Genomic DNA, 57,671 nt, shown 5'->3' on the forward strand with positions numbered 1-57,671 from the left:
GACTTCTGTAAAATTCCAGTAATCGTTAATTCCGCATAGCGCGCAACGTCTTTAATTTCATGTCCACTAATACGATATGGATAGGTATTAATGACTGAGTTTTCTTTAATAATTTTGTTGTGCAATGCGCTCATTACCACCATTGGTTTTACTGTTGAACCTGGTTCAAAAATATCGGTAATTGCGCGATTACGCATGGCATCCATTGCTGTGCCAGCAAGGTTATTTGGGTTATACGATGGGCTATTGGCCATCGCCAATATTTCCCCAGTATGTACATCCACTAAAATTGCCACACCTGATTCCGCTTTATTTTCTTGCACGCCGCGAGTCAGTTCACGATAAACAATTGATTGAATGCGTTCATCGATACTTAATGTCAGGTTATGCGCCGCTTGGCTATCGACGGATGAAATCGTTTCGATCACGCGACCATTGCGGTCTTTACGAACCGTACGCTCTCCTGGAGCGCCTTTTAACCAGCGGTCAAAACTTTTTTCAACACCTTCAATACCTTCACCATCAATGTTTGTCACACCTAACAAGTGTGCTGTCACAGGGCCTGAAGGGTAATAACGGCGAGATTCTTTGCGCAGATAGATACCTGGAATTTTTAATTTTTTAACGTAGTCACCGATAGACGGGTTAACTTGACGCGCTAAATATACAAAACGGCCACGCGGGTTGGCCGATATTTTCTTGGTAATTTGCTCGAGTGGAATTTCGAGTGCGTCTGCAAGCGCTTTCCAGTGCTCATCATTGCTAATGCCACCTTTTTCAAACACTTCTTTTGGATCTGCCCAAATTGCATTAACTGGCACGCTGACCGCGAGTTGCCGACCTTCACGATCGCTAATCATCCCCCGAGCCGTTGCCACTTCTTGAACACGCAAAGAGCGCATATCCCCTTCTTTAACCAGTTTTTCAGGGGCAATAATTTGCAGGTAAGCCACGCGCGTTAATAACCCTGCTAGCGCTAAGACAATACACCCGCACAGCAAAATAAAGCGCCAGCGGACAAAGCTGGTACTTTCTTCTTGTTTCTTATTTTTTGCTGTTTTTGGTGCTTTCATTGGGAACCTTTTTTATTGTTGAGAAACAATAATTTTTTCTTGTGATGGCTCAACTTGAACCATCTGTAATTTATCAACAGACAAACGCTCAATACGGCTATGGCTCGCTAATGCGTTTTCCTCGAGGATCAGATTGCGCCATTCAATATCCAACGAATCTTTTTCTTCGTACAATTTGTCTTTAGCTGCGGTTAATAAGCGAGTTTCATGTGCCGTTGTAACCACAAATACAGCACTGATAATAATCGCAGCCAATAAAATCAAAGGAACGATACCGTAGCGAAATAAATCACGTCCAATTACGCGTGCTAGGCTGTGCCTTTCAGGAACCATTATTGCGTCGCCTTTTCTGCAAAACGCAGCACAGAACTTCGTGCGCGTGGGTTTTCGTCAATTTCATTATCCGAAGGCTTCATTTTGCCTAAGTCACGTAACTGCGCGGCACCTAATGCTTTAATTTGCGTTTCTGTCAGTGGGATCCCAGCAGGCACACTTGGCCCTTTACTGTTTTTACGGATAAATTGTTTAACTAATCTGTCTTCCAAAGAGTGAAAACTGATAACTGACAAACGCCCTTCTGGTGCTAAAACCTTCATCGCACCGTTTAGTGCCTGCTCAATCTCTTCCAGCTCACTATTGATGTAGATACGAATAGCCTGAAAGCTACGAGTTGCAGGATGTTTATGTCGATCTTTCATCGGGCTGACTTTTGAAATTAATTCAGCCAGATGGCGTGTCCGTGTTAATGGTTCTTCTTCGGGGTTATGGTTTCGTTCCACAATCGCCCTAGCGATACGCTTCGAAAAACGCTCCTCGCCAAAGGTTTTCAACACCCATGCAATGTCATCAGCCTCTGCGTTCATTAACCATTGCTGTGCCGATTGCCCTTTGGTTGGGTCCATGCGCATATCCAATGGCCCGTCTCGCATAAATGAAAACCCTCTTTCTGGGTCATCCAATTGCGGTGAAGACACGCCTAAATCCAATAAAACACCATCAATTTGCCCCGCTAACCCTTCTTCTTCCACATATTGTGCAATGTCAGAGAACGGGCCATGCTTAATCATAAAACGCGGGTCATCGATGGCTTCAGCAGCTTTAATTGCCTCTGGGTCACGGTCAATGGCGATTAAACGCCCGTGCTCACCCAATTGACTTAAAATTAAGCGAGAATGCCCACCTCGACCAAAAGTGCCATCGATATAAATACCGTTTGGCTTAATATTCAAGCCATTAACGGCTTCATCTAATAATACGGTTACGTGCTTAAATTGCTGTTGCGTCATTGTTATAGTGACAAATCCTGTAAGCGGGCTGAGAGTGGTTCAGTGGTGAGACGCTCTGCAGCGATATCATTTTCCACTTGTTTGTACCAAGTTTGCTCATCCCAAAGTTCAAATTTATTAATCTGGCCAACCAACATGACCTCTTTGGTTAGCCCTGCGTGTTGGCGCAATGTATTGGCTAACAAAAGACGTCCTGCATTATCCATCTGGCATTCGCTAGCATGACCCAGTAAAAGCCGTTGTACACGTCGTTCTGCTTCATTCATGGTGGATAATCGAGACAGCTTTTCTTCAATGATTTCCCATTCAGGCAAGGTATAAAGCAGCAGGCACGGCTGGTGAAGGTCAATGGTACAGACCATTTGCCCTTTTGCTTCCTCGGTCAGCATTCCTCGATAACGAGTAGGCACGGTTAGCCGCCCTTTGCTGTCGAGATTAACCAGTGTTGCCCCACGAAACATACCCGATTAAACCCCTTTTATTTCCTTGCTACCCACTTTACCCCACAATTCTCCACATATAAAGTTTACGAATGGTATGAAAACCTTGTCAAGCCAGTCACACCTAGCTTTAGGTTTATTTACAGAACAATTCAGAAAATAGAAGGACGGGTAAAATCTTACTTGGAAAGAAAATAAGAAATAACAAATTGATATAATTAGCTTATTTTATAAATTTCGCACAAAATAGCAAAGTGGCTGTTTATTGTTTAAAAATCATACAAACGAGGCTAAATCCAATCTCTATCTCATTTTTAATCAGTGTATTTCGTACCAATTCTTTACTTTTAATCTGTTCGTAAAACAGTGTTGATGCACTGTAAAGATAAAAACGCCCCTCCAGCAAAATAAAATCGTTATATTTCATTGAACTAAACAACTGTTTTAATAAACAGTATTAAAATTACAAGCGCAGTGACCAACCCAATGCAAACCTAGGCAAAATCCTTTTTTATTTTTGTTTTTATCGCATTTAGCTTTTGTTACAAAATAAATAAATAATCGATTAGGATAATTCCTAAAGTTAAATATTTACTTATTTTTAGCCTACAAAAAAAGGGCACCTACATTATAGGGGCCCTTATATTACTCATAATCGTGATCAACATCACTCATTATTGAATGGCTTTACACTGATCGCCTAAAGTTACGGCTATCTTTTATTGCTTACGACCTAAACTTCCACGACGACATAAGTCACGACGAATTCGAGTGATACCCGCATCGGGTTTTTGCTTTTCATCGAGGCTAGCTAATACTAGCTCTAAGATACGCTCTGCAATATCACGATGGCGCTGAGCAAGTGACAGCACAGGGCAACCGAGGAAATCCAATAATTCGTTATCCCCAAAAGTCGCAATAACCATATGCTCAGGCAAACGGCCACTACGTTTAAGAGCCACATCCAGTACGCCTTGGAGTAAGGAAAAGGATGTTGTAAATAACGCATCTGGCATCTCATTACCGCTGTCGAGCCAATTCGCAAATACTTCTGCGGCAGAATCTCGCTCGTAGCTATTTGCATACAAATAGTCAACTTCACGTTCACGCGTATCGCCATTCCATGCTTTACGGAAACCTTGTTCACGTAAATAGCTGACAGACAGTTCAGGTAATGCCCCTAAGTACAATACCGATTCAGCTTTGAATTTACGCAATTCAGCTGAAATCATGAAAGCATCTTCTTGGTCATCTCCTACAACGCTAATAAAGTGCTCTTTTTCAAGCGCTCTATCCAGTGCGATGATAGGAAGTGAACGGTTCGCCCAACGCTGATAAAAAGGGTGCTCTGGCGGAAGTGCAGTCGACACAATAATAGCATCAACTTGGCGCTGTAAAAGGTGCTCAACACAACGGATTTCGTTGTCAGGTTGATCTTCAGAACACGCGATTAGCAGTTGGTAGCCACGTTGACGTGCCTGCCTTTCTAGATAATTTGCTATACGTGTATAGCTGGTATTTTCCAGATCAGGGATCACTAACCCAATGGAACGGGTGCGCCCTGCACGTAACCCCGCAGCAACTGCATTTGGATGGTAATTGTGCTCTCTGACGACTGCCATCACTTTTTCAACAGTTTTATCGCTGACTCGATACTGCTTGGCCTTGCCGTTGATCACATAACTAGCCGTTGTGCGGGAAACACCCGCTAGACGGGCTATCTCATCCAGTTTCACGTTAACCTCTTTTTAATTTCGGGAGCAGCCTCGAGTCATTCGAGGCCTTATATCCGAGTATTCTACCTTTGGAAGATAAATTTTTCACCGCATAATTTTGTCACCACGTGAAACACCGACAATACCCGAGCGTACAACTTCAACAATTTCAGCAACACCACGTACTGATTCGATGAAAGCATCCAGTTTATCGCTTGTTCCTGCGAGCTGAACGGTATAAAGCGTTGGTGTAACATCAACGATTTGCCCACGGAAAATATCTGCGCAGCGTTTCACTTCATCACGCCCATAACCAGACGCTTGAAGCTTCACTAACATGATCTCACGCTCGATATGTGCTGAAGCCGTCAGCTCACTCACACGCAGAACATCCACCAGCTTGTGCAACTGTTTCTCAATTTGCTCAAGAACTTTCGCATCGCCTTTTGTTTGGATAGTCATTCGTGACAACGTTGGGTCATCAGTGGGTGCAACCGTCAAACTTTCAATATTATAACCACGTTGAGAAAACAGACCTATGACACGAGACAAAGCACCTGATTCATTTTCTAATAAAACGGATAAAATACGACGCATAATCAGGTCCTCTCTGTTTTACTCAACCACATTTCGTCCATTGCTCCACCACGGATTTGCATTGGATAAACGTGTTCGGTTTCATCAATATTGATATCAACAAATACTAAGCGTTGGTTTTCATTCACTTCCACAAGCGCTTGCTTGAGTTTGTCTTCCAGCTCATCAGGAGAAGCAATTGAAATCCCAACATGGCCATATGCCTGCGCTAATTTAATAAAATCTGGGAGCGATTGCATATAGGATTGTGAATGGCGGCCTTGATAAATCATATCCTGCCACTGTTTCACCATCCCTAAAAAGCCATTATTGAGGTTCAGAACTAACACAGGCAAGCCGTATTGCAATGCTGTTGATAGCTCTTGGATATTCATCTGGATGCTGCCATCCCCCGTCACACAAACCACTGTTGAATTTGGATGGGCTAATTTCACCCCTAATGCAGCGGGTAAGCCAAAGCCCATCGTGCCGAGGCCACCCGAATTTATCCAATGTCTTGGTTTATCAAAAGGATAATATAATGCGGCAAACATTTGATGCTGACCAACATCAGATGTCACATATGCCTCACCATTTGTTAAACGGTAAATCATTTCAATGGCTTGCTGTGGTTTGACTTTCGTTTGATTGGTTTCATAACGTAGACACTGTTTTTTGCGCCACTCTTCAATGTCTTTCCACCAATCTTTTAATGCATTTTCATCTTGTTTAGCTGAAGCTTGGTCTAATTGCCCTAACATTTGTTTTAAGGTTGATTTCGCATCACCAACAATCGGAATATCTGCATTTACCGTTTTTGAAATTGAGGTTGGGTCAACGTCAATTTGGATCACCGTCGCATTCGGACAATATTTTTCTAAATTATTCGTAGTGCGGTCATCAAACCGCACGCCAACAGCAAAAATGACATCTGAATTATGCATGACTTTATTTGCTTCATAAGTCCCATGCATACCTAACATCCCTACGGATTGCTTATGAGTTTCAGGAAATGCCCCTAGGCCCATCAACGTGGATACAACAGGCAATTTTAATGACTCTGCTAGTTCAATGATTTCCGCTGAGCAATTGGCGTTAATCGCACCGCCACCAATATAGAAGACGGGTTTTTTCGCAGCGACTAATTTAGATAGTGCTTTTTTGATCTGCCCTTTGTGCCCTTGCAGTGTAGGGTTATACGAGCGTAAAGAAACAGATTCAGGGTAATGATAAGGAAACTTAAGTGCAGGGTTTACCGTATCTTTCGGGAAATCGATAACGACAGGTCCAGGACGACCACTCGCCGCAATGTAGAAGGCTTTTTTAATCGTCTCAGGAATTTCTTCAGCACTTTTAATTAAGAAACTGTGTTTCACTATCGGGCGAGATATTCCTACCATGTCACATTCTTGGAATGCATCATTACCAATTAAAGAGCTAGCAACCTGCCCTGATAGCACCACCATCGGCACAGAGTCCATATAAGCAGTTGCTATGCCAGTAATCGCATTAGTTGCCCCGGGGCCTGAAGTGACGAGAACCACGCCAACATCCCCTGTTGAGCGAGCATAGCCATCGGCCATATGCACTGCGGCTTGTTCATGACGCACCAAAATATGTTCCACACCACCAACTGTATGAAGCGCATCATAAATATCTAATACTGCACCGCCTGGATATCCAAACACGTGCTTTACTCCTTGGTCAATCAATGATTTGACGACCATTTCAGCTCCCGACAACTTCTCCATGAGTTTGCCCCCAGACATTATTTGCAAGTTAAGAGGTATTAATTACCCCTTTATTTTTATCGTTTAAACAGGTTAATGCGTGCTATTAACATATCTCTCTGGCTGAAACGAAGCAAACATCATTTCAGCACAAAAATAGCGAGTATTTCACATCATCTTAAACATTTATCGTTCACAGAGTGAATAACTGCATATGGAAAAAACGGAAGAAATATTGACTATTTTCCAATCAACTAACGACGTGAAATATTTTGCACTGCAGGCAGTAATGAATAAGAAAAAAGAAAGAACATGGATGAAATGAATATATAGAAATCAGGCTCACCTACCGAAGTAGATAAGCCTGATAATAAAATGCTTAATTACTCTTGATACATAGATTCAATTTCTAATTGATAGCGTTCAGAAATAATCTTACGGCGTAATTTCAACGTAGGCGTTAATTCCCCTTTTTCCATTGAAAACGTAGTGGGCAACAAAGTAAAACGCTTAACTTGATGAAAATTCTCTATATTTTTTTGAAGTTCTTTTAAGCGAGCTTCAAAAAGTGCCACAATATTAGAATCTTTCAGTAACTCAAGGCGATCACGATACTTTAAGTTAATCGAATGCGCGTACTCTTCTAGGCTGTCATAACAAGGAACTATCAATGCAGAAACAAACTTACGTGCATCGGCAATGACGGCAATATGCTCAATAAATTTGTCTTGGCCTAATACCCCTTCAATCATTTGAGGTGCAATATACTTGCCGTTAGACGTTTTCATTAAGTCTTTGAGTCTATCCGTAATATATAAATTACCTTGCTCGTCAATTTTCCCTGCATCACCTGTTTTTAACCAACCGTCGGAGGTAAACGTGTCTAAGGTTTCATTCGGGCGATTGTAATAACCTTTCATCACGACAGGGCCCTTGACTTGGATCTCATCATCTTTACCGATACGCACTTCAACCGAAGATAATGGTGTACCAATCGAACCTAGTGGATATTTACCCTCTTCCCAACATGAAACCGTCGCACATGTTTCTGACATACCATAGCCATATTTAATATCCACGCCTGCGGATAAGAAAAAGGCAATAACATCGTCATCTAAACGCGCTCCTGCAGCGGGCATAAAACGAATACGCCCTCCTAACCCCTCGCGTATCTTACTTAAAACCAGTTTATCCGCTAATGGGAAGATAGCCCGATTTGTTAATGATGGCACTCCGCCTTTTGACAACGCTTTAATGCGACGTTTACCAAGGGAAATTGCCACCTTAAATAGCATTCTTCGTACCCACGGCGCTTTCGATACCTTACTTTGCACCGCGCTGTAAACTTTTTCATAGAAACGCGGCACTGCACACATCACCGTTGGTTTGACATCAGCTAGCGCTTCTCGCACTAAATTGGTGTCCGTTAAATAGACGTTAAGTGCCCCCACGTGCATGACATAGAAACTCCAGGCGCGCTCAAACACATGAGATAGCGGTAAGAAGCTTAACGAAATATCATCGGCGGTGAGTTGTAATCGTTCATCGTGCAGATACAGTTGGGCAGCCATATTGTAGTAATCCAACATAACGCCTTTTGGCTCACCTGTAGTGCCAGATGTATAGATAATCGTAAATAAATCACTGAGGTTATGGGCTGAAATTCGGGCATCCAGCTCCATTTGGTATTCAGGCTGTGCTTGTACCATAAAAGTCGACAAGTGTAAGGTTGCCACTGAGTTATCAATCAGTTCAACCCCCTCGTCCATGACGACAATCATTTTTAATTGCGGGCAAAGCGCAGGCAATTGGCACGCAATGTCATATTGCGTTTGTTCACCGACAAACAACACTTTAATGTTGGCATCGTTGATAATATAAGCGGCTTGTTCAACACTGCTGGTTGCATAAAGCGGAACAGTTACAGCTCTAATCTGAAGTGACGCTAAGTCAATCAGTGACCAATTCATGCTGTTATGGGCAAATAACCCAATATTTTCCTGTGTTGAAACTTCTAAGGCTAAGAGGTGGCGAGAAATCGCAGAGATGCGCTCCCCCACTTCATTCCATGTTAATGAGCTTTGTTGCCCATTATTCCATTGACTGAAAGCTATCCGGCTCGCTGATTCGTGTGCATTGATTCTGCTACGTAAGCGATTAACTAAATGGTATGGATATAGATTTTCAGTAATCAAAGTTAATTCCCTATCGGTCATTATTGATATAAGTCACTCGGTATCTTCACAAGAACTTAACCGTTTTATCATTTCAGCTTACAAGTGTTAGCTGAATATCGGCAGTGTATCGACTAATAACGTAGGAGGAAAGTTTTTGTATGTAAATTTTCTGCAAATGTTATGTTTGCCGCAAAACTCATCATTGTATTTTCTAGAATGAGTTAATTAACTTGTCTTGGAGCCAAGAATCTTATAGTTCAAGGCTCCATTCAGAGTATTTAGCTTAAGCCGCGACAGCTTGGTCCAAGAGTTCTGTAATCATTTGGCTGAATTGTGATTTCATCCATTGGTGGCCTTTATCCCTTGCAGTTGATTCATGCCATGTCAGATAACAAGGACGAGACTGACTTTCTAAAAGCAACGGTAAAGTACGTAATTTCAATTGCCCTGTATAATGTTCAACTAACCATTTAGGTGCAATTGCAACTAAATCGGTTTGTGCAACGATATTTAATACACTACTGAGATCAGTGCCTTGATAACTAATAGTATGGGACAATTCAGTATTATAATAATAAGGTTTGCTGAATGAACCAATGTTGTCCATTGACATAATTGCGTGTCGTTCATTCACTAAATCATGCTCTTTAATAGAATTAACAATTCGCGGATGGTTATTCGCTGTAACTAATACCAGTTCATCATTAAATAAAATCTGATGTTGATATTCGGGTTTTTCGAATTGGTTATATCCAATAAAGAAATCTATTTCTTGATATTTTAATTGATGTGCAATGTTATTATCCAAGAATGAATGAATAAACACATTAATATTAGGTGAGGCCACTTTAAACTTTGCAACAATCATAGCAGCCAGACGAATATCTAAAGGTGAACAAATCGATAAATTAAACACACGATCGCTATCTTGTGGATCAAAGCCCGCGCCAGGTAACTCATTATGCACTAATTGCAACGCTTGTCTTACTGGCCCAAAAAGCTGTTTTGCCCGCGATGTCGGCTGGATACCACGACCATAACGAACAAATAGTTCATCGTTAAACATTGACTTTAAACGTGAAACCGCATTACTCACCGCAGGTTGAGACATCCCCAAAACTTGCGCTGCTTTCGTGACATTTTGCATCTGCATAACGACATCAAAAACAGTTAATAAATTTAAATCAACATTACGTAGGTGAATATCGCTGCTTTCTTTTTTACCTGTTGAAATCGTATCAAAATCAGTCATTTTTTACTCCACTAAATATATTTATCATTTTTCATTAACGAAAAGGCAAATTCATCTTAAAAAAACCGACGAATATATAAACTCGTTAAATATTATTTCTGAAACAACTTATAGATAGTAAGCTATTTCGCTTTCCCTGCATTTATTAAAACGACGTTTCTATTACTTTACTCATTAATTATGATTCACAGAATAGATATCATTATAAAACGCAAACATTCACCAAGGTAATGAGTGATATTTTTGTATTAGAATCACGATTACTCTCAGTAAAAATAATAAAACAATTTCCCGAAGAAATCATAATAAATCGCATTTGGATTCTGTAAATATTCTTATTATCAGATTAATTTTTACTTATTCATTTATTAGACAACTAAGTTAATCAACAGATATTGATTTTAGTAATCAATTTTATGTATTTTATCTTTTTTACAAATCATTAAACTCAAAAAAGAAAGCAATAACTTAAAAAACAATAAGTTACACAAATGAAAGACACCGATAAAATTCACTAAAAGAATTTTACCCTAAGTTTAGACTCAAAAGATAGGCAAAAACATCATGGAAATTAGTGAAAATAGTCACATACCCTAACTCAAGAACTTAATTCACAATTGGTAAAAAACAGTCAGAAATCCATGATTGACATTAACTTTAAGATCACGTATCAATAAATACAGTTTAATTTAGAAACCGATGAGAGACAGTTTAAAATGACATTTTCTATTCGCCTACTAAGCCTACTACTACTCGCATTAAATTTGCGCGGTATGCTTATGGACGGAAAATAGAAAGGCACTGTCCACAAACATTAAGAACCCGCGCAACCCGCGGGTTTTTTTATGCCTGCGGCTTTGGAAGAACATAAACTCAATTTATTAAAACAAAATTCGATATGAGGAACACAATATGAGCAACCAAGTCATTATTTTTGATACCACGTTACGTGATGGTGAGCAGGCGTTACAAGCAAGTTTGTCCGTAAAAGAGAAATTACAAATCGCATTCGCATTAGAACGCTTAGGCGTTGATATTATTGAAGCAGGTTTCCCTGTGTCATCACCTGGCGATTTCGAATCAGTTCAAACTATTGCCCGTGAAATTAAAAATAGCCGTATCTGTGCATTAGCTCGCTGTGTTGAAAATGATATCGATGTTGCGGCAGAATCCTTAAAAGTAGCTGAAGCCTTCCGTATTCATATCTTCTTAGCCACCTCCAATTTACATATGGAGAAAAAATTAAATAAATCGTTTGATGGTGTAATGGATATGGCAATCAACTCTATCAAACGGGCAAGACGCTACACAGATGATGTTGAATTTTCTTGCGAAGATGCGGGACGTACAGACCCTGACAATTTATGCCGTATTGTTGAAACGGCCATTAATGCTGGTGCAACCACCATTAACATTCCTGATACCGTAGGCTACACAACACCTTATCAGTTTGGCGGTATCATTACCGATTTGTATAACCGTGTTCCAAATATTGATAAAGCCATTATTTCCGTTCACTGCCACGATGACTTAGGTATGTCCGTCGCAAACTCTATTAGCGCCGTTCAAGCGGGAGCTCGTCAAGTAGAAGGGACAATCAACGGATTAGGTGAGCGTGCAGGTAATACCGCATTAGAAGAAGTCATTATGGCGATTAAATTGCGCGAGCAGATGTTAAATGTCCATACCAATATTAATCACAAAGAAATTTACCGCACTAGCCAATTAGTTAGCCAATTATGCAACACACCAATCCCAGCCAATAAAGCCGTAGTTGGTAGCAATGCGTTTTCCCACTCCTCGGGTATTCACCAAGATGGCGTATTAAAAAATCGCGAAACTTACGAAATCATGACGCCTGAATCAATTGGTTTAAAAGCAGAGAAATTAAATTTAACCTCTCGTTCTGGCCGCGCTGCCGTGAAACACCGTATGGAAGAAATGGGCTATCACGAAGGCAAAGACTTCAAATTGGATGAGTTGTATACCGCGTTTTTGAACTTAGCCGATAAAAAAGGTCAAGTGTTTGATTATGATTTAGAAGCCTTGGCTTTCTTTACGAAGCAACAAGATGAAACTGACCACTTTGTGATGGATTATTTCAGTACACAGTCTGGTTCAAGCATTGTGGCAACCGCAACCGTCAAAATGCAGTGTGGCGATGAAGTGAAATCTGAAGCTGCAACAGGTAATGGTCCCGTAGATGCTATCTACCAAGCCTTTAGCAACATCACCAATTACCCAATGAAATTAGTTTCTTATCAGTTATCTGCAAAAGGCCATGGTGAAAACGCATTAGGCCAAGTGGATATCGTAGTGGAATGCCATAACCGCAAGTTCCACGGCATGGGCTTAGCGACAGATATCGTTGAATCCTCAGCAAAAGCGATGGTTCACGTCTTAAACAGCATTTGGCGTTCTGAACAAGTCGAAATCGAAAAACAAAAAATAAACCAAGAATTACAATCAAACACAAAGGAAGCAGTGTAACCATGTCTAGTTATCAAATTGCCGTATTACCGGGAGATGGTATCGGTCCAGAAGTAATGGCACAAGCACATAAAGTCTTGGATGCTGTGAGCAAACGCTTTGCTATTACGATTAACACCAAAGAATATGATGTCGGTGGTGCAGCCATCGATAATCATGGTGAACCACTGCCGCAAGCGACGGTAAAAGGTTGTGAAGAAGCTGATGCTGTGTTGTTTGGCTCAGTTGGCGGCCCAAAATGGGAACATTTGCCACCCGATAGCCAACCAGAACGAGGGGCATTATTACCATTACGTAAGCATTTCAAATTATTCAGCAACCTGCGCCCTGCGCGTTTATACCAAGCCTTAGAGGCATTTTGCCCGTTACGTGCAGATATCGCTGCACAAGGCTTTGATATTCTGTGTGTTCGTGAATTAACGGGTGGGATTTACTTCGGCCAACCAAAAGGCCGCAAAGGCGAAGGCAGTGAAGAATATGCGTTTGATACCGAAGTGTATCATCGTTACGAAATCGAGCGTATTGCACGTATCGCATTCGAATCTGCGCGTAAACGTACACATAAAGTGACTTCAATCGATAAAGCAAACGTCTTGCAAAGCTCTGTATTATGGCGTGAAGTTGTCAACCAAATCGCCAAAGAATACCCTGATGTCGAAGTTAATCATATGTATATCGATAACGCCGCGATGCAAATGATTAAAGCACCATCTCAGTTTGATGTGGTTTTATGTTCTAACTTATTTGGCGACATTATCTCTGATGAGTGCGCAATGATCACAGGCTCGATGGGCATGTTGCCATCGGCGAGCTTAAATGCAGACGGTTTTGGTTTATATGAACCAGCCGGCGGCTCAGCGCCTGATATCGCAGGTAAAAATATTGCAAACCCAATTGCCCAAATTTTATCTGCCTCAATGTTATTACGCTTTAGCTTAAACCAAGCCGATGCTGCTGATGCAATAGAGCGTGCAGTTAACAAAGCATTAGAAGATGGCCACAGAACATCCGATTTAGCGGGTGCGGGCAAATCAATCAGTACCAGTGAAATGGGCGATGTTATTGCTCGTTATATTGCACAAGGGGTTTAATCATGGCCAAAACTTTATATCAAAAATTATATGATGCTCACGTGGTACGTGAAGTCGAAAATGAAATCCCTTTGATTTATATCGACCGTCATTTGGTACACGAAGTCACCTCTCCACAGGCGTTTGATGGGTTAAGAACCAAAAACCGTCCATTGCATCAACCAAATAAAACATTTGCTACGATGGATCATAACGTGTCCACCCAAACCAAAGACATCAATGCTTGTGGTGATATGGCGCGTATTCAAATGCAAGAATTGATGAAAAACTGCAAAGAGTTTGGCGTCACCCTGTATGATTTGAACCACCCATACCAAGGTATTGTACATGTTATGGGGCCAGAGCAAGGTATTACTTTACCAGGTATGACGATTGTGTGTGGGGACTCACATACCGCAACCCATGGTGCTTTTGGTGCATTAGCGTTTGGCATCGGTACGTCAGAAGTTGAGCATGTTATGGCGACCCAGACACTGAAGCAAGCTCGTGCAAAAACGATGAAAATTGAAGTGGTCGGCAAGGCTCCTGCAGGCATTACAGCAAAAGATATTGTTTTGGCGATCATTGGTACAACAGGCAGCGCAGGTGGTACAGGCTATATTGTTGAGTTTTGTGGTGAAGCCATTGAAAACCTGAGTATGGAAGGCCGCATGACGGTTTGTAATATGGCCATCGAATTGGGCGCAAAAGCAGGTATTATCGCACCAGATGCGACAACATTTGATTACATGAAAGGCCGTCAGTTTGCACCAAAAGGCCAGCAATGGGATGACGCAGTTGCTTATTGGAAGACCTTAAAAACGGATGATGATGCTAAATTTGATAAAGTCATCACTATTCAAGCTAGCAGCATTGCACCACAAGTGACTTGGGGAACCAACCCAGGGCAAGTGATTGCAATCAACCAACCGATCCCTGCACCAGAGTCTTTTGCGGATCCTGTTGAGCGCGCATCTGCTGAAAAAGCGTTAGCCTATATGGGGTTACAATCAGGTATTAAGTTATCTGATGTCAAAATCGATAAAGTGTTTATCGGTTCATGTACTAACTCACGTATTGAAGATTTACGTGCAGCCGCAGCAATTGCTAAAGGCAAAAAAGTGGCTGATGGCGTACAAGCTATTGTGGTTCCGGGATCGGGACCTGTAAAAGCCCAAGCAGAACAAGAAGGTTTGGATAAAATTTTTATTGATGCAGGCTTTGAATGGCGGTTACCTGGCTGCTCCATGTGCTTAGCCATGAACAATGACCGCTTAAATCCAGGTGAACGCTGCGCGTCAACCAGTAACCGTAACTTTGAAGGTCGCCAAGGCCGTGCAGGTCGCACCCATTTAGTCAGCCCTGCAATGGCAGCTGCGGCGGCGATTAATGGTCATTTCGCCGATGTTCGCGATATTCAGATTTAAAGGAGAGAAAAATGGACAAGTTAATCACCCATGTGGGCATTGTTGCTCCTTTAGACGCCGCGAATGTGGACACAGACGCGATTATTCCAAAGCAATTTTTACAAAAAGTCACCCGCACAGGTTTTGGTCAACATTTATTTAATGACTGGCGTTTTTTAGATGAGAATGGTCAGCAGCCTAACCCTGATTTTGTACTAAATAAACCGGTATTCAAAGGGGCGAGTATTTTGTTAGCCCGCGAAAACTTTGGCTGCGGATCGTCTCGTGAACATGCACCATGGGCACTGACGGATTTTGGCATCCAAGTCGTTATTGCACCAAGCTTCGCAGATATTTTTTACGGCAACTCATTCAATAACCAACTGTTGCCAATCAAATTAAGCGAGCAAGAAGTGGATGAGATGTTTAACTACGTCAACAGCCACGAAGGTTGCCAGTTTACTGTTGATTTAGAAGCACAAACGGTCACCGCAGGGGATAAAACCTATCATTTTGAAATTGACAGTTTCCGCCGTCATTGCATGATGAATGGCTTAGATAGTATTGGCCTGACATTGCAGCATGTCGACCAAATAAAAAATTATGAGCAACAAATCCCGTCCTTTATGAACTAGTCTTTGCACTACGCCTACTTCCGTGGGCGTAGTTCCGCTTTTCTCCCCTCTTTTTACTGATATTGCTGCTTTTCGCTTCAAAAATGCGGAACTCTTCGTTCTTTACACTTTTTCCCCCTCAAAGATCACTTCCCCATTAATTTCTTCCTGTATAATTAGTTAAACGAATGCCCATGAACAATTAACAATTAACAATTAACAATTAACAACTAACAATTTTTTCTAAATAGTTTGTGTTGTGGCAAGGCGGCAAAATGAAGATATCCCTAGGAGCATACACCAGTATGTGACTAGGGTAGCTGAGTGAAGCCAACACAGCCATGGCGCAAAATATGACGAAAAAATAAGTATGTGACGAAGGTGGCTGAACGAAGCCAACACAGCCATAACGTGAAATATGACGAAAAAATAAAAAAAAGCCGGTAAAAACCGGCTTGGTGACAGACACCACTACTCTAAATGGGGGAGTCGGCCTGCAATTGCACGCCAAACGAGCTACTTACTGCCACCTATTATCCGCAGATATTAGGAAATTAAAATTGATGCAATTTTTGCCGGAGTTCCTCTTTTATGTCTAATACACGCTTACAAACACAATTCGTTCGCCTCTGGCAACATTTTCAAGGGCACGACAGTGAAACCACGTTGCAGGATATTGCTGATATCTTGTTCTGTTCGCGCCGTCATGTACGAACGTTATTAAATAATATGCAAGGCCATGGTTGGTTAAGTTGGCAAGCCGAATCTGGTCGAGGCAAGCGTTCTACACTTATTTTCCATGTGAATGGGTTAGAACTTCAGCAAGCCCAAGCAGAACAGTTGCTTAAAGAGGAAAGCATTGAAAAACTCGTGGCGTTAGTGGGTGATAAAGAAACGATCCGACAAATGGTGCTTTCCGAATTAGAGCGCAGCTATCGGCAAGGAAAAAACCTTTTACGCATTATTTATTACCGTGATTTCCCCAATTTATTGCCTGGAGCCCCTATGCGCCGCTCCGAAATTCATTTAATGAGCCAAATTTTTAATGGGTTAACTCATATAAATGAGGAAAAAGGGGAAGTAGAAGATGGGCTAGCTCACCATTGGCAGGACATCAGTGACACCCATTGGCGTTTCTATTTACGCCCTGCTATCTATTTCCATCATGGGCGGGAAATGCTTGCGGAAGATATTATTTACTCATTATTACGTTTAAAACAGTGCTGGCCGCTATTTTCCCATATTCAATCAGTGAGTTCACCGCAGCCTTATGTCATTGATATTCAGTTAAACCAGCCTGATAAACAACTGCCTTGGTTGTTAGGTAGTCACCATGCGGCTATTTTACCTAAAGAGTGGGAAAGCCTAGAAAACTTTAACCGCTGTCCTATTGGCACTGGCCCCTACCAAGTTGATAAAAACCTACCTCAAAAGCTAACCATTACCGCCTTTGACCGCTACTTTGGTTATCGCGCCCTATTGGATGAAGTCACTATTTGGGTTGTACCTGAACTTTCAGAACAAATGGTGTGTACCACTTTAAAAATGGATGGTGATAAACACCATAATGATTCCTTAGAAAGCCGTATGGAAGAAGGCTGTTATTTTTTATTGATGGATCAACGCTCTGAGTTATCACAGCGGGAAGACGTTCGCAAATGGCTATGCAGCTTCCTCACACCCGTGAATTTGCTTGCCCATTGTGAACCGTTCTATCAGCGCCACTGGGCACCTGCTTATGGCCTATTACTGCACTGGCACCACAGTAAAATGCTCACGCTATTTCCTAAACCAGAAGACCTCTCCGAACTCACTGTGACGTTTTACCATAATCACCATGAATTCTACGCAATCAGCCAAATTATGAAGCGAGTGTTGCATGAACAAGGGGTCGAGTTAAAAATCAACATTATTGACTATGATGACTGGTTTAACGGCAATTCTCAAAGTGATATTTGGCTAGCCACCGCCAATTTTTTTAAACCCCTTGAGTTTTCTATCTTTGCCACTTTGTATGAAATGCCACTATTACGCCAATGCCTTGGTGATAGCCTCGATACGCAATTAAATCAATGGCGAGATAATACTTTTGATGTCGAAGCGTGGTGTGAAAGCTTGATTGACTCACAAATCTTTCATCCTATATTTCACCACTGGCTTGAGTTACAAGGTCAACGCACTATGCGCGGCGTTAGGATGAATACCTTTGGTTGGTTTGATTTTAAATCCGCATGGTTTAAGCCTTCTGAGGATAACCTGTCTAATTTATGATAGTTATAAACAGCCAAGGTGAATAATAAGGATGTTATTCACTTTTTCTGTGGATATCCATGTGAACAACCCTATAGCAATCAGGGTATATCCCCAAATCAGGTTTTTATCAAAAATAATTAAAATCCAATAAACGTTGATAAATCAAAGAAATAAAGCCCAAAAAAACACATTATCCACTGGTTGATTTTTTAACTAAAAAGCTTAGGACTTTAACTGAGTAAATATCAATCAACGTCGTATTTATCCACAACTAATGTGTTTAACTTACTCACTTTTTGTGACGGAAGTCATAAAACCCCATTCGTCAAGGCTGTAAATACACACAGTAATCACTGTTTTACACAGTTATCCAGAAAACCTGTGGATAACCTAGTGCATGATCCTGTGATTATCTTGGGATGAACATGAATAACCCGATAAACAAAATTTAATACCGTTGGATAAAAAGCATTAACTACATATATATCATGCAGTTAAAAATAATCATGAAAAAGTGTTATACTCTCTTAATTGTTTGAATTATTTTTGACTGTTTTTTATACACCTAATTTTTAGAGAATTATGTCATTTACACCACCACAGCCGCCAGATAACGAAGCTACTTTAATGAGTCGGGCTCAAGCGCTTGCCGGCTATACATTAGGTGAGCTCGCTCAATTTGCCAGTGTCCCTATCCCCCCTGACCTAAAACGTGATAAAGGCTGGGTAGGCATGCTACTTGAATATTATTTAGGGGCGAGTGCAGGGAGTAAGGCGGAGCAAGATTTTGCCCACATTGGCATTGAGCTCAAAACTATCCCTATCGACCGCCATGGCGTTCCTCTCGAAACAACCTTTGTCTCTGTAGCCCCTTTAACAGGGAACAGCGGTTTAACATGGGAAAATAGCCATGTACGGCGTAAACTATCGCGTATACTGTGGTTTCCTATTGAAGGTGAACGCCAAATTCCCTTAGCGGAACGTCGGGTCGCTAACCCATTAATTTGGAGCCCATCTCCGCTTGAGGAACAGTTACTACGGCAAGATTGGGAGGAGTTAATGGATTTGATTGTGTTGGGAAAAGTCGAAACAATTACGGCACGCCATGGGCAAGTCCTACAAATCCGCCCAAAAGCGGCAAACAATAAGGCACTGACAGAAGCCATTGGTGAGTTTGGCCAACCCATTATGACGCTTCCTCGCGGCTTTTACCTTAAAAAAGATTTTACCGCCCCACTGTTAGCTCGGCATTTTAATCTCGCGTAATCAACAAGGTGTCGCCTGTACCAAAGCAGACGATAAACATTTATCCCTGTTTCATAGTAAAAGGTACACAGATGTTTGAATGGATACTCGACCCCAATGCTTGGATGGCACTTGCCACTCTAACCATTTTGGAAATTGTTTTAGGTATCGATAATATTATTTTTTTGAGTATCGTAGTGAGTAAGCTCCCCGCTCACCAACAAAATAGTGCCCGGCGTACAGGGCTAATTGCAGCGATGGTCATGCGCCTTGCCTTATTAGCCTCAATTGCCTGGTTATCACGCCTCACAACCCCGTTATTCACCATTGCAGACCATGTTGTTTCCGCTCGAGATATCATTTTATGTGCAGGGGGAATTTTCCTTATATGGAAAGCCAGCCAAGAAATCTTTGAAACCATTGAAGGAGAGGACGAAAACAATCTTGCGCAGCGGCAAGTGCATTCATTTTGGGGTGCTATTGTACAAATTGCATTGTTAGATATTATTTTTAGCCTCGATTCCGTTATCACCGCTGTGGGACTTTCGGACCATCTGTTTATTATGATGGCCGCAGTGATTATTGCAGTGCTTATCATGATGTTAGCCGCAAAAAGTATTGGTGATTTTGTCGAACGCTACCCATCCGTTAAAATTCTCGCGCTCTCTTTTTTAATTTTAGTCGGCTTTACACTGATACTCGAAAGCGTTCAAGTTCATGTTGCTAAAGGGTATATCTATTTCGCAATGTTCTTTTCCATGGCCGTTCAAATGCTCAATATCCTGCGTAGCAAAAAATGGAAAATGAAACACAAAGTAGATTAACGCTCTGATTCAAGCGCTTGCTTTGCAGCTAAGATAGCCCCTTCAACTGCTCTCTTAGCTTGCGGGCTATTTTTCCAGCAACTTGAACCTGTCAGTGCAGCACCAGCAATTAAAATTTCATCATAAGATGCTTCACTAAGCTGAGCCAATGATGAGAACTCCATCTGTTCTAAACGGCTGATCACCATCGGCCCCACGCCTTTAACCGCTAATAGAACCTGTTTTTCTGACTCTGAAAACGCCATTTTTACTCCTTTTAGCTAATTATTCAGCTAATATTTTGCAATTTACCTCTTTAATACTTTAAAATTGCAACTATAACAATGCCAGTTTGAATAATTATTAACTGACCTATCTTATCACCCAATCTGTCTCTGCCTGTTTTAGGAATTTACCATGTACAATGTGCCGTTGATTAACCCACGCCAACACTTCATGACGCTCTCTGATGGCCGTCAACTTTGCTGGTTTGAATCAGGGCCCAAAACAGGTTTTCCTGTTATTTTTTGTACTGGTGCAGGAATGAGTGGCAACCTTGGCTTTGGCTTAGATTTGCTGGAAAAATACAACATTCGCTTAATTGTGCCAGAACGTGCTGGCCTTGGTGATTCCACTTTTCACGCCCAAAAATCATTAAAAAGCTTTGCATCCGATATTCAAGCACTACTTGATAACCTAGCAATTAACCAATTTTCGGTACTGGGTTTTTCCCAAGGTGGTGTTTTCGCGATGGCGGTTGCCCATTATTGCCAGCCTGCATCCCTTTCGATTGTGTCTGGGCAAGACCAATTCGAATACCCTGCGACTCGCGCTAAATTAACCGCTGACGTAGTGAATATGCAGGAACAAGCACTGAATACACCTGAGAACTTATCCGACTGGTTACAAAAAAATGTCACTGGAGAATGGCTATTGGCGTTTATTCTCAATTGCAGTGCAGAAATTGACCAACAATTATACAATGAAGCGCATTTTTTAGAGGCCTATACCGATTGTATACGCCGTGCTTTTTCTCAAGGCAATCAAGGCTATGTGCAAGATTTATTACTTTCCCTGCAGAACTGGAAGTTCACCCCTGAAGACATCACCTGCCCAACCTCATTATGGTATGGTGAATTAGATATGAGCACCGTACACTCTCCTGATTTTGGTGATATTTTGGCCGACCGTTTTTTCAACTGTAGCCATCATTTATACACACAAGAAGGCGGTTCCTTGCTTTGGACACAAGCCGACGCTATTTTAACTGACCTGCAAAACCACGCCGCATAACGCAAAAAGCCGCGGTGAATAATTCACAGCGGCTATCATTGCCATCCTAATATTACTAACTTCTATTAACGGTAAACAATCCCGCCATCCGTCAGGATAGATTGTCCTGTAATATAGTCAGAGTCATCGCTTGCTAAGAACGCCACTAAGCCCGCGACATCATCAGGAGTTTGAGCACGGCCTAATGCGATACCTTCAACATATTTTTTGTAAGTCTCACCTTTTGGCGCGCCTGTAATTTCAGCAAAGCGCTCATCGATTTCCACCCACATGTCTGTCCCAACAATACCTGGGCAATACGCATTTACGGTAATACCTGAACTTGCGTACTCTTTCGCTGCCGCTTGTGTTAAAGCACGCACCGCAAATTTGGTCGCAGAATATACACCTAACATAGCGAAACCGTCATGGCCTGCAATGGAAGAGGCATTAATGATTTTCCCTTTGTGCTTACGCTCTTGGAATTTTTCACTGGCAGCTTGAATGCCCCACATAGTGCCATCTACGTTGATTTTAAAGATTAAGTCCATATCTTCTTGGCGAACTTCTGCAATTGGCTTAACTTGCGCAATCCCTGCGTTGTTGATCATTACATCAAAACCACCTAGCTCAGCTTCTGCATGAGCAACCGCAGCAAACACTTGGTCACGCTGGCTAATATCCGCAGCAAACGTCGTGACTTTACGACCTAACGCTTCAATTTCTTTCGCCACATCTTGCAGTTTGTCTTTTTTCAAATCGACCAGTGCAATATCCGCACCTTCTTTTGCTAAACGCAATGCAATACCACGACCAATTCCCTGTGCCGCTCCGGTCACTAAAATAACTTTGTTATTTAAAGCCATACTGTTCTCCTACTTATTCATAGCCAAAGTGACTAGTCCACCATGGCTTATAAGTTAACAATAATAACAATAAGTTACAAAGAAATGATTTTAATCTACCTTTTAAAACTTATAAAAAACATTTCACTATCTGATAGCGATATTTATTTTATTTACCAACGAAAAGTACACGAATTCATAAATTAACAGGTATTTGCTAATAAAAATCATTCTCAAATAAGTGAGCAAAAAGTGCGAAACTCCGCTATTCAATACACGATTGGTGAATATGCTAACATAAAAAAGCCACCAAATTGGTGGCTTCATGATAGCTAACTATATCGTTATAAACGGATAGTTATTTTTTAGATGCTTGAATATACAGCATTTCTAAAGCAATCGATGCCGCGGCTAATGCGGTGATTTCAGATTGGTCATAAGCAGGAGCAACTTCCACTAAATCCATCCCGACGATGTTTAATGGCTGCAAACCACGCAGTAATTTCAGCGCACGGTCTGATGTTAACCCCCCAACGACTGGCGTTCCTGTTCCTGGCGCAAAGGCTGGGTCAAGGCAGTCAATATCGAAAGTTAAGTACACTGGCATATCACCCACGATCTCTTTAATTTGAGCAACCATCTCGTCCACACCGCGGTCATTCACTTGCCCTGCATCTAACACGGTGAAGCCGTTGTCGCTATCGTGCTCAGTACGAATACCAATTTGTACTGAGCGAGTTGGGTCAATCAGCCCCTCTTTTGGTGCATGATAAAACATAGTGCCATGGTCATATTGGCTACCGTTGCCGTAAGTGTCAGTGTGAGCATCAAAATGCACTAGCGCCATTTTGCCGAAGTGTTTTGCATGAGCACGTAACAATGGCAGAGTGACAAAATGATCACCACCAAAGGTTAAGCAACGTTTGCCTGACTCTAACAGTTTTTCAGTATGCGCTTGCAGTTTATCGCACATGTCTTGTGCATCACCAAAAGCAAACACAACATCGCCGCAGTCTACCACGTTTAAACGTTCTGTCAGTTTGAAGTTCCACGGCCAGCGGTGGCTTTCCCATGCAAGGTTGGTCGATACTTGACGGATTGCCGCAGGCCCATGACGGCTACCTGCACGGCCTGAGGTTGCCATATCAAATGGCACACCTGTAATAACCCACTCAGCGTCTGAGCTATAGGGTTGAAAATTCAGTGGAAAACGTAAAAAACCAAATGCGTTAGACACCAGTGAATTATCAACTTGATTACCTAATGTACTATTAATCATTTTTATTCCTCAAAATAGACCCGCCCATTAGCAAGCCCCTTTAATATTTGGTTCGAATGTTTTTTACCTAATCAACTTCGCGCAGTATAAATAATAAACAAATTATGTTATTTGCATAAAGTTATTATCTATTCACTATTTTAATGCGCTAAATAGTTCGTGCTGTCGCTAGGCGGCAAAATGAGCCAAGCCCTAGGAGCATACATAAGTATGTGACTAGGGTTGGCGAATGCAGCCAACACCGCGACAGTGCGAAATATGACGCGCATACATAAGTATGTGACTAGGGTTGGCAAACGAAGCCAACACCGCGACAGTGCGAAATATGACGCGCATTTATTCGTCTTCGAGATAGGTATAACCATACAACCCATTTTCGAATTCTGCCACAAAGTCTTTTTGCAGTTGCTCACTCAGTCCTGTACCTTTGACTTGCTCTGTAAAGCTGTCTAACAGTACCTCTGGCACTAGTTTGACGTATTGCAGCATATCTGCCACTGAGTCACCTTCTTCACTTTGTAGGTAACGAATATTACCTTGGCTATCGACCCACACGTCAATTGCGGCAGTATCTCCGAATAGGTTATGCATGTTGCCTAAGATTTCTTGATAGGCGCCTATCATAAAGAAACCAATCATTGGTGGATTTTCTGGATCATAGGCTGGCATTGGCATCGTGGTTTCGACACCATCACCATCAACGTAATGGTCGATGATCCCATCAGAGTCACACGTGATATCTAAGAGCACAGCACGACGGTCTAACGGCTTGTCTAAGCCTTCAATCGGTAACACTGGGAAAACTTGGTCAATCCCCCATGAATCTGGTAGAGATTGAAATAACGAGAAATTCACATAGAACTTATCTGCCATGCGCTCTTGTAGTTCATCGATGATTGGACGATGAGCACGGTTACTTGGGTCTAAGTCTTGCTGGATACGACGGCAAATATTGAGGTATAGCTCTTCTGCCCATGCGCGTTGAGTTAAATCAAGTACGCCATGAGCATACTGGGTATGGGCTTCTTGCAAGTCGAACTGACTATCATGCAGCCATTCACGCAGGGACCGACTATTGCCTTGGTGCTGCATAGATTCCCATGTTTCCCACAGTGATACCAGCGACCGTGGTGCGTCTTCATCTGGCGGTGAGGTCTTGGTAAATTCGTTACGTTCAACACCGATAACATTCGAGACCAACACAGTGTGGTGTGCTGTCAATGCACGGCCTGATTCCGTAATGACGGTTGGATGTGGAAGGTCAAATTCTTCACACGCATCGCCAATTGCCCAAATCACATTATTCGCGTACTCGTTCAAGCCATAGTTTACTGAACAATCGGACTGCGAACGTGTTCCTTCATAGTCAACGCCTAAACCGCCACCCACATCAAAGCATTGAATATTGACGCCTAAACGATGCAACTCCACATAAAAACGGGCAGATTCACGAACGCCTGTGGCGATATCACGAATATTGGCCATTTGTGAGCCTAAATGGAAATGCAGTAATTGCAGGCTATCTAAGCGATTCGCATTGCGTAAAATTTCCACTAATTGCAGAACCTGCGTAGCCGCCAAACCAAATTTTGATTTCTCGCCACCACTAGCTTGCCATTTACCTGATCCTTGAGAGGCTAAACGTGCACGCACACCTAACCGAGGTGTCACATTCAAGCTTTCCGCTTCTTTTAACACCATCTCAATTTCAGACATTTTCTCGATCACAAGATAAACCTTATGACCCAGTTTTTCCCCGATTAACGCTAAGCGAATATATTCACGGTCTTTATAACCATTACAGACGATGACGGTTTGTGTTTTGCCTGCGTTGGCGAGTACCGCCATAAGTTCCGCTTTCGAACCTGCCTCAAGCCCTAATGGTTCTCCTGAATTAACCAATGACTCAATCACGCGGCGCTGCTGATTTACCTTAATTGGATAAACCAAAAAATAGTCGCCTTTATAGCCATAGGATTCACGAGCACGCCTAAATGCGGCATTAATTGAACGCAGACGGTGCTGTAAGATTTGAGGAAAACAGAACAATGCAGGCAAACGCAGATGCTCTTGTTCTTCTTTGACTTGGTTAACTAATTCAGCAAGATCAACAAAAGTGTCAGGGTTTTCAGGGTTTGGGCAAACACAGACATTTCCGCGCTCATTCACCTGATAGTAACCACCGCCCCAATACGCAATGTTATAGGTCTGGCGCATTTTGCGTGCGATATTATCATTCATAATAAACTCCTGTATGGAGGGGTGAGTGGCGCGCTCTCAGTCCTGATATATGTCAGTAAAGACATAGCACTGGCAAGCAGTTATATCGGAGGAAACGGCAATACTCAGATTTTAATAAAAAGTGCTTAGAATTCTAAACAGTGACAATATACGACCTTAAGCTGACAAATTAATGACTCAGCCTTGAAGGTGTATTAAAGATGTGACGGTAACTTCGTGATGAAGTAAAGAATGACAGGAAAGTAAACGCCAAAGTCACGCGGCGATCCGCATATGACGGTTGGATACTGTTATTCAGTAGATTATGGATCATTCCCCATTAACCCCCAATATAACTGTTTAGCCCCTTCAGATTTCAATGTTGTAGCACTATTTTGGCAGGCTGACCTGTTGATTTAAGCTATATCACCTTGTATTTTATTGAAATTCAAAAGTTTATAAACATTCCTGATAGATAGCAGGTACATTCTTTTGACCTACTGGTATATAACGGGGAAAAACAACCATCCGTTACGGTCGCAGTTTATACATCTATTGGGCGCAAAAAGCAAAAGCAAAATGCCGAAATTGCGATAATATTTTAACAACAATAAATCGAGCGATTAATCAGGGCACCTAATAAGCAAAAATAGCTCTTCAATGTATTCACATTACATGGTCTTTAAGTGAAAAATAGCCAAATAAAATAAACCTCCCTTTCCTTAAGGATTCAAAGCGATTTTGCTTAGTTTATGGCGTGTTAGTAGGGATTACGCCTAGGAGATGATAGTTAATTTGTGCCTCTATTCGTTTTTTGTATAAATACAGGTAGAAATTTTTACTTCATAGGACTAAAATAGCCGTCTAGATGTTAAAACATCCAACTATAAATTCTGCGAATTCTTAAGGTATTAATCTCATGGCTACACATCTCTTTACTTCTGAGTCTGTATCAGAAGGGCATCCAGACAAAATTGCGGATCAAATCTCTGACGCAGTACTTGATGCTATTCTTGAACAAGACCCAAAAGCTCGCGTTGCCTGCGAAACCTACGTCAAAACAGGTATGGTAATGGTCGGGGGAGAAATCACCACCAGTGCTTGGGTTGATATTGAAGAAATCACACGCAAAACGGTTCGTGAAATTGGTTACACCAGTTCAGATATGGGCTTTGATGCCAATTCTTGTGCTGTTTTAAGTGCCATTGGTAAGCAGTCTCCTGATATCAACCAAGGTGTTGACCGTACAGACCCATCAGAACAAGGTGCGGGTGACCAAGGCCTGATGTTTGGTTATGCAACCAATGAAACTGATGTGCTAATGCCAGCACCGATTACTTATGCACACCGCTTAGTTCAACGCCAAGCAGAAGTGCGTAAAAATGGTACATTGCCATGGCTGCGTCCAGACGCGAAAAGCCAAGTTACCTTTAAATACGATAACAACAAAATTGTGGGTATCGACGCCGTTGTTTTATCCACTCAGCATTCTGAAGATATCCAACAAAAAGAACTGCATGAAGCAGTGATGGAAGAAATCATCAAGCCCGTTCTACCTGCAGAGTGGTTATCAAAAGAAACTAAATACTTTATTAACCCAACAGGCCGTTTTGTTATCGGTGGGCCAATGGGTGACTGTGGCTTAACAGGCCGTAAAATTATCGTTGATACCTACGGCGGTATGGCGCGTCACGGGGGTGGTGCGTTTTCGGGTAAAGACCCATCAAAAGTTGACCGTTCAGCAGCTTATGCAGCACGTTATGTTGCAAAAAATATTGTTGCGGCTGGCCTGGCTGATCGTTGTGAAATCCAAGTGTCTTACGCGATTGGTGTTGCTGAGCCAACCTCAATTATGGTGGAAACCTTTGGTACAGCGAAAGTTGACGAGTCTCTACTCATCCAATTAGTGCGTGAGTTCTTTGACTTACGTCCTTATGGTTTGATCAACATGCTTGACTTGTTACACCCTATTTATCAGCAAACTGCGTCTTATGGCCACTTTGGCCGCCCACAATTCCCGTGGGAAAAAACAGACAAAGCAGAAGCTTTACGCGAAGCTGCTGGCCTGTAATACATTGTACTAAAACGTATTACACAAAAACCCATCGTAGTGATGGGTTTTTTTATTGCTTGTGACTTAAACCCTGTTAAATAGCTTAAGATTTTTGGCTAAATTGGTAAATTGACATTCCTGCGACCATTGCCAACGCAAAAATAATTCCTTGGGGGATCCCCAATCCTGTTAATAACAATGCAGGGCCTGGGCAAATACCTGCAAGTCCCCAACCAAGGCCAAATACAACACTCCCAGACACCAACTTTTTGTCTATTTTTTGATTCGTTGGAATTTGCAACGGGCAATTTAACACGCTCACACGGCGCTTTTTCACCCATGCATAAGAAACTCCGCTAATCACCATCGCAACAGCCATCGTCACCAGTAATGAAGGGTCCCAATTTCCAGTGATATCTAAGAATGCTAAAATTTTGGCTGGATTCCCCATCCCCGCAAGCACTAACCCCAAGCCAAATAAGACCCCTGAAATTAAGGCAATAAGAATTGGCATCAGTTTATCCCCCTAACCCAAAATGATTAGAAATCGCAACAGTCACAAAAGCAACAATCATGAAAATCAACACCGCGACAATTGAGCGACGGGAAAAACGCGCCATACCACAAATGCCGTGTCCACTTGTACAACCGCTCCCTAAGCGCGTGCCGAAGCCAACGAATAAACCCGCAATGATCAAAATAGGCGTACTTGCCGCGATATTGACTTCAGGTGTATAAGCAAACCACGTAAATAAAATCGGCGAAATAATAATGCCCAAAATAAAGGCAACCTTCCATGCAGTGTCCCCTTTAGTCGGTTTTAAGAGCCCGCCCAAAATACCGCTAATCCCAGCAATTCTGCCGTTAAAAACCAACAAAATTGCCACAGCAACACCAATGAATACCCCGCCGATTGCTGCCGAGACTGGTGTGAAATTTACCCAATCCATACTCATCTTATTTCTCCTGCACGGGGCAATAAAGTTGATATAACGTATTGAGTAACGTGAATAATTTTTCATCAGCAATTGCATAGTAAATGCGTTTGCCCTCACGGCGAGTTTTCACAAGCCCATCATTACGCAATACAGTAAGTTGCTGGGATAATGTAGGTTGTTGGATTCCGAGTTGTTGCTCCAAATCGCTGACGCAAGCCTCTCCTTGAGTCAATTGGCACAATAAAATCAGCCTGTCGGGGTTACCCAGTGTTTTTAATAATGAAGCCGTTTGTGATGCAGCCTGTTTCATAGCTGAAAGCTGCTGTTCCGATGTGATATTATTCATACAGTCACTTATATTTAACAATATTATATACAAATACAATATATTATTTAATATAATAACTGTCAATTTTTACTTGTTTGTGATCATCTGCATCGCGTATTCTTAACTAATGAAAACCATTCGAGTCCCTATTTTCCTACAGCAGCACGTTATGCGGGTTCTACGCGAAAAGCTAGCCCTTGCTGAACAAAAACTGGAACAAACATTTCCTGAGCCCACTGTTAACTACAAACAGCGAGGTACCACGGCGGGTAGCGCTTACCTGAAAGAGTGGGAAATTCGCCTCAATGCAACACTACTGATTGAAAATACAGAAAAATTTATCGATGAAGTCATCCCTCACGAACTTGCACACTTGTTGGTATATCATGTGTTTGGGCGTAAAGGTGTTGCTCCCCATGGAAAGGAATGGAAATGGATGATGCAGCATGTATTGGAGGTTGATGCGAAACGCACACATAACTTTGCCGTTGCAACGGTAAAAAGCAAAACATTTGCCTACCACTGTGCTTGCCAAACTGTGCATCAATTAACCATTCGTCGCCATAATAAAGTGGTACGAGGGGAAAACCAATATTTGTGCCGTCAATGTGGGGAGATTTTAAAACAAGAAAAATTAATCGAAACTGCGGCAGAAAACTGATTTCCTGCCGCATCAAGTTTGAGGCGTGCGCTTAAGCAAACTCCGTCATCACTAACTTAGCGATTTCAAAGTAAATGATTAAGCCAGTTCCATCGATAAAGGTCGCGATAAATGGTGCAGATACCACGGCTGGGTCAACTTTCATTTTCTTTAAAACCATTGGAATGATTGAAGAAACAATCGCACTCCACATTGTAATCGCGACGATAGTTAAGCTCACCACGATAGTCACTTCATGGCCAACACCTAAAATCCAAGCACGGATTAGGGCTGCGCCGCCAATGGTAATTGCGACTAAAAACGAAGTTGAAACCTCTTTCTTCAGGACTGTGCCTAAATTCCGCAAGCTCACCTCGCCCAATGCCATCGCACGGACTAACGTTGAGGTGATTTGTGTTCCACTGTTACCCCCCGTTCCAATTAATAATGGAATAAAGAAAGCCAGTGAAATTGCAGCTTCAAGCTGTTCTTCAAATGCCTTTAAAACGGTTCCAGTGTACGCTTCCGCCACAAATAACATTAATAACCAAACTACACGTTTACGCCATAATGTCACTGGGCTTGTGGTTAAGTAAGGCTCATCAAGTGGTGTCGTTGCGCCTTGTAACTGCGCATCAAGTGTATTCTCATCTTCAATCAGTTCAGCGATATCTTGTGGGCGTAAAACCCCCATTAGCTTGCCAAATTGCACCACTGGGATCATATCTAATCCGCTATGGTTAATCAGGTCATAAACATCATGACGAGATTGGTCTGGCGCAACTGAAAAATAATTATGTCGCATAATATCCGACACGAATAAATCTTCAGGTGAGGCTAATAATGATTTAACTGAAAGTATGCCATTTAAATAATTGTCGCTATCGACAACAAATAAATAGGTAGGAATTTGCTCGCCTTCAAGATGTTCGATAAGGTTCTGTTTTACACAAGCAATTGAATCTGCAACAGAAACTGGCAAATATGATTGGCTCATATATGCGCTTACTGTCGCGTCATCGATTTTTGGTTGTTGTGTATTGTTGCCTTTGAGGCGTGCGTCTTTCATCGCGGATTGAGCAATAGCAACTGCTCCCGCTTTGTTCTGGGTAGTGAATGTCATTTTTTTAGTCCCTAGTTACTGTTGGTTACTCAAACAGTACTCACATAGGGGCGAAACCAGATGAGAGAATGCGAAAGCTATCTCTTCGTCTCGGTTTTAGCACTATACAACGTATCCTGCCTTTAACAGGAAGTTACATGGGGATATACCTTCGGTCGATATATCCTGTCCTAATCTTGGGCGTCTCTCGACGTCGTCAGATCAGTAACCTATGTTTGTATAGGAGCCTCGCCTAACGAGATACTGCACTTTGGATGCGGCGCGAATTATACCCACTGAGAAATTAATTACCACCCTATTCCTACGGTTTTTTACGCATTGAAAACTTACCGTTTAGGTCTCGTTTAAGTTAATATTTAAAATAAACTAATAAAGTAACAAAATGTAATTTTAAATAATTTCCATTACCTTTCCATTAACAGTTAGCATAAAAAACAAATAACCATGTAGAAAATTAAAAATGCATTTAAAATAATCGTTAAAGTTTTTTATATTATACAAAGAAAACAATGACCAAATTTCAAGACGATAGCCTATTTCAGCTTTTCAAGACAAATTTGCCCCATTTAATATAATACACACTCACATAACGAGTAAGATAAATCACTCATACTATTATACCCTCCAATTCTTTCTTTCACCAAAACCAAAAAAACAGAGATTTAGATATGGAAATTTACTTATTTGGTTATTTAACTCCAAAAAGTAACATAAGGGCACTTTTTTAAATTTAAATAAATGTTTTTTTATTTTAATTCAGAGTTAAATATCAACGGATTTATCTTAAAATAAATCAAGATTTATTAACCGTGAAAATTTTATTATGGATAAAGTAATTGTAGGAATGTTAACTAGCTTAACATTTCGTGTAAATGATGAAATAAAAATCGCGGCGATTTCCGCTTTAGGGGATTTTAAAGCAACGATTGAATATAATGATGCCATTATAAGAATCATAGACTTGTGCCAAGATCCGAATAAGGAAGTTGCTGTTTCAGCGATCAATACATTAAGTAAATTATCGGTGTATTTTATACAAACCCCGCTATTAGAACATTAAATTTCACTCTTATTTTATGTATTGTAAATTTTAAATACCTTTTATATGAAATACTGTCCCATTAAATAATACATGAGACAGTATATTATTATTTAAATAATATTAAGCTATTTCAGTATCGCCTTGTAATTGACAACTACATGCTAAAACATACCCTTCTGCTATTTCAGCGGCGGTCAATGTCATTGTACTTGTTGTTGTATAATTGCCTGATAATACTTTTGTCTTGCAACTACCACAAACACCTGCACGACATGCAGCAATAACAGGCTGTTTATTTTGTTCTAACGCAGATAATAACGAAATTCCCACAGGCACTTTAAAATCAGCGAGGCGCTGGCGAATTTTAAGCGTCAGCACATCTTCACTATTAACCACTTCTGGCTCAGTTGAAAAACGTTCCATAAAAAAATGTTCGGCTGGTACACCTAAATTAGCCGCAAATTGCTGAGCATTTTTCATATAAGGAACTGGCCCACAAGTCATCACTACCCGTGAAGCAATATCGGGGACTAATGCTTGTAGTTTTTCTTCATTTAATCGACCTTGGGCTAACTCCCCATTATCTGGCGTTTCAGCCATAATACATAACTGTAAACGTTCTGGGTATGCACGTGTCAGTTGTTGCCATTCCTGCGCAAATATAACTTGCTTGTCGTCTCGCACATTAAATAATACTTTAACATGCGTTTCTGGACGATTGGCCATCAACCAGCGGGTCATTGACATAATTGGCGTCACGCCACAGCCCGCAGCAAGCATTAGATATTGTTGGCTTTTCACATTTGCACAGGTAAATTCCCCTTGAGCCTCAGACAGCCAGAGGTAATCCCCTGGCTTTACTGCACGCGTTAACCAGTTAGAGCCTGCTCCATCCTCTAACCGCCTAACAGTGATTGAAATATAACGGCTTTGACCTGGTGATGAAGAGAGAGTGTAAGCCCGCATGACATCATCACTATTTTTAATACTAACCAATGCATATTGCCCTGGTGAATACATATAAAAATCATGATTAATTAAGTTGATCGTCCAAACATCCGATGTTTCTTGGATAATCGAATGAATTTGCATTCTATTTGGACATAAACTACTTGGCATTGTCATCGCACGACTCCTTTAAAGGGGCTTTCGCCCCTCTCTTCTCATATCTGTGTTTAGGCTTGTAATGTTTTTCTGGCTAATTACGCAGGTAAAATTTCAGCCAAATCTTGCTCAACTGTCGTAATGCTACGCATTCCAAACTTCTCATTTAATACATTGAGTAAGTTTTCAGTTAAGAAACCAGGTGCACTTGGGCCGGTATAAATATTTTTCACGCCAAGGGCCAGAAGGGTTAATAAAATCACGATGGCTTTTTGCTCAAACCACGACAAAATTAAGCTCAGCGGTAAATCATTGATACCACATCCCAGTTTTTCCGATAAATTCACAGCAAGCATAATCGCTGAATAGGCATCATTGCACTGACCCACATCAAGTAAGCGTGGTAAGCCTTCTAGGGTGCCAAAATCTAATTTATTAAAACGATATTTACCGCAAGCCAGTGTTAAAATCAGACAATCTTCAGGTACTGCACGTGCAAAATCAGTGTAATAACTTCTTTCATCACGGCTGCCATCACATCCTCCAACAAGGAATACATGGCGTAATTTTTTCTGTGATACTAAATCAATTACCGCATCTGCTGCACTTAACAGGGTTTGTCGACCAAAACCAACCGTAATTTTGTGTTCGATTTCGGTATATGGGAAACCCGCTAATGATTGTGCTTGCGCGATCATTTCTGCGAAATCATCACCCTCGAGGTGTTTTGCTCCAGGCCAACCGACAATGCTGCGTGTCCAGATTCGGTCTTTATAATCTCCCACATCTGGGTCAATAATACAGTTTGAAGTCATCAATACAGGGCCTGGGAACTTCGCAAACTCCACTTGCTGATTTTGCCAACCGCTACCGTAGTTACCCACTAAGTGTGCGTATTTTTTCAGTTCAGGGTAACCGTGAGCAGGTAACATTTCACCGTGGGTATAGATATTAATCCCTGTTCCTTCAGTTTGTTCTAATAGCATTTTTAAGTCTTTCAGGTCGTGACCTGAGATTAAAATACATTTCCCTGCAACAGGGCGAACGTTAACTTCCGTTGGTGTTGGGTGACCAAACTCGCCAGTTTCACCTGCATCTAAGATTTCCATGATTTTAAAGTTCATCAAACCAATTGCCATGGAATTATTGAGCAGTTCATTCATATCTGCAGGTAATGTACCCAGCCAAGCCATAATTTCATGATATTGACCATAAACATCATTATCATACTGGCCTAACACATGTGCGTGCTCCATATACGCTGCCGCACCTTTTAAGCCATATAAGCAAAGCATACGCAGACCGTGGATATCTTCACCCACTTGGGCTTTATCGATATCTAATGCAAATTTTGCCGCTTGTGCTTGCAGTGTTGGGATATCAGTCCCCTCTAATTGCAAATTAATCAGTGGGTGATTGAATGCGACTGCGCTATTCACTGACTGGCAATGTTTGATTAATTTATCGCGTAAATAAATCGCTTCACGTGCATAACCAATAATACGGTCTGAATCGAAGTTCACGTTGGTTAACGTGGAAAAAAATGCGCGGGGTGCAAAGCTATCGATATCATGATCAATAACGCCTAAAGTCCGTGCAGTAACCGCACTCGCAGATAAACTTTGCAATACAGCAACTAATAAATCTTGTAGATCAGACGTTTCAGCTGTTTTACCGCACATACCCTGCGCGTATGCACAGCCATTTCCAGCTGGAGTTCTAATTGTTTGTTCACATTGCACACAGTACATGTTGTTCGCCTCTTAAAGTTGCATTTTAAATACAACATTAAGATTACGCTCTTTATTAGAATAAAAAAGAGGCATTTCTGGTTATCTAACCATTTATTGATCTATATTAATATTCAATGTTAATGAGAACTATTCACATCAATTAAAGTATGCTAAATAAACAGATTCGCCCTTTTCTGTGTGACTTTTTGTTCCTTTCAGCCTACCTTATGAAAAAAAGTCATTTCCTATGATGGTTTTCGAGTAAGCCTTGGTATACTAAATATAAGTGGTTGTTATTTGGTCGTAATTAGAGAATCCAATAAAGATGATACAGGCAAACGCGTCCCAAAAATCTCCCCCTTCTTCAGCTAAAGGGTTATTCACACGAATAAAAAGCTCAGACAAGACGCCATTAAAGATCCTATTGCTGTCCGCCATCATTGGCGCATTTGTAGGATTAGTCGGCTCTTTATTTGAAATGGGCACAACATGGGTCAGCAATACTCGAGTTCAATCGGTAGATGAATTTGTTGATAACAAGTGGCTGGTTGTTGTAACCATGTTTTTTGTTTCCGCCATTTTAGCGATGATTGGCTATTACCTCGTAAAACGCTTTTCTCCAGAATCTGGAGGGTCAGGGATCCCTGAAATTGAAGGCGCTTTACAAGATTTACGCCCTGTCAGATGGTGGCGAGTGATCCCCGTAAAATTTATTGGTGGCCTTGGCACATTGGGTTCAGGAATGGTTTTAGGCCGTGAAGGCCCAACAGTACAATTAGGCGCAAATATTAGCCAAATGTTCTATGACCTTTTTCGCTTAAAGGATAATGAATCCCGCCATACTTTATTAGCTTCAGGGGCAGCGGCAGGCTTAGCCACTGCGTTTAATGCTCCCCTTGCAGGCATATTATTCATTATCGAAGAGATGCGCCCGCAATTTAAATACAGTTTAATCTCCATTAAATCGGTATTTATTGGTGTAGTGACTGCCACAATTGTTTACCGCTTAATCAACGGTGAAGCTGCTGTACTCAATATTGGTCAATTTTCTGCGGCTCCGATGAATACCCTGTGGTTGTACCTTATTTTGGGTATGTTATTTGGTATTATCGGCATTTGTTTTAACCACTTCCTGCTGTTCTTACAAAGCCAGTTTCAACGTTTTTACCAAAATAAACTTTCTCGTTTTGTCTTGATGGGCGGTTTAATTGGTGGCCTTTGTGGCGCAATTGGTGTTTACATGCCTGAAATAGTTGGTGGCGGTTATGCTGTGATCCACCAGATGGTTGCTGGCAGTTTTACCGTTACCTTATTATTATTATTTTTTGCACTGCGTTTTCTGACGTCGACCATTAGCTTTAGCTCAGGTGCACCTGGTGGGATTTTTTCACCTTTACTCGCTTTAGGTACATTATTTGGAGGGATTTTTGGTTACAGTGCATTAGCACTTTTTCCTGAATACCAAATCGAAGTGGGGACATTTGCCATCGCTGGAATGGGTGCTTTATTTGCAGCAACAGTGAGAGCCCCATTAACAGGGATAGTCTTAGTTTTAGAAATGACCAATAATTACCAGTTAATCCTACCGATGATTATTACCTGTATTGGCGCCACTATGATGGCTCAATTCTTAGGCGGTAGACCGCTATACGCTGTCTTATTAGAAAGAACCTTAGCACGTAGCGAGAAAGAGAAAGCGGCAAACGCATAACTCTTGTGTAAAACAGGGGGCTTTATTAGCCCCCTGAGGTTGTTGACAAAGCAGGATAAAAGCGTGGTTTTTCCTGCTTCGTGTTATCAGCCGAAAATCAATAAATTGATTTTCCTTAGTCTTTTTCAAAACCAATCCGACCTGTAGTCAAACCTAGTCGGTTTGTCAGCAGTCTGAGGGGGCTTTATTAGCCCCCTCATCTTAATTATTTCTTTTTAGCAATCAGTGTCGCAAAATTTAATTTAATACGGTTACCTTGTGCATCTGTACGATGTAAATGCCCAGGATTTTCATTGTATTTTAAGATATCCCAATCTTGGTAATACCCCTCTAGTTCACCTGGTTTTAAGAAACACTTGAATGGCACTAAATCCAATGGTGCATCTGGCGTTTCAACTGCGCAGACAATCACATTGACTCCACCTGATAGCGTGTGCTCTTGCATGTTTCTCACCACATCAGTAATTTTTTCTCGCTGTAAGAACATTAATACCACAGTAGAAATAATTAAATCGTAATCACCTTGGATTTGGTGACTATTGATGTCATAAACCGCGGTATTAATATTATCAATACCTGCCTGTTTTTTAACAAAATCAATTGCCTGAATATGTTGCGGATTGATATCAACCGACGTGACATCATACCCTTGCAATGCAAGGTAAAAACTGTTTCGCCCACGCCCTGAACCAAGATCCAGCGTTTTACATGGCTTAGCAAGATTATTTTCACACAGATAACGCACTTCAGAATGTGGGGTTGTTAAACCGTATTCTTTATAAAACTTAAGTTCAGGCTTACACATAAATGAAAGCTGGCACTGCATATCATCGCTACATTTAGAAATGCGGTGCCAGACTTGCGGCTCAATTATTGGTGGCTGGTTATTTATATCAAACGTGAAATGTTGTTCACTGCCATCATCATTAAAAATGATGAAATCTAAAGAGCCTTGCAGCACCTTCAATTGCGCATAAGAATCTTCTTTTGTGTTATGACGTTCTTGAAACATTAAAGGAAGAGACGCTTTATCCCAGACAGGCATGGTCTTGTAACACACTAGCTCGTTCATATCATCACCAATAAGTTGCATTTTAAATACATCTTATACTGTTAATTTATTATCTGCAAAGTATTCATCAATAAATTACTGAGGCTTTGATACATATCAACCTACAGCAATTACCGTAGGTTGATACCCTAAGATTGGACACTAATAACCTAATTGTTTTGCGCTAAGCCCTAAGAACTCAAATGGTTTTGTCACCACATAATTATTAGTGGCATCCCCTGAATAGATATGACTTTGCTCTTCACCTAGATCCAACTTTTTCACTTTTCCAGTCTCAGCCGAAAAATCGATTTTCGCTAAATCCGTCCAAAAAATATTAGGCGTGAGTGCAGACTCAAAAAAGTATAATTGACGCTTATGATCTACAAGGGTACGCCAACGAGTTGAAGAGATTTCAGGGGAAGACTCAGAGCTTAAACCATAAGGTACAGAGACGTTACGGATCACCCCAAATACACTCGCAACTGCTTTATTTGCTGTGGTATTTTGAGGGATGGCATTGACATAAAACTGAGCACGAGCGAACCTGTCTGCCGATCGGTTAGTACCGGGTAACATCACAGTACCACCAATACCTTGCCAATACTCCTGCATTGCCAGTTGTTTTTCATAGGTTGGCGAGTTGGTCATGACTTGATATTGACGACTATGATGAATAACTTGCTTGCCATCAATATATTCAATGATTGCACTATCACCGCTAGCATCAGAAATCGATAAATGTAAAGTAGCTAAACGGTCTTGGCCAGGAACATTATCAGTGGCCACCAGCAATGGATTTTTTTCAAGCGCCTCAACAGCCTCGGCGACAGTCGCATAGTTGTCTAAAACATATTGCGCCCAGAGTGAAATCGATAATGCAGGTTGTTTATCATTGATTTGCGGGTATTTAGACTCTGCTAGCCACAATAGATTAGCAACTAAACCTTCTTCATTAATACCATCAGTGGTCGAAATATCGTACCCTGAAGCAATCACACTGCCGTATTTCGATTTCCATTTCACTGAATTCGGCCCCGCTACACCATCCCGCGCCATACCACGTGGAAAGATCCAAAGATTAGTGCCGATATCATATTTCCAGTCCATGGTTCGCCCTGTCATGATTTGCTCATTTTCCCCTAAATACACAACACGGGTACAAGCTTGACTAACCACGGCAGGCAAAGAAATTGCCGCTAAGGTAATGAGCGTCACAATACTTTTTTGAACGAACTTCATACCACCTCCCAAAGAGATAAAACTAACATATTGATATAGTAAGCATACTACATAAATGCAGATAATGAGTTTTGCGTAGGTAAAGTATAAAAAATGACAGGAGATGTGAATAAAATAAATGTAATAATTGATAATACATAATAGCACCCCATTAAGAGGTGCGACTATTTAACCTAAAACTAATTATTCACCGATGAAAATAAAGAACGCAATAATGCGGCTTTTTTCCCGTTATCAGGGATAGCAAGAATTTCATCATAAAAACTGATGGATATTTGGCAAGCAAGTGCAGGGGATTTTTTACCTGCCTCTAAATTCCCAAGAATTGCAGCATCTGCACCATATTTAGTACTTAGACCAGCGGCTAATTGGCCGAGTGTTTGGGTATATTCAGTGGGTGACATTAACGCCTGAGTTTTACCTGCTTCACTGGAAATCAATAATTCATTGGTCGCTTGAATTTGCTTCAATAACACTGCTTGGCTTTTTTTCGGTGGAATGATTTCAGCCGTTTCTCTTAAATGTGGAAATAGTGAATAAAAACAGGTTTTCCCTGTAGGGTCTTCTTCCAATAAAACTTTAAGATAATCATTAACCTTACTGGTAAAATTAATCACTGCATCATCAGATGCATATTCCATCCGTTCTAAGACCAGTTTCATCACACTACCAACAACTTGGTCGAATAATTGGCGACGAATATCTTCGTTTTCAGGGTCGTATTGTGTAATCAGGTGTTCAAAGCTTTGATAGGTTTCAGGGCTGATTTTTTTCACTGTCGCAATAATTGGCAGCTCTTTCTCAGCTTGCGCTAACGCTTCTGAGTGGATAGCGGTATTATTGTCTGTAGATAACACATTGTTATCTTTGCTTAACCAGTAAAAACCGACTGCAAATGCAATAAATATAATGCTAACAATCAATGCGGTTTTACGTGAACTATTTGTATTCAAAGTCGCCCTGCCTTTTCTTAATAAAACGAATAACTACTCTCATTTTCACGTTATTACGTTACCTTTTCGTCACATTCAATCACCCAATGACATTAAGCCTCTTAGGTAATTATAGTGCGCATTACGATAACATTCTGAATTAACCTGAAAAAAGTGATATCGACTATTTTAGCCTGTATCAATGCGGGCTAGCTATAGGAATAAGGGAAATTGCGCGGGAAAAAAGAGGGAAATTGCCACAAAAAATCAATTCGTTCTTTTATGAAAAAAACACCCTCGAGGTTTATCTCCCCGAGGGTGTTGTCATAGAATTATTTAGTCTGAACGCCTTCAACTGAAATTAACAGTTGAGCTTCTTGGGATTTAGGGCCCAAATCAGACTTAATATTAAACTCTTTCAACTTAATGTTACCTTGCGCTTCGAAACCTGCACGGTATCCACCCCATGGATCTTTACCTTCCCCCATGAGTTTTGCATCTAACGTAATTGGTTTCGTTACACCATTTAAGGTGAAGTCACCCGTAATTTTGTAGGTTTCACCGTCTTTTTTCACTTCCGTTGAAACGAATTTCGCTTCAGGGAATTTAGAGGCATTTAAAAAGTCTGCGCTGCGTAAGTGTTTATCACGCTCTGCATGGTTAGTATCGATGCTGCCTGTTTTAATCGTCACTTCAACTTTGTCTTTTGATGGGTCTTTTGCATCATAAGTAAAGTTACCATCAAAATCTTTAAAACTGCCGTATACCCAGCTATAACCTAAGTGCTGAATACGGAATTCGATGAAAGCGTGTTGGCCTTGCTTATCAAATTGATAAGTTTCAGCAAGTGCAGAACCTGCCGTTAAAAATAGTGCACCAGAAGCCAGACCAAGAACCGTTTTCTTCAACATAATTATCTCCACGTTACTTATCGGGGTTAAAACCCAACATTCTTTTTAATGTAATATCACGATCAAAGATGTGATGTTTAAATGCAGCAAACGCATGTAAAACTGACAATAAAACTACCGCCCAAGCGAGGTACAAATGAATTTCACCTGCGGTATCCGCTTGTGTTGCAGCGCCAGTAAATAAAGCGGGAACATCAAACCAACCAAATACGCTGATTGGCTGTCCATCAGCAGTCGAAATTAAATAACCGCTAATCAAAATACTGAATAAAATAATATAAATCAGAATTTGAACAGTAATAGAACTGGCTTTAGTTAATTTACTGTAACTTGATAATGGCTTTGGTGGCGGTGAAATAAATCGCCAAATCACACGAAATACCATAACAATAAATAATAATATTCCTATACTTTTATGAATTTCTGGTGCTTGGTGGTACCAACTATCATAATAGCCCAGCGTCACCATCCATAAACCTAAAGCAAACATTCCATATACGACAATTGCGACTAACCAGTGGATGAGCAGCGAAATGTGCCCATAACGGGTTGTATTATTTTTCCATTGCATGATAAAAAACCAGTTAGAGATGAAGGTGATATTTAATTAGCTAAGCCGTAATAATCATAAGGTGAAATTAATTTTATTCCTATCCCAAAGTTAAACAAATATTTTGTTGAAGATATTCAAATACGATCACCATTATAAAAAATAGTTTATTATTCCATTTTGTCTATATTAAATAATAAAATTTGAATAAAGTTTTTTCCAGTTTTGTAAATCACTATGACAGTTTATTTTTTAATAGTGCAATTCATTCTATCTTATTCTTATTCGTTATATTCTGTTTAGCGATAAAAAACGTTTGTAGACCCACCATCTTCCTTTTACATTGGTATTCTCTCTTCCCTACTTTTTTGATGAGCAGGTTCGCCTATGTACACACTTTGGATTGCTAACAAAAATTACTCTTCTTGGTCATTACGTCCTTGGGTTTTATTAAAAACACTGCAAATTCCTTTTGAGGAAAATATCTGCTTTTTTGAAAATGGCAAAAATAGCCATGATAAATTTAGCCGTTTTTCACCTACCGGGTTAGTGCCTTGTTTAGTGGATGGAAAGCACACTGTTTGGGATTCTTTAGCAATTTGTGAATATGTTGCTGAAGATCACCCACAAGTGTGGCCAACAGACCGTATAGCTAGGGCTTGGGCACGCAGTGCCAGTGCTGAAATGCACTCAGGCTTCACTGCCTTGCGCCAACAATGCCCTATGGATGTTTCTCGCAATGCACCATTAACTGTGATATCCCGTGAGTTACAGGCAGACATCGACCGAATTTCACAGTTGTGGCAAGAAGGGCTGGAAAAATTTAGCGGCCCTTGGCTGGCTGGAAATGAATTTACAGCGGTAGATGCTTTTTATGCCCCTGTCGCATTTCGCATCCACAGTTACCAGCTGCCAGTTAATGCAGCGGCACAACAATGGGTTGCCCGTATGCTGAGCTTGCCTGCGATGCAAGAATGGCGACAAGCGGGCATTCAAGAGCCCCATATCGACCATTAAAAAAATAGCGCAGAGTCTTTTTTCTCTGCGCTATTTTCAACCAATTATTGTTCGGTAAAAAATCACCTGCACGAGCATCAAAATTAATTATTAAACAATATGTTTAACAAACAAACGAGTTACGTGCATTTTTACGACAAACGCAATTTAAAGCGTTTCATCCCACGGATCTGCTGTCATCACATCACCTTGTGGTGTATGCAATGTCACCTGGTCATTTTTAAACCACTCAGCTAATGAAAACCCCCCTTTCGGCGTTTCCACATGAATATCGATGGGGCAGTAAGGTGTATTCGCTTTGATGGCAAATTCAGCAAAATCTTCTTTTTGATGGCGCGTTGGGCAGCGCAGTACTACATCGAGGTCGCAATCGGACAGCATGCTTTGAATATCCGTTGCCAACGTATAGGCGCAGCTCCCCGCCACGCCCCATTTCCACGGCCATTTGGTTTGTGAAATTAGCCATAAAACCTGTACGGGTGGCAATGCAATAAACATCGACCGTTGTAATTCAACGGAATCAGCCACCAATGACTCAACATTCATGATGTGCGTGATTGCTGATTTTTTAATTTGTGTCGTAGCACGTTGATGCGGCTTAATCCCCCTTATTGCGACCGTCACATTACCGTCTTCTGCCTTATCACGGTATACCGTCAGTGGCAATTTGCTATTCCACTGTGCGCTAACCCATTCAGGGAGTGATTCTATCTCGACATCTTCATTGCTGCCGACCCAAACAAAATCATGAGGATTGATTATTTGCATTTTTTTACCTTTATGACTGTTACGACTGCTCTTTGTCTATTATGCCTTTTTTGCTATATAAAAACAGAAGTTACCTCGACTTTGCTTGAGCAATAACATTTATTTCCAATCTGACAAAATACATATTCTCCCTTGTAATCCCATGATGCTTATTATTTAATTACCTTAATAATTAACAAGTTAAATATCGGTTTATGAGCGTCGTATTATGAGAATATTTCCCGCTATTCACGATGGGATAACCTTTACCAGTTGCCTATTTTTCAGTGCAGCAACCGCTTTTGCAATTTTAGATGCGCAAGCAGCTATGTGGGCGGCCTTCTCAACCTTATATTCCTTTAATTTATTCAATGCTGCGAAAGAATATAAAAATTATGCTTATACCGCGTTTTGTTTATTGATGATCTTAGTGGCGATTTTTATTGGTGATACCCTGCGTCTTGGTACAGCTTTTTATCTTTACCTGGCTGTCTTTTCGTTCATTTATTACCAATTGTATGGCACCGATCCCGCCATGGATTTAACCATGAAATTTATGATTATCATGTCAACCATTGGGACGATTTTACCCGATATTTCTAAAAGCTTAGCGCTGGGATTTATTATTGGCAGTACAGTGACGCTGATTACCTATTATATTCTTAGCCACAAAATGACGCGCCACAGTGTGATCACCAGCGCCTTAGTTGAACGCAATTTATTTACCTTGCGTAAAAATATTATCCCACGGTCAATGACCTATGCACTGGGATTATTACTTGCACTTGCGATCCCACGTTTTATCGACCTCGGGCACTTTTATTGGACACTGCTGACTTTTGTGTTTGTTTTACACCCAAAATCACAAAGCATTATTAAGATTACCTTGCAGAGAGTCTTAGGCAGCCTGATTTCTGTTTTACTACTCTATTTTTTATTTAATACCCCACTCATGCCGTATATCGGGTTAATTGCGATGGTCGTTTTTGCTTTTTTAATGCCAATGAGTTTCCATCACGGGTATACCTTTATGACTTTTGTTGTAACGAGTTTGATACTCTCCGTACTTGAACAAGTGGTGTATTGGCGCCATCCAACCTATGAATTACTGTTTGACCGCGTATTAGAAACCGCATTGGGTGGTGTAATTGCGATTGTGACGAGTATTATTTTGAAACTGTTCCGTGAGGGAAGCCCAACTGGGCAAACCGTGGAAAAAGGTTAATTTCCCACGGCGGCCGCATTTACCAAGGCAAAGGGGCTTTCTCATTATTCGCGTGTTCTCCGTAATATAATGATGGTAGGAAACGCGATAAATAAGTAAATTCGTTATAACAATGGCGCATTAATTCAAGGCCGATATTATCGGGCAATTCACTCACAGGATCGGCCAATGAAGCGCCGAGTAAAAAACGGCTACGCAACACACAGCCAAACTCAGTGTCTCGCGTAATGTGCATCATTTTACCGTCAACTGGGTAGCCTTGGGTATCCATCAATACATTGTTTCCAAAGCCAATTGAAGCACAAACTGCACCCGAGATAGATTGGTTTTCAATCGCCTGCTTCAGAGCATTTGAGTCAAAAAAGTCACTGGCTTCGCGAAATTTCAATTTAGCGGCAACAGGGGGGATCTCCCCTAATGATTCAACCGCATGAATTGATGCACCAATATAACTTTCCCCTTTTTTCCACTTGTCATCCCACCCATGGTGGGCAACATGGTCATGAGGATGCCACCAGCGAATGTGCTGCGTTGTTTCGAAGAAAGTGAACCACCACTCTACCATTCGACCTTTACAACCGTGCAAATCCGTCCGCACCGCAACAGTGAGCACCCCATTTTCATCCCGCTCAATCCCCATCTCTAACCGTAATGGTGCAGGTAATAGTATGTCATTTACATTTTCAACGGCCCAAGCTGTATTCGTTTTCATCGTTCACCCCAATTAGGAAACTTAATTTGTTTCCTAATTATATTTGAGCTAAAATACACCTAAGTCAAGCACAAAAAAACAGAGCGCCATTTATGCAAGAAAATGAACCGAGCAAATCGACACGCGGTAGACCCAGTGTTCCTGAAACTGAATTAAAAGAAAAAATTATTCAGGCCACTGCGCAATCTCTCCTTGAGGAAGGTTACTTATCCACCACCATTGATACAGTGGCAAAACGAGCTGGTGTGGCGAAAAAGACTATCTACCGCTTTGTTGATAACCGCGAAACGTTAATTGAGATGGTGATTTTGAGTTGGACAGACAGCTTTGTTCCCCTGTTTGAGCAAGAAGCACAATCAACCGATAACTTTTTTGCCTTGCTCACCCAAAACCTCAATGCAATTGCACAAAAAGTATTGTCTGATGAAGCCGTTGGGCTTTTTCGTTTATTACAAACCGATTTCAAACAAAAGCACATTTTGCTCGATAAATACCAAAAAAGTGGCATCGAACGCAGCCGTCAGTTATTAACACAGTGGTTAGCGCACCATGAAAAAAAGCAGCTTATCAAGCACGCGGATTTTGTGGTGCTCAGCGATTTAATCTTATCCATGGCCATCGCCGAACCATTGAGGCAGATTTCCTTAGGGCTCACCCCTGCGGGGTTAACCCCCACAATTGAAGCGAGAACAGAGCAAGTCGTTGCCCTTTGTAAACATGTATTACACCCATAAAAACTGGCGAATGATATCAAGAAAATGCACTAAGTACATTCCGCAGAAGATAAATCTGCCCTATACTTTGATGAGGTGATATTTACAAAATCAATCAAACAACAGTGTGTCACACACTAGGGGTTCCGTATGAAAATATCCATCATTGGTGCGACCGGTTTTGTGGGAAAAGCATTAGTTGCAGAAGCACTGCGCCGCCATCACCAAGTGACTGCCATTTCTCGCCATAGCAACACCCTGCCGCAACATGCTCATTTGATAACAGAATCTGGGGATATTACCGATGTGGCTTGGCTAACGTCTCGCCTTAAAGGCCAAGATGTGGTGATTAGTGCATTTAACGGTGGCTGGCAAAATCCGAACTTGTACCAAGACACGGTGACAGGGAACAACGCCATTTTGCAGGCGGTACAAAAAGCCGCGGTAAAACGCTTTATTGTGGTAGGCGGCGCGGGCAGTTTAAAAATCGCACCTAATTTGGATTTAATCGACTCCCCTGATTTCCCTGCTGAAATTAAACCTGGCGCACAAGCGATGCGCGAGTTTAAAAGCCAATTGCAAACCATCGATACCCTTGACTGGACTTATGTGTCCCCCGCGGCCATGTTAGAACCCGGTGAACGTACAGAAACATTCCGTTTGGGGGGGACTGAATTGTTGATGAACGGTAATGTGCCTGCGAAAATTTCAGTCGAAGACTTTGCCGTTGCTGTTCTTGATGAAGTGAATAACGCCCAGTTTGTTCGCCAGCAATTTACAGCCGCTTATTAATAAAGCATAAAAAAGCCGGTAATAATTTACCGGCAAAATAGATAACAGATTTGGTGTTTAACTTATTTCATTCATGTAGAACTGGTTTTATTAACAACTTAACTTACTTTTCACGATGCTTGGCTGCATACACATCACTATTGACCCAGTTATGGTCTTTTTCCCATGTGAATAACCACTTACGTGTTGGCCCTGCCATCACATTCAAATAGTAGTTATCGTAGCCTGCCATGGTTGCCATTGGGTGATACCCTTTTGGCACCATAACCACATCTTTGTTATACACTGCCATACATTCGTCTAATTCACGGTCGTCAGTGTAAACACGCTGCATACAGAAACCTTGAGATGGGTTCAATCGGTGATAATAGGTTTCTTCTAAATAAGTTTCATTGGGTTCATTATCGGTATCATGTTTATGGCTTGGGTACGAGCTGGTACAACCTTCATCCGTAAACACTTCCACGACCAATAAACTATCTGCTGCTTTATCGTCTGGCAAAATGTTGTGGACATAACGTTTGTTATAACCATAGCCACGTTGCTCAGCACCAATATCATCAGGCCCAATTAAACGGGTTGGGTAAGTACCTTTGCCTTTCGCACTGCACACGGCGAGCTCTAGAGCCGTTTCGGCTTTAACTTCTGCAAATTCTTGTGCCGTTACATACACAGCATAGGGTTTTTTACGCTCAAATGGATCCATGCGGTCGCCGATATTTTCAAACGTTTGATTTGGCGTTTTGATCGTCGCCTTACCTGCCACTAAGACTAAACACATTTCGTTTTCAGAGGCAGGCAAGGAAATGGATTCACCTTGTTTCAGTTCATACACATCAAAGTGTACATATCCCCAGTTGGCAATCTGCGGCGTGATATGCTGAGTACGCTTATGTGCATCTGGAGCATGGTATTTCGACAGTAATTTTGACATAACTTTCCTCTAGCTTTTTCAAGTTGCCTGCTAATACTCGCAACCTGTTTAATGAAATTTTTAACGTTCAGCTTTCAACTCCCCATATGTGAAGTCGTTCAGTCTGTGGCACAAGTATATGAACTGTGTAGCCGAGTGCAGCCACCAACGCCACAGACTGAATATAAAGCGGAGTTAGATTAAACCCGCCTCTTTAGCCAACTTAGATAAATTATTGTACCCAAGCGTTGCATATGTCAGAGGATGTGCAATTGCTGGGTCTTGCTCCGCTTCTACCACTAACCAACCATTTTCATACTGGCTATTTTTCAATACCTTGAAAACTTCTGGGTAGTTAACACAGCCATCACCAGGTACCGTAAAGACCCCTGCCAGCACTGCATCTAAGAAGCTTGTTTTACGGTTTTTCACATCGTTAAGTACGTCAGCACGAACGTCTTTACAATGTACATGGTTAATACGTTTAGCCCAACGTTTCGCTACTTCAACAGGGTCTGCTCCTGCAAACGTTAAGTGCCCCGTATCGAGCAATAAACCGACTTCATCACCCGTATATTTCATTAGGTTATCGACATCTTCGGCGGATTCAATCACGGTGCCCATATGGTGATGATAGGCAATTTTAACGCCTTGGGATAACGTATATTTCGCAAATTCCGTCAGTTTCTTACCGTATTCTTCCCATTTGTCTGCTGGGAACAGTGGGCGCATATGCACAGGCTTATTTTGATCCCCATGAATACAATGGGTAACCTCAGCGAATACCATCACTTTCGCACCAAGGTCGCGTAGTAGCGCTAAATGGCCTTGGACGGCTTCAATTTCTTCTTCTACACTGCGGGTTAATAGCTCACCCGAATACCAGCCTGAAACTAATTGTAAATCATGTTGTTTTAAAATTGGCCCTAAAACGTCGGCTTTACGGGGAAATTTATTTCCCAGCTCAAAGCCTGCAAACCCTGCCTGACGGCCTTCTGTCAAACAAGTTTCCAGTGACGTTTCCGCCCCCAGAGTGGGTAAATCATCATTGGTCCATGTTAAAGGGTTGATACCAAGTTGGATTGCCATGATGAAGCTCCTGTGTAGGTAAGAGAGATATTATTTACGCTGACGCCATAGGGCTATCAGGTTTAAATAGTTTGTTTTAATTTTTTGCACTAGCTCGTCATCATTCAGCTCACCTTTCATCCATTCTAAGGAGGGTTTACCAAACAACGTGCGACCTACTGCGAATCCTTTAACAATTGATTTTCCTGCTGCGGCATTAAAACCTGCTTGTAGCTCATCTTGCGGCGCATCTAACCCTAATAACACCACGCCGCGGCAATACGGGTCACGCTCTTGAATTAAAGCATCCACCGCATCCCAATTTTCCGCTTTCAGCGGTGGCAGCTTCCACCAATCGGGTTTAATACCTAAGTTATAGAAGCGCTTAATGGCGCGTAAATACAGCTCATCAGTGCGTTCCATATCCGCAGGTAAAATCACTTCAAGTAATAATTCATGACCCGATTGGCAACATGCGCTGTACACCTCTTGCACTGTCTTTTCTTGCTCTAAGCGCAGCGGGTGGTTGTCTTCTGGATGGAAGAACACCAAACATTTCACGATATGCTCTTTCGGCCAGCTAATCAGTTGTGAGCCAATATTGCCATGTTCTAAACATAATGGCCTTGATGCAGGTAATTCGATTGGGCGACCAATCCACCAGCCACGACCTGTCACATCATTGAGTACATCTTGTCCAAAGGTACTGTCACACAGTAAACCTGCCTTACCTTGTAGATTCGCTTCTTGCGACACTTCAAGGCTGGCGCGGAAAATCAGTTTTTTCAGATAAGGGATGCAGGAAATATCTGCTCCAGCAGCACGCGCCATATCCACAAACTGAATACGGTGGTCAAATGCCATCACACAAAGCTCATTCCACTGTGTGCTGCGTGTTGTGACTCGGTGTAGATGATTTAATATTGGATCAAGATCTGGGCGCGGCACTGCAGCAGCCCGCTGAAGATAGTTATCCAACTCAACCTTGGTTGGCATTGCTGGCGCACAGCCATGGCGTGAAACCACCAGCGCACCACAAGCATTCGCATAGGCACAGGCTTTTTCCCAGCCATCACCATTTAGGTAGCCCCGCAGCAGGCCTGACATAAACGCATCTCCCGCACCTAACACATTAAGTACGTCGACTCTAACACCGTGAACCGTAATGCCTTCGTCCAAAGTCTCTGGGATAGCACCACTAAATACCGAACAACCTAATGAACCGCGTTTACACACTAATTCAGCATCCGTTAATTTACGGATATTTTTCAGTGCTTGAATGGTGTCGGTTGTTCCCCCTGCAATGTGAAACTCTTCTTCAGTTCCCACAATGAGGTCAAACATCGATAACACATCTTGCAGTTGCTGCGTCACACTGTCTGAGGCAATAAAGCGGGTTTCTCCATCTCCCAAAGAGGTTAACCCCCACAATACTGGCCGATAATCGATATCAATCGCGGTTTTTACATTATTGCGCTTCGCATATTCCAATGCTTTCAAAACTGCAGCGCGAGTTTTTGGGTTCGATAAATGCGTACCTGTGATCGCTAAACAACGGGAAGAGGCGATATATTCCTCAGTAAAATCATCTGGCGTAATCGCCATATCCGCACAATTATCACGGTAGAAAATCAGCGGAAACGTATCTTGGTCTTTGATCCCTAAGATCACTAATGCCGTTAGCCTGTCTTTATCCGTGATCAAATGGCTCGTATCGCACCCTACGCGTTGTAATTCCTCACGTAGAAAGCGCCCCATATGTTCATCCCCCACACGGGCTAACATCGATGATTTCAAACCTTGTATTGCTGTACCGAATGCAACGTTACCTGATGAGCCGCCTAAATATTTGGCAAATGTGCTCATGTCTTCTAAACGAGAACCTATCTGTTGTCCGTACAGGTCAACGGCAATACGGCCCATACAGATAACATCTAACTTCTTCTGCTTATCCATTAATCACCCCTTAACTACAACAGAATTAATTGATTTCTTTTACTTTGACCCAGCGCTGCTCTTCATAAGAACGCGCGATGGCATCTAAAATACGCGACACTTTCCAACCTTCTTCAAAGTCTGGCCACAGGGCTTTGCCTGTCGCTACACCATCAATTAAATCGCGCACTTCAACTGTTTTTTGATCGTTAAACCCGATTCCATGACCTGCCCCTCCGCAAAATGGTGCATAATCAGGGTGCTCAGGCCCAACTAAAATTGTTTTGAACCCTTGACGGTTCGATGGCTCATCGTGGCGATACAGTTTTAATTCAGCCATTCGCTCTTGGGTAAATGACAACGTGCCTTTGGTGCCCGTCACCACATAGGTCAGCCCCATTTTGCGGCCAGATGCGATGCGGGAAGTCTCGATAACCCCCATAGCACCACCAGCAAAACGTACCATTGCATGTGCTTGGTCTTCATTTTCTACCGCGACCATCACTGAAGAACCCGCCTTTTCAGGGCGTTCTTTAATGACAATTTCCATATCCCCACACACTGTTTCAATATCACCCACTAAATATTGCGCCATGTTGATAATGTGAGCGCTAAGATCCCCCAACGCACCCAGCCCCGCCTTTTCTTTAAAGCAGTGCCAATGAATCGGTGCTGTTGGATCCGCCATATAATCTTCGTTATGGGTACCGTAGAAATGGATCACTTCCCCGATTTCACCGTTTTTGATGATCTCTTTTGCCAATTGCGCCGTTGGGTTCTTCATATAGTTAAACCCCACCAGGGTTTTTACTCCTGCTTTTTCTGCTGCAGCAACCATCTCTTTTGCATCGTGGGAATTAAGGGCTAGTGGCTTTTCGCAATAAACATGTTTGCCATGTTTAATCGCTTCCATCGCCATCTCTTTATGTAAAAAGTTAGGGGAACAAATATCCACCACATCAATATTTGGATCCGCTACAAGTTTGCGCCAATCATCCGTTGAACGATTAAAGCCCATTTCCTGTGCACGGGTTTGCGCAAGCTCTGGTGTGACTTCCGCAATCATTTCGCGAACTAACGTTCCTTTTAGAGGGAAGACCGTTGATGCTTGTGCATAAGCAATCGCATGAGCGCGCCCAATGTAGCCTGTTCCAATCATACCAATACGGATTTCTTTCATTTGTTCTCTCCCTCGCACATTCTATATGGCGCAATGGCTGTCCCAATGCTTTATTGAGTACTTTTGATTTGATAATACCGTTATACGGAATATTTATTTCATTTTCAATAAAATTGGAAATATTAATTTCATTATGTGATCTGGCATAGATTTTTCTGTAATTAGCTAATTTATAAAGAATTAAAAGTTAATAATCTCTATTTAACCAAATAAGTAGAGAGGGAAAGTCAAATAAAAAGGCACTAAATGAAATGAAAAATGAAATAAAAGGGGATGTGATTGGTATTGTATGAATTTAAATTACACTTATAGATTAATTGAACCTATAGCTTCATTTAACTCTTGAGTATCATTATTTTCTCTTTTTACTGTAATGTTCATGGAGGGTAAAAATGTTTAAAATTAAAATTCATGAAGATGCATTACAGGAATTAAAAGCTCTGCCAGCCTCATTACAAGGGAAAATGGTTCGCCAGATAAACAAACTATCTGAATTCGGTACCTTACTGAGAGAACCTGATACTAAAGCTATCACAAATGTTTTTTTTGAACTTAGAGCAAAAGCAGGCGATATCGGTCGGGCGATTTATGTTTACCGCTATGGAAAAAAATCTACATTTTAAAGATTTTTGCTAAAAGTATGGCTAAATTACCATCAGCTATTTTAACTTCAGCAGCAAAGCGACTAGAGGAGATGCTAAACGATGAGTAAAAAATCAATTGCTTGGGAAGATGCTCTCAACGATATTTTATCTGATCCAGAAGTCAACGCCATTTATGAAGCTGAATTACGAGCAGAGCGAGTCAGAGAACAATTACTTGCATGGCGCTGCTCTGCGGGGCTAACGAGTTCTCAAGTTGCAGCACGATTAGGCATTTCCCCTTCAGCCGTATCGAGAACCGAAAGGCATGCGGAAAAAGCAACAATCGAAACCCTCGCTCGCTATGCCGCCGCATGCGGTATAAAAAAACCTAAAATTATGCTGTAAACTCGAAATGTTACACCCACCATGTAAGTCAGTATCGCCATGGTGGGCGCATTTATGAACTAAAACATTAACGATGAAGGATACTCAAAAATTCCTCTTTGCTTGAGGTGAGTGACAGCGCATTCGCAATAAATTCATCACTAAAAATCAGCGCAATTTCTCTGAGCACATCAATATGCTCTTTTGATTTTGCAATCACACCAATAGCGATAAACATCACATTTGTTCGGTCCCAAATTACCCCATCGGGAAATTGGAAAATCTCCACACCACTGTGCAAAATAATATCATTCGCCGACTTGGGTAGGTGCGGTAAGGTAATCCCATTGCCTAAAAAGGTCGAAATTTGCTGCTCTCGCTCTGTTAAAAAGTGGACGCAATCCCTATCGACATAGCCTTTTCGTTTAAATTCAGCGCCAACCATTTGCAATACTTCGGCTTTATTTCTCGCTTGGCAACCTAAATGCAGGCTTTGTGTGGTCAGTTGTTCAATCATATTCCACCCTCTTGTAAATTCATTAGGTGCATTCATCAAATGAATGCACTGTGATTACATTGATGACAATTCTTCTTCCAGCTGTTCCAGAGATTTGTTTGATGTTTCAGGCAATAATTTCACCACAAACACAATAGCAAGGTAGTTTATCACCGCGAAAATCAAGAATACTGGGCCTAATCCTAGCTCTGCCTGCAATACAGGGAATAAATAGCTGACAATCGCGTTCATGATCCACATAAAGAAAACGGAGATCCCCATGGATAGCCCACGAATTTTCAGCGGGAACAGCTCTGCCAATACAACCCAGGTTAGGAAGCCCATAGTCCCTTGCATTACCCCGACAAACACCGCCCCCAACAACCAAATTAAGGTCGCTTTCACATCTCCAGTTAAGAAGTAATCCGTTGCAGCGATTAATAAGTGCAATGAGGCCATCAAGGCAAAACCACCCACAATCAGGGTTTTACGTTTGAAACGGTCAACTAAGAAAAGTACCCCAATAACCATACCACCGACAGAGAACACGCCATTAAGTACGTTGAAAACTAACGATGTTTGCTCAGAAAAACCCGCTGTTTTTAAGATTTCTGTCCCGTAATACATAATCACGTTCACACCCGTGGTTTGCTGTAATGCTGCCCACACTATACCGATAAGCACCAATTTAAAAATCCACGGTGTATTGAAGATTAACGCTAAGTTTCGTTTGTTAGCATCTGGGTTTTTCTTCGCTTCTGCCGCTTCAACGTCTAATAGCGTCACGATGTCTTCGTACTCTTGTATCGCACGTTTTTCAGGGCGAATTTGCTTTAGAATTTTCAATGCTTCTTCACGGCGATTTTTGCTCATTAACCAACGTGGACTTTCAGGGGCTTTCCACATACCAAATAATAAGCACAATGCAGGAACAGCTTGAACAAGCAACATATAGCGCCAAACATCTGGCAAATGCCCCCAAATAGAGCCAATAATGGCATTAATCGCAAATGCGGCTAGTTGACCAATAACAATAGCAACTTCGTTGAGCCCTGTGAGTTTTCCCCGCATCTCTGTCGGGGCTACTTCCGAAATAAAGGTTGGTGCAGTGACAGAAGCACCACCAACAGCAAAACCAAGAATAAACCTTGCCACTAATAAAACTTCGATATTTGGTGCTGCCGCAGATAAAAATGCCCCAAATAAGAATAAAAAGGAAAGGTAAAGTAGGTAAGTTCGTCGCCCCACATAGTCAGCGACACGCCCACCACAAACACTACCGAGCGCCGCACCCACTAACAGAACGCTCATCACTAAGCCTTCAGTCGTCGGCGTGAGCCCCATATTTTCTTTCAGTGATGAAAATGCGCCGTTGATAACGCCAGTGTCATACCCAAAAAGTAATCCACCAAAAGTGGCAACCAATGTAATTTGGTGCAACCTTTTTCGCTGTTGTTCGTTGAGATTCATTATTAATGACATATTATTACCTTATTATTTGAATCATTATGTCAGTCAAAAAACGCCTTTTCAGTATTTAAGTAAATGCTTTAGTTTAAGGTTTAAATAATGAAAATATTTTTTAACACGCTGAATTGAATCACTATTTAATTAACTTCATTATGTTTTAAAACCAGCTCCAAAGAGGGAGTTAAAACCAACAAATACAACAAGTTAATTAAATAGAGCAAAAATAAGATTGTAAAAAGTCCTCAATCTATATCGGAATATAAAAAGTCTGTAGAGTTTTTTATTAAGTACAAAACCCATTGCTTATCTATTTAATTGATGAATGAATATCATTAAATAGATTTTGGGGTTGTCTGCGGACGAATTTATTTCTCGCCCGCAAATTTGTAATCGAATTTAAAACATGTTCAAAGAAACAAACTACAATTTAACTTCTTTACCTGATTTTAATGACTCAAGTGCTTTATCCGCTAAATACAGCGCTAACTCGCCATCTGTTCCTGTCGTTTCTGATTGAGCACGGCCAGCTAAAATGTCCACGAAATGTTCCCATTCCGCCTTATAAGCTTCATGGTAACGTTGCAAAAAGAAATATTCTGGTTTCGCAGATAACGCCCCTGCTTCACTCAACAATGAAACACTGTTTTCCTTAATGTTCCCCGCGGTTAATAAGCCTTTTTCACCATGTAATTCGATGCGCTGGTCATAGCCATAACCTGAACGGCGGCTATTAGAAATGGTTGCCATCGCACCCGATGGGAATTTCAAAATAATAAATGCGGTATCGATATCACCAGCTTGACCAATGGCAGGGTCAACAACATTGCTACCCTGAGCAAAAACTGAGCATGGTTCTTCGCCTATCATAAAACGCGCCATATCAAAGTCATGGATAGTCATGTCTCTGAACATGCCGCCAGACACTTTGACATATTCTGCTGGTGGAGGTGACGGGTCACGAGAAGTAATAATTAAAGATTCCGCTTTACCAATTGCGCCTTGTTGGAATAAATTTTTCAGGTGGCGAAACTGTGGGTCATAGCGGCGGTTAAAACCAATAAATAAGGGTACATTATGTTCTTTAACGCTTTTTATGCACTGTCTAACACGCTCTAGGTCAAGGTGAACAGGCTTTTCACAGAAAATGACTTTTTTATATTTGGCAGCAAGTTCGATTAAATCAGCGTGGGTATCTGTCGCAGAAGCAATCAAAACACCGTGAACATCCGGGTCTTGCATCGCTTCTTCTGTCGTTTGCACTTTTGCTTGATATTTCTCAGCCAAGGCAACCGCGTTGGGTTGATAAGGGTCGATAACAGAATAAAGTGCGGTTTCTTTATGGCCGGCAATATTAACAGCATGAACCTGTCCGATACGTCCTGCGCCGAATAGTGCTATATTGAACATTCAAATGCTCCTTGATACTTTAAATCCACTATTTGGATAGTATGAAATATACCAAACAAAACGTTCATTTCAATTTATAATCTTTTGGAAATTATGTTTTTGGGCTCTAGGTAACAAATGTTACATTAAAGTGGATTTTTAGTGTTATTTAGATCACAAAATAATAATGCAAGCTATCGGTATTTGACAATAAAGTCTGCGCGTTATATCCCTTTTTTATTTCATTGTCTCCTCCACTAACTTACCAAAGTCATATTTTAAAACATACATTCCATTTTATTGGTTTTTAAATTATTAAAACCATAAAAAAACCCAGCAAAAGCTGGGCTAAAATAAAAGTAAGCTAACGCGCACGTTAACCTCAGAGAATATAGAATAAAAAGCAATCCTTGCTAAATTTTCCAATAACGACCCTACCTGACGATATTAACGCTATAGGCATGACACCCAGAAGCGCTCCTCGGCGGTTAACAACCGCCGATTCCATTCAATGAGTCACTAGACATTCATTAATAAAGACGAACGTTGTTCTCAACCATCTGTTTAATACTTTCTGCCGCTGCAACGATTTCTGGTTTCTCAGAGACTTGAGCCGTACCTGTACGCCACCATGCCTCATAGCCATTTGTCATTGTTTTTGGCAATACCTTAATATCAATCAATACACAACCTGAATGCTCTTTAGCACCCATGAGTGCTTCCAAGAGCTGTGTTTCATCATGTACTCGATAACTTTTACATCCATAACTTTCTGCGTTTTTCGCAAAGTCCACTTTCACTAATGGCCCATCCATTAAGCCAGTTTGTGGGTTTCGATAGCGATTTTCTGTGCCAAAACTGCCCATACCTTGGCTCATCTGTAAGTTATTGATGCAACCAAACCCTGCGTTATCAAACAATAAAATAGTGATTTTAATGTTCTCTTGAATGGCGGTTTGTAACTCGCTATGCAACATTAGGTAAGAACCATCGCCAACCATCGCATACACAGGTTGCTTCGGTGCGGCAATTTTAGCACCGACTGCTGCCGCAATTTCATATCCCATGCAGGAATAGCCGTATTCTAAATGGTAGGTATCACGTTGTTTTGGTAACCAAATACGCTGTAAGTCACCAGGTAATGAGCCCGCGGCACCCACAATAATGGCGTTATCTTCCAGATGTTGCTGCATCAGCCCCAGTACGCGGGTTTGCGTTAATTCGGTACCTAGAACCTTACAGTATTCTTCAAGTTTATCATCGAGATGGCCTGCAATTTCAGGAACAAAATCTAACGGCTGGTACTGAATACTAAACAAGCGATCGAGTTCCGCTTTCCATTGTGATTTCGCCTGTTTAATTTCATCACCCCATTGCCCTTGGTAGCCCGTCACTTTCATTTTGGCATCAAGTGCTTGCAGCCCTTCTCTTGCATCTGCCACCACTTTTAAAGCATCTAATTTACTGGCATCAAACTCGGCGACATTAATGTTCAAGAATTCAACGTGAGGATGACTAAATAAAGATTTAGAAGCTGTTGTAAAATCGGTAAATCGGGTGCCGACACCAATAATAAGATCAGCTTCTTTCGCTAATAAATTCGCCGCTAATCCCCCTGTCGTACCGATTCCCCCCATATTAAGTGGATGGCTCGCAACAATAGCACTTTTCCCTGCTTGGGTTTCACCAAACGGAATGTGGTAATCTTCTGCAAACTGGATAAATGCATCATGTGCTTCAGAATAACGCACCCCACCACCGCAGACTAACAGTGGCTTTTTCTTACTTTGAATCAGGGCAACCGCCTCTTCAATACTCACCGTTGTTGCAGGGCGCCGCTCGATACGATGAACACGTTTTTCAAAGAAGTAATCAGGGTAATCCCACGCTTCACCTTGTACATCTTGTGGTAAGCAAATGGTTACCGCCCCTGTATCCGCAGGGT

Annotated in this window: 52 protein-coding genes and 1 riboswitch (2 of these 53 running past the window's edge); of the genes, 18 read left to right on the forward strand and 34 right to left on the reverse strand. The window is 41.5% G+C overall.

Translation table 11 applies throughout. The annotated features are described in order from the left end of the window. From ftsI to leuO, 9 genes are all read right to left on the reverse strand, one after another. Positions 1 to 1,073, reverse strand: partial view of a peptidoglycan glycosyltransferase FtsI gene (gene ftsI, locus KDJ85_RS07970; protein ID WP_206082705.1) — the 5' portion only. It extends 694 nt beyond the left edge of the window; 1,073 of the gene's 1,767 nt are visible here — the first part of the coding sequence; it begins with the start codon at positions 1,071 to 1,073; its stop codon lies beyond the left edge, outside the window. 12 nt (positions 1,074 to 1,085) lie between these two features. Further along, positions 1,086 to 1,406: a cell division protein FtsL gene (gene ftsL, locus KDJ85_RS07975; RefSeq protein WP_206082706.1), complete on the reverse strand. Its 321-nt coding sequence runs from the start codon at positions 1,404 to 1,406 to the stop codon at positions 1,086 to 1,088. Next, positions 1,406 to 2,359 carry a 16S rRNA (cytosine(1402)-N(4))-methyltransferase RsmH gene (gene rsmH / locus KDJ85_RS07980; RefSeq protein WP_225819195.1) on the reverse strand — a complete coding sequence of 318 codons (954 nt, stop codon included), beginning with the start codon at positions 2,357 to 2,359 and terminating at the stop codon, positions 1,406 to 1,408. Before rsmH ends, ftsL begins: the two co-directional genes overlap by 1 nt. Positions 2,360 to 2,361: 2 nt before the next feature. After that, on the reverse strand, positions 2,362 to 2,820 hold the full coding sequence (gene mraZ, locus KDJ85_RS07985) for a division/cell wall cluster transcriptional repressor MraZ (RefSeq protein ID WP_206082708.1): 459 nt from the start codon (positions 2,818 to 2,820) through the stop codon (positions 2,362 to 2,364). A 698-nt stretch (positions 2,821 to 3,518) separates the two neighbouring features. Next, on the reverse strand, positions 3,519 to 4,535 hold the full coding sequence (cra, locus tag KDJ85_RS07990) for a catabolite repressor/activator (protein WP_225819196.1): 1,017 nt from the start codon (positions 4,533 to 4,535) through the stop codon (positions 3,519 to 3,521). Between the two features lie 84 nt (positions 4,536 to 4,619). Further along, positions 4,620 to 5,111, reverse strand: coding sequence for an acetolactate synthase small subunit (gene ilvN / locus KDJ85_RS07995; protein WP_206082710.1), 492 nt, complete (start codon positions 5,109 to 5,111; stop codon positions 4,620 to 4,622). Positions 5,112 to 5,113: 2 nt separating this feature from the next. Continuing rightward, positions 5,114 to 6,841, reverse strand: a complete 1,728-nt coding sequence (gene ilvI, locus KDJ85_RS08000) for an acetolactate synthase 3 large subunit (protein ID WP_225819197.1) — start codon at positions 6,839 to 6,841, stop codon at positions 5,114 to 5,116. 362 nt (positions 6,842 to 7,203) lie between these two features. After that, entirely contained in the window at positions 7,204 to 9,036 is a 1,833-nt protein-coding gene (locus KDJ85_RS08005; protein ID WP_225819198.1) for an AMP-dependent synthetase/ligase, read from the reverse strand. A 244-nt stretch (positions 9,037 to 9,280) separates the two neighbouring features. Beyond that, a complete protein-coding gene (leuO, locus tag KDJ85_RS08010) occupies positions 9,281 to 10,249 on the reverse strand; it encodes a transcriptional regulator LeuO (RefSeq protein WP_225819199.1) in 969 nt (322 codons plus the stop codon). Between the two features lie 912 nt (positions 10,250 to 11,161). Between leuO and leuA the strand changes: the two genes are divergently transcribed. From leuA to KDJ85_RS08045, 7 genes are all read left to right on the forward strand, one after another. Then, entirely contained in the window at positions 11,162 to 12,739 is a 1,578-nt protein-coding gene (gene leuA / locus KDJ85_RS08015; protein ID WP_206082714.1) for a 2-isopropylmalate synthase, read from the forward strand. Positions 12,740 to 12,741: 2 nt separating this feature from the next. Next, complete coding sequence (gene leuB, locus KDJ85_RS08020; protein WP_206082715.1) at positions 12,742 to 13,830, forward strand: 3-isopropylmalate dehydrogenase; 1,089 nt, start codon at positions 12,742 to 12,744, stop codon at positions 13,828 to 13,830. A 2-nt stretch (positions 13,831 to 13,832) separates the two neighbouring features. Beyond that, positions 13,833 to 15,236 (forward strand): 3-isopropylmalate dehydratase large subunit, encoded by a 1,404-nt coding sequence (leuC, locus tag KDJ85_RS08025; RefSeq protein ID WP_225819200.1) that lies wholly within the window; start codon positions 13,833 to 13,835, stop codon positions 15,234 to 15,236. Positions 15,237 to 15,247: 11 nt separating this feature from the next. Further along, positions 15,248 to 15,850, forward strand: a complete 603-nt coding sequence (gene leuD, locus KDJ85_RS08030) for a 3-isopropylmalate dehydratase small subunit (RefSeq protein ID WP_225819201.1) — start codon at positions 15,248 to 15,250, stop codon at positions 15,848 to 15,850. 570 nt (positions 15,851 to 16,420) lie between these two features. Next, positions 16,421 to 18,100, forward strand: a complete 1,680-nt coding sequence (gene sgrR, locus KDJ85_RS08035; RefSeq protein ID WP_225819202.1) for an HTH-type transcriptional regulator SgrR — start codon at positions 16,421 to 16,423, stop codon at positions 18,098 to 18,100. Between the two features lie 564 nt (positions 18,101 to 18,664). Next, complete coding sequence (mutH, locus tag KDJ85_RS08040) at positions 18,665 to 19,348, forward strand: DNA mismatch repair endonuclease MutH (RefSeq protein WP_225819203.1); 684 nt, start codon at positions 18,665 to 18,667, stop codon at positions 19,346 to 19,348. 71 nt (positions 19,349 to 19,419) lie between these two features. Further along, positions 19,420 to 20,151, forward strand: coding sequence for a TerC family protein (locus KDJ85_RS08045; protein WP_225819204.1), 732 nt, complete (start codon positions 19,420 to 19,422; stop codon positions 20,149 to 20,151). Here the strand turns inward: KDJ85_RS08045 and KDJ85_RS08050 are convergent. Continuing rightward, positions 20,148 to 20,396, reverse strand: coding sequence for a helix-hairpin-helix domain-containing protein (locus KDJ85_RS08050; protein ID WP_225819205.1), 249 nt, complete (start codon positions 20,394 to 20,396; stop codon positions 20,148 to 20,150). The two genes, KDJ85_RS08045 and KDJ85_RS08050, sit on opposite strands and share 4 nt — an antisense overlap. Before the next feature lie 151 nt (positions 20,397 to 20,547). Between KDJ85_RS08050 and KDJ85_RS08055 the strand changes: the two genes are divergently transcribed. After that, positions 20,548 to 21,423 (forward strand): alpha/beta fold hydrolase, encoded by an 876-nt coding sequence (locus KDJ85_RS08055; RefSeq protein WP_225819206.1) that lies wholly within the window; start codon positions 20,548 to 20,550, stop codon positions 21,421 to 21,423. 65 nt (positions 21,424 to 21,488) lie between these two features. Here KDJ85_RS08055 and KDJ85_RS08060 read toward each other — a convergent pair whose 3' ends face one another. From KDJ85_RS08060 to speA, 3 genes are all read right to left on the reverse strand, one after another. After that, on the reverse strand, positions 21,489 to 22,268 hold the full coding sequence (locus KDJ85_RS08060) for an acetoin reductase (protein ID WP_047756098.1): 780 nt from the start codon (positions 22,266 to 22,268) through the stop codon (positions 21,489 to 21,491). 337 nt (positions 22,269 to 22,605) lie between these two features. Then, positions 22,606 to 23,526 (reverse strand): agmatinase, encoded by a 921-nt coding sequence (gene speB / locus KDJ85_RS08065; RefSeq protein WP_206082723.1) that lies wholly within the window; start codon positions 23,524 to 23,526, stop codon positions 22,606 to 22,608. 336 nt (positions 23,527 to 23,862) lie between these two features. Beyond that, the gene (speA, locus tag KDJ85_RS08070) at positions 23,863 to 25,767 is read right to left on the reverse strand and encodes a biosynthetic arginine decarboxylase (RefSeq protein WP_206082724.1); all 1,905 of its coding nucleotides are present in this window, start codon (positions 25,765 to 25,767) and stop codon (positions 23,863 to 23,865) included. A gap of 898 nt (positions 25,768 to 26,665) precedes the next feature. On the opposite strand from speA, the gene metK reads away from it, so the two are divergent. Continuing rightward, positions 26,666 to 27,817, forward strand: coding sequence for a methionine adenosyltransferase (metK, locus tag KDJ85_RS08075; protein ID WP_225819207.1), 1,152 nt, complete (start codon positions 26,666 to 26,668; stop codon positions 27,815 to 27,817). A gap of 85 nt (positions 27,818 to 27,902) precedes the next feature. Here the strand turns inward: metK and KDJ85_RS08080 are convergent, their stop codons facing one another. From KDJ85_RS08080 to KDJ85_RS08090, 3 genes are read right to left on the reverse strand one after another with little or no spacing between them, the layout of a single operon-like run. Continuing rightward, positions 27,903 to 28,313: a DUF6691 family protein gene (locus tag KDJ85_RS08080; RefSeq protein WP_225819208.1), complete on the reverse strand. Its 411-nt coding sequence runs from the start codon at positions 28,311 to 28,313 to the stop codon at positions 27,903 to 27,905. Positions 28,314 to 28,317: 4 nt separating this feature from the next. After that, a complete protein-coding gene (locus KDJ85_RS08085; protein ID WP_225819209.1) occupies positions 28,318 to 28,755 on the reverse strand; it encodes a YeeE/YedE family protein in 438 nt (145 codons plus the stop codon). A 1-nt stretch (position 28,756) separates the two neighbouring features. Continuing rightward, complete coding sequence (locus tag KDJ85_RS08090) at positions 28,757 to 29,083, reverse strand: ArsR/SmtB family transcription factor (protein ID WP_206082728.1); 327 nt, start codon at positions 29,081 to 29,083, stop codon at positions 28,757 to 28,759. 109 nt (positions 29,084 to 29,192) lie between these two features. Between KDJ85_RS08090 and KDJ85_RS08095 the strand changes: the two genes are divergently transcribed. After that, positions 29,193 to 29,726, forward strand: a complete 534-nt coding sequence (locus KDJ85_RS08095) for a SprT family zinc-dependent metalloprotease (protein ID WP_225819210.1) — start codon at positions 29,193 to 29,195, stop codon at positions 29,724 to 29,726. Positions 29,727 to 29,757: 31 nt separating this feature from the next. Here KDJ85_RS08095 and KDJ85_RS08100 read toward each other — a convergent pair whose 3' ends face one another. Next, complete coding sequence (locus KDJ85_RS08100; protein ID WP_225819211.1) at positions 29,758 to 30,828, reverse strand: magnesium transporter; 1,071 nt, start codon at positions 30,826 to 30,828, stop codon at positions 29,758 to 29,760. A 74-nt stretch (positions 30,829 to 30,902) separates the two neighbouring features. Then, positions 30,903 to 31,075, reverse strand: a riboswitch (M-box (ykoK) riboswitch). A 576-nt stretch (positions 31,076 to 31,651) separates the two neighbouring features. Between KDJ85_RS08100 and KDJ85_RS08105 the strand changes: the two genes are divergently transcribed. Next, entirely contained in the window at positions 31,652 to 31,888 is a 237-nt protein-coding gene (locus KDJ85_RS08105) for a HEAT repeat domain-containing protein (RefSeq protein WP_206082731.1), read from the forward strand. Positions 31,889 to 31,990: 102 nt separating this feature from the next. On the opposite strand, the gene hcr is transcribed toward KDJ85_RS08105, so the two are convergent. Beyond that, entirely contained in the window at positions 31,991 to 32,995 is a 1,005-nt protein-coding gene (gene hcr / locus KDJ85_RS08110; protein ID WP_225819212.1) for an NADH oxidoreductase, read from the reverse strand. Positions 32,996 to 33,072: 77 nt separating this feature from the next. Beyond that, the gene (gene hcp, locus KDJ85_RS08115; protein ID WP_225819213.1) at positions 33,073 to 34,725 is read right to left on the reverse strand and encodes a hydroxylamine reductase; all 1,653 of its coding nucleotides are present in this window, start codon (positions 34,723 to 34,725) and stop codon (positions 33,073 to 33,075) included. A 307-nt stretch (positions 34,726 to 35,032) separates the two neighbouring features. Between hcp and clcA the strand changes: the two genes are divergently transcribed. Further along, entirely contained in the window at positions 35,033 to 36,418 is a 1,386-nt protein-coding gene (gene clcA / locus KDJ85_RS08120) for a H(+)/Cl(-) exchange transporter ClcA (protein ID WP_225819214.1), read from the forward strand. Between the two features lie 205 nt (positions 36,419 to 36,623). On the opposite strand, the gene tehB is transcribed toward clcA, so the two are convergent. The 5 genes from tehB to KDJ85_RS08145 all read right to left on the reverse strand — a co-directional run bounded on the left by tehB (position 36,624) and on the right by KDJ85_RS08145 (position 41,125). Next, entirely contained in the window at positions 36,624 to 37,511 is an 888-nt protein-coding gene (gene tehB, locus KDJ85_RS08125; protein ID WP_206082735.1) for an SAM-dependent methyltransferase TehB, read from the reverse strand. Positions 37,512 to 37,631: 120 nt separating this feature from the next. Beyond that, positions 37,632 to 38,711: a linear amide C-N hydrolase gene (locus KDJ85_RS08130; protein WP_225819215.1), complete on the reverse strand. Its 1,080-nt coding sequence runs from the start codon at positions 38,709 to 38,711 to the stop codon at positions 37,632 to 37,634. A gap of 179 nt (positions 38,712 to 38,890) precedes the next feature. Next, on the reverse strand, positions 38,891 to 39,664 hold the full coding sequence (locus KDJ85_RS08135) for a topoisomerase IV (RefSeq protein WP_225819216.1): 774 nt from the start codon (positions 39,662 to 39,664) through the stop codon (positions 38,891 to 38,893). Between the two features lie 311 nt (positions 39,665 to 39,975). Then, positions 39,976 to 40,554 carry a YceI family protein gene (locus tag KDJ85_RS08140; protein ID WP_047756888.1) on the reverse strand — a complete coding sequence of 193 codons (579 nt, stop codon included), beginning with the start codon at positions 40,552 to 40,554 and terminating at the stop codon, positions 39,976 to 39,978. Between the two features lie 13 nt (positions 40,555 to 40,567). Beyond that, a complete protein-coding gene (locus tag KDJ85_RS08145) occupies positions 40,568 to 41,125 on the reverse strand; it encodes a cytochrome b (protein WP_225819217.1) in 558 nt (185 codons plus the stop codon). A gap of 366 nt (positions 41,126 to 41,491) precedes the next feature. On the opposite strand from KDJ85_RS08145, the gene KDJ85_RS08150 reads away from it, so the two are divergent. Continuing rightward, positions 41,492 to 42,121, forward strand: coding sequence for a glutathione S-transferase family protein (locus tag KDJ85_RS08150; protein WP_225819218.1), 630 nt, complete (start codon positions 41,492 to 41,494; stop codon positions 42,119 to 42,121). Between the two features lie 147 nt (positions 42,122 to 42,268). On the opposite strand, the gene KDJ85_RS08155 is transcribed toward KDJ85_RS08150, so the two are convergent. Further along, positions 42,269 to 42,889, reverse strand: a complete 621-nt coding sequence (locus tag KDJ85_RS08155; protein WP_225819219.1) for a malonate decarboxylase holo-ACP synthase — start codon at positions 42,887 to 42,889, stop codon at positions 42,269 to 42,271. Positions 42,890 to 43,097: 208 nt separating this feature from the next. Here KDJ85_RS08155 and KDJ85_RS08160 point away from each other — a divergent pair, with 208 nt between their 5' ends. Beyond that, entirely contained in the window at positions 43,098 to 44,093 is a 996-nt protein-coding gene (locus KDJ85_RS08160) for an FUSC family protein (RefSeq protein WP_225819220.1), read from the forward strand. Between the two features lie 19 nt (positions 44,094 to 44,112). Here the strand turns inward: KDJ85_RS08160 and KDJ85_RS08165 are convergent, their stop codons facing one another. Next, on the reverse strand, positions 44,113 to 44,805 hold the full coding sequence (locus tag KDJ85_RS08165) for a DAPG hydrolase family protein (RefSeq protein ID WP_225819221.1): 693 nt from the start codon (positions 44,803 to 44,805) through the stop codon (positions 44,113 to 44,115). Positions 44,806 to 44,897: 92 nt separating this feature from the next. Here KDJ85_RS08165 and KDJ85_RS08170 point away from each other — a divergent pair, with 92 nt between their 5' ends. Further along, a complete protein-coding gene (locus KDJ85_RS08170) occupies positions 44,898 to 45,539 on the forward strand; it encodes a TetR/AcrR family transcriptional regulator (protein WP_225819222.1) in 642 nt (213 codons plus the stop codon). A 129-nt stretch (positions 45,540 to 45,668) separates the two neighbouring features. Next, on the forward strand, positions 45,669 to 46,310 hold the full coding sequence (locus KDJ85_RS08175) for an NAD(P)-dependent oxidoreductase (protein WP_206082745.1): 642 nt from the start codon (positions 45,669 to 45,671) through the stop codon (positions 46,308 to 46,310). Positions 46,311 to 46,413: 103 nt separating this feature from the next. Here KDJ85_RS08175 and iolB read toward each other — a convergent pair whose 3' ends face one another. The 4 genes from iolB to KDJ85_RS08195 all read right to left on the reverse strand — a co-directional run bounded on the left by iolB (position 46,414) and on the right by KDJ85_RS08195 (position 51,406). Continuing rightward, entirely contained in the window at positions 46,414 to 47,244 is an 831-nt protein-coding gene (gene iolB, locus KDJ85_RS08180) for a 5-deoxy-glucuronate isomerase (protein ID WP_225819223.1), read from the reverse strand. Between the two features lie 174 nt (positions 47,245 to 47,418). After that, positions 47,419 to 48,312, reverse strand: a complete 894-nt coding sequence (iolE, locus tag KDJ85_RS08185) for a myo-inosose-2 dehydratase (protein ID WP_206082747.1) — start codon at positions 48,310 to 48,312, stop codon at positions 47,419 to 47,421. A gap of 30 nt (positions 48,313 to 48,342) precedes the next feature. Then, positions 48,343 to 50,247 carry a bifunctional 5-dehydro-2-deoxygluconokinase/5-dehydro-2-deoxyphosphogluconate aldolase gene (locus tag KDJ85_RS08190; protein WP_225819224.1) on the reverse strand — a complete coding sequence of 635 codons (1,905 nt, stop codon included), beginning with the start codon at positions 50,245 to 50,247 and terminating at the stop codon, positions 48,343 to 48,345. 25 nt (positions 50,248 to 50,272) lie between these two features. Beyond that, the gene (locus KDJ85_RS08195; protein ID WP_225819225.1) at positions 50,273 to 51,406 is read right to left on the reverse strand and encodes a Gfo/Idh/MocA family protein; all 1,134 of its coding nucleotides are present in this window, start codon (positions 51,404 to 51,406) and stop codon (positions 50,273 to 50,275) included. Between the two features lie 392 nt (positions 51,407 to 51,798). On the opposite strand from KDJ85_RS08195, the gene KDJ85_RS08200 reads away from it, so the two are divergent. Further along, the gene (locus KDJ85_RS08200) at positions 51,799 to 52,029 is read left to right on the forward strand and encodes a type II toxin-antitoxin system RelE/ParE family toxin (RefSeq protein WP_225819226.1); all 231 of its coding nucleotides are present in this window, start codon (positions 51,799 to 51,801) and stop codon (positions 52,027 to 52,029) included. 81 nt (positions 52,030 to 52,110) lie between these two features. Further along, positions 52,111 to 52,395 carry a helix-turn-helix domain-containing protein gene (locus KDJ85_RS08205; RefSeq protein ID WP_225819227.1) on the forward strand — a complete coding sequence of 95 codons (285 nt, stop codon included), beginning with the start codon at positions 52,111 to 52,113 and terminating at the stop codon, positions 52,393 to 52,395. A gap of 67 nt (positions 52,396 to 52,462) precedes the next feature. Here KDJ85_RS08205 and KDJ85_RS08210 read toward each other — a convergent pair whose 3' ends face one another. The 4 genes from KDJ85_RS08210 to iolD all read right to left on the reverse strand — a co-directional run. After that, positions 52,463 to 52,891, reverse strand: coding sequence for a PTS mannitol transporter subunit IIA (locus KDJ85_RS08210; protein ID WP_225819228.1), 429 nt, complete (start codon positions 52,889 to 52,891; stop codon positions 52,463 to 52,465). Between the two features lie 54 nt (positions 52,892 to 52,945). Then, positions 52,946 to 54,352: a sugar porter family MFS transporter gene (locus KDJ85_RS08215; RefSeq protein ID WP_225819229.1), complete on the reverse strand. Its 1,407-nt coding sequence runs from the start codon at positions 54,350 to 54,352 to the stop codon at positions 52,946 to 52,948. A gap of 408 nt (positions 54,353 to 54,760) precedes the next feature. Beyond that, complete coding sequence (gene iolG, locus KDJ85_RS08220) at positions 54,761 to 55,747, reverse strand: inositol 2-dehydrogenase (protein ID WP_225819230.1); 987 nt, start codon at positions 55,745 to 55,747, stop codon at positions 54,761 to 54,763. A gap of 509 nt (positions 55,748 to 56,256) precedes the next feature. Beyond that, positions 56,257 to 57,671: the 3' portion of a 3D-(3,5/4)-trihydroxycyclohexane-1,2-dione acylhydrolase (decyclizing) gene (gene iolD, locus KDJ85_RS08225; protein ID WP_225819231.1), read on the reverse strand. 523 nt of this gene lie beyond the right edge of the window; only the last 1,415 of its 1,938 coding nucleotides appear in the window; the start codon falls outside the window, past its right edge; the stop codon is at positions 56,257 to 56,259.

The organism is Providencia vermicola (assembly GCF_020381325.1).
Classification (GTDB): Bacteria; Pseudomonadota; Gammaproteobacteria; order Enterobacterales; family Enterobacteriaceae; genus Providencia; species Providencia vermicola.

Bases quoted from the DNA above. Each gene is read 5' to 3' on its own strand.
- ftsL (WP_206082706.1), bottom strand. From the start codon at position 1,406: ATGGTTCCTGAAAGGCACAGCCTAGCACGCGTAATTGGACGTGATTTA.
- rsmH (WP_225819195.1), bottom strand. From the start codon at position 2,359: ATGACGCAACAGCAATTTAAGCACGTAACCGTATTATTAGATGAAGCC.
- mraZ (WP_206082708.1), bottom strand. From the start codon at position 2,820: ATGTTTCGTGGGGCAACACTGGTTAATCTCGACAGCAAAGGGCGGCTA.
- ilvN (WP_206082710.1), bottom strand. From the start codon at position 5,111: ATGCGTCGTATTTTATCCGTTTTATTAGAAAATGAATCAGGTGCTTTG.
- ilvI (WP_225819197.1), bottom strand. From the start codon at position 6,841: ATGGAGAAGTTGTCGGGAGCTGAAATGGTCGTCAAATCATTGATTGAC.
- KDJ85_RS08005 (WP_225819198.1), bottom strand. From the start codon at position 9,036: ATGACCGATAGGGAATTAACTTTGATTACTGAAAATCTATATCCATAC.
- leuO (WP_225819199.1), bottom strand. From the start codon at position 10,249: ATGACTGATTTTGATACGATTTCAACAGGTAAAAAAGAAAGCAGCGAT.
- leuA (WP_206082714.1), top strand. From the start codon at position 11,162: ATGAGCAACCAAGTCATTATTTTTGATACCACGTTACGTGATGGTGAG.
- leuB (WP_206082715.1), top strand. From the start codon at position 12,742: ATGTCTAGTTATCAAATTGCCGTATTACCGGGAGATGGTATCGGTCCA.
- leuC (WP_225819200.1), top strand. From the start codon at position 13,833: ATGGCCAAAACTTTATATCAAAAATTATATGATGCTCACGTGGTACGT.
- leuD (WP_225819201.1), top strand. From the start codon at position 15,248: ATGGACAAGTTAATCACCCATGTGGGCATTGTTGCTCCTTTAGACGCC.
- sgrR (WP_225819202.1), top strand. From the start codon at position 16,421: ATGTCTAATACACGCTTACAAACACAATTCGTTCGCCTCTGGCAACAT.
- mutH (WP_225819203.1), top strand. From the start codon at position 18,665: ATGTCATTTACACCACCACAGCCGCCAGATAACGAAGCTACTTTAATG.
- KDJ85_RS08045 (WP_225819204.1), top strand. From the start codon at position 19,420: ATGTTTGAATGGATACTCGACCCCAATGCTTGGATGGCACTTGCCACT.
- KDJ85_RS08050 (WP_225819205.1), bottom strand. From the start codon at position 20,396: ATGGCGTTTTCAGAGTCAGAAAAACAGGTTCTATTAGCGGTTAAAGGC.
- KDJ85_RS08055 (WP_225819206.1), top strand. From the start codon at position 20,548: ATGTACAATGTGCCGTTGATTAACCCACGCCAACACTTCATGACGCTC.
- KDJ85_RS08060 (WP_047756098.1), bottom strand. From the start codon at position 22,268: ATGGCTTTAAATAACAAAGTTATTTTAGTGACCGGAGCGGCACAGGGA.
- speB (WP_206082723.1), bottom strand. From the start codon at position 23,526: ATGATTAATAGTACATTAGGTAATCAAGTTGATAATTCACTGGTGTCT.
- speA (WP_206082724.1), bottom strand. From the start codon at position 25,767: ATGAATGATAATATCGCACGCAAAATGCGCCAGACCTATAACATTGCG.
- metK (WP_225819207.1), top strand. From the start codon at position 26,666: ATGGCTACACATCTCTTTACTTCTGAGTCTGTATCAGAAGGGCATCCA.
- KDJ85_RS08080 (WP_225819208.1), bottom strand. From the start codon at position 28,313: ATGCCAATTCTTATTGCCTTAATTTCAGGGGTCTTATTTGGCTTGGGG.
- KDJ85_RS08085 (WP_225819209.1), bottom strand. From the start codon at position 28,755: ATGAGTATGGATTGGGTAAATTTCACACCAGTCTCGGCAGCAATCGGC.
- KDJ85_RS08090 (WP_206082728.1), bottom strand. From the start codon at position 29,083: ATGAATAATATCACATCGGAACAGCAGCTTTCAGCTATGAAACAGGCT.
- KDJ85_RS08095 (WP_225819210.1), top strand. From the start codon at position 29,193: ATGAAAACCATTCGAGTCCCTATTTTCCTACAGCAGCACGTTATGCGG.
- KDJ85_RS08100 (WP_225819211.1), bottom strand. From the start codon at position 30,828: ATGACATTCACTACCCAGAACAAAGCGGGAGCAGTTGCTATTGCTCAA.
- KDJ85_RS08105 (WP_206082731.1), top strand. From the start codon at position 31,652: ATGGATAAAGTAATTGTAGGAATGTTAACTAGCTTAACATTTCGTGTA.
- hcr (WP_225819212.1), bottom strand. From the start codon at position 32,995: ATGACAATGCCAAGTAGTTTATGTCCAAATAGAATGCAAATTCATTCG.
- hcp (WP_225819213.1), bottom strand. From the start codon at position 34,725: ATGTACTGTGTGCAATGTGAACAAACAATTAGAACTCCAGCTGGAAAT.
- clcA (WP_225819214.1), top strand. From the start codon at position 35,033: ATGATACAGGCAAACGCGTCCCAAAAATCTCCCCCTTCTTCAGCTAAA.
- tehB (WP_206082735.1), bottom strand. From the start codon at position 37,511: ATGCAACTTATTGGTGATGATATGAACGAGCTAGTGTGTTACAAGACC.
- KDJ85_RS08130 (WP_225819215.1), bottom strand. From the start codon at position 38,711: ATGAAGTTCGTTCAAAAAAGTATTGTGACGCTCATTACCTTAGCGGCA.
- KDJ85_RS08140 (WP_047756888.1), bottom strand. From the start codon at position 40,554: ATGTTGAAGAAAACGGTTCTTGGTCTGGCTTCTGGTGCACTATTTTTA.
- KDJ85_RS08145 (WP_225819217.1), bottom strand. From the start codon at position 41,125: ATGCAATGGAAAAATAATACAACCCGTTATGGGCACATTTCGCTGCTC.
- KDJ85_RS08150 (WP_225819218.1), top strand. From the start codon at position 41,492: ATGTACACACTTTGGATTGCTAACAAAAATTACTCTTCTTGGTCATTA.
- KDJ85_RS08155 (WP_225819219.1), bottom strand. From the start codon at position 42,889: ATGCAAATAATCAATCCTCATGATTTTGTTTGGGTCGGCAGCAATGAA.
- KDJ85_RS08160 (WP_225819220.1), top strand. From the start codon at position 43,098: ATGAGAATATTTCCCGCTATTCACGATGGGATAACCTTTACCAGTTGC.
- KDJ85_RS08165 (WP_225819221.1), bottom strand. From the start codon at position 44,805: ATGAAAACGAATACAGCTTGGGCCGTTGAAAATGTAAATGACATACTA.
- KDJ85_RS08170 (WP_225819222.1), top strand. From the start codon at position 44,898: ATGCAAGAAAATGAACCGAGCAAATCGACACGCGGTAGACCCAGTGTT.
- KDJ85_RS08175 (WP_206082745.1), top strand. From the start codon at position 45,669: ATGAAAATATCCATCATTGGTGCGACCGGTTTTGTGGGAAAAGCATTA.
- iolB (WP_225819223.1), bottom strand. From the start codon at position 47,244: ATGTCAAAATTACTGTCGAAATACCATGCTCCAGATGCACATAAGCGT.
- iolE (WP_206082747.1), bottom strand. From the start codon at position 48,312: ATGGCAATCCAACTTGGTATCAACCCTTTAACATGGACCAATGATGAT.
- KDJ85_RS08190 (WP_225819224.1), bottom strand. From the start codon at position 50,247: ATGGATAAGCAGAAGAAGTTAGATGTTATCTGTATGGGCCGTATTGCC.
- KDJ85_RS08195 (WP_225819225.1), bottom strand. From the start codon at position 51,406: ATGAAAGAAATCCGTATTGGTATGATTGGAACAGGCTACATTGGGCGC.
- KDJ85_RS08200 (WP_225819226.1), top strand. From the start codon at position 51,799: ATGTTTAAAATTAAAATTCATGAAGATGCATTACAGGAATTAAAAGCT.
- KDJ85_RS08205 (WP_225819227.1), top strand. From the start codon at position 52,111: ATGAGTAAAAAATCAATTGCTTGGGAAGATGCTCTCAACGATATTTTA.
- KDJ85_RS08210 (WP_225819228.1), bottom strand. From the start codon at position 52,891: ATGATTGAACAACTGACCACACAAAGCCTGCATTTAGGTTGCCAAGCG.
- KDJ85_RS08215 (WP_225819229.1), bottom strand. From the start codon at position 54,352: ATGTCATTAATAATGAATCTCAACGAACAACAGCGAAAAAGGTTGCAC.
- iolG (WP_225819230.1), bottom strand. From the start codon at position 55,747: ATGTTCAATATAGCACTATTCGGCGCAGGACGTATCGGACAGGTTCAT.